The sequence below is a fragment of the Streptomyces sp. NPDC052052 genome (assembly GCF_040680455.1).
Lineage (GTDB): Bacteria > Actinomycetota > Actinomycetes > Streptomycetales > Streptomycetaceae > Streptomyces.
The window spans coordinates 1-57,671 of the sequence record NZ_JBFAWU010000015.1 but is presented as its reverse complement, the minus strand read 5'-3'; the positions used below and the strand labels follow the sequence as shown (position 1 = coordinate 57,671).

The 57,671-nt window shown below is 70.9% G+C and carries 51 protein-coding genes and 1 pseudogene (1 of these 52 running past the window's edge); 38 read left to right on the top strand and 14 right to left on the bottom strand.

Annotation, left to right across the window (positions count from 1 at the left end; all coding sequences use genetic code 11):
- Positions 1 to 1,276: the 3' portion of an ATP-binding SpoIIE family protein phosphatase gene (locus AB0L71_RS19335; RefSeq protein WP_365244355.1), read on the top strand. 659 nt of this gene lie to the left of the window's left edge; the window shows 1,276 of its 1,935 coding nt (coding positions 660-1,935); the start codon falls outside the window, past its left edge; it ends in the stop codon at positions 1,274 to 1,276.
- Positions 1,277 to 1,349: 73 nt separating this feature from the next.
- On the top strand, positions 1,350 to 2,591 hold the full coding sequence (gene hemW / locus AB0L71_RS19330) for a radical SAM family heme chaperone HemW (RefSeq protein ID WP_365244103.1): 1,242 nt from the start codon (positions 1,350 to 1,352) through the stop codon (positions 2,589 to 2,591).
- A gap of 37 nt (positions 2,592 to 2,628) precedes the next feature.
- Here the strand turns inward: hemW and AB0L71_RS19325 are convergent, their stop codons facing one another.
- Together AB0L71_RS19325 and AB0L71_RS19320 are read right to left on the bottom strand one after the other, a co-directional pair.
- Positions 2,629 to 3,447 (bottom strand): DUF3097 domain-containing protein, encoded by an 819-nt coding sequence (locus tag AB0L71_RS19325; protein ID WP_365244101.1) that lies wholly within the window; start codon positions 3,445 to 3,447, stop codon positions 2,629 to 2,631.
- 25 nt (positions 3,448 to 3,472) lie between these two features.
- Positions 3,473 to 4,195 (bottom strand): MBL fold metallo-hydrolase, encoded by a 723-nt coding sequence (locus AB0L71_RS19320; RefSeq protein ID WP_365244099.1) that lies wholly within the window; start codon positions 4,193 to 4,195, stop codon positions 3,473 to 3,475.
- Between the two features lie 196 nt (positions 4,196 to 4,391).
- Here AB0L71_RS19320 and hrcA point away from each other — a divergent pair, with 196 nt between their 5' ends.
- The 9 genes from hrcA (at position 4,392) to AB0L71_RS19275 (ending at position 14,867) form a co-directional block, all read left to right on the top strand.
- Positions 4,392 to 5,408, top strand: coding sequence for a heat-inducible transcriptional repressor HrcA (gene hrcA / locus AB0L71_RS19315; protein ID WP_365244097.1), 1,017 nt, complete (start codon positions 4,392 to 4,394; stop codon positions 5,406 to 5,408).
- Complete coding sequence (gene dnaJ, locus AB0L71_RS19310; protein WP_365244095.1) at positions 5,409 to 6,545, top strand: molecular chaperone DnaJ; 1,137 nt, start codon at positions 5,409 to 5,411, stop codon at positions 6,543 to 6,545.
- 122 nt (positions 6,546 to 6,667) lie between these two features.
- Complete coding sequence (locus AB0L71_RS19305) at positions 6,668 to 7,741, top strand: nitronate monooxygenase (RefSeq protein ID WP_365244093.1); 1,074 nt, start codon at positions 6,668 to 6,670, stop codon at positions 7,739 to 7,741.
- On the top strand, positions 7,738 to 8,484 hold the full coding sequence (locus AB0L71_RS19300; protein WP_365244091.1) for a 16S rRNA (uracil(1498)-N(3))-methyltransferase: 747 nt from the start codon (positions 7,738 to 7,740) through the stop codon (positions 8,482 to 8,484). Before AB0L71_RS19305 ends, AB0L71_RS19300 begins: the two co-directional genes overlap by 4 nt.
- 81 nt (positions 8,485 to 8,565) lie before the next feature.
- Positions 8,566 to 9,093, top strand: coding sequence for a hypothetical protein (locus AB0L71_RS19295; protein ID WP_365244089.1), 528 nt, complete (start codon positions 8,566 to 8,568; stop codon positions 9,091 to 9,093).
- A 79-nt stretch (positions 9,094 to 9,172) separates the two neighbouring features.
- The gene (locus AB0L71_RS19290; RefSeq protein WP_365244087.1) at positions 9,173 to 12,403 is read left to right on the top strand and encodes a S41 family peptidase; all 3,231 of its coding nucleotides are present in this window, start codon (positions 9,173 to 9,175) and stop codon (positions 12,401 to 12,403) included.
- A 160-nt stretch (positions 12,404 to 12,563) separates the two neighbouring features.
- Positions 12,564 to 12,923 (top strand): histidine triad nucleotide-binding protein, encoded by a 360-nt coding sequence (locus tag AB0L71_RS19285; protein WP_365244085.1) that lies wholly within the window; start codon positions 12,564 to 12,566, stop codon positions 12,921 to 12,923.
- A gap of 7 nt (positions 12,924 to 12,930) precedes the next feature.
- The gene (locus tag AB0L71_RS19280; RefSeq protein WP_365244083.1) at positions 12,931 to 13,839 is read left to right on the top strand and encodes a ribonuclease Z; all 909 of its coding nucleotides are present in this window, start codon (positions 12,931 to 12,933) and stop codon (positions 13,837 to 13,839) included.
- A gap of 35 nt (positions 13,840 to 13,874) precedes the next feature.
- Positions 13,875 to 14,867, top strand: a complete 993-nt coding sequence (locus AB0L71_RS19275) for an adenosine deaminase (protein WP_365244081.1) — start codon at positions 13,875 to 13,877, stop codon at positions 14,865 to 14,867.
- Here AB0L71_RS19275 and AB0L71_RS19270 read toward each other — a convergent pair.
- Positions 14,831 to 16,189, bottom strand: a complete 1,359-nt coding sequence (locus AB0L71_RS19270; RefSeq protein WP_365244079.1) for an MFS transporter — start codon at positions 16,187 to 16,189, stop codon at positions 14,831 to 14,833. The genes AB0L71_RS19275 and AB0L71_RS19270 overlap by 37 nt on opposite strands.
- A gap of 339 nt (positions 16,190 to 16,528) precedes the next feature.
- Between AB0L71_RS19270 and AB0L71_RS19265 the strand changes: the two genes are divergently transcribed.
- The 9 genes from AB0L71_RS19265 to AB0L71_RS19225 all read left to right on the top strand — a co-directional run bounded on the left by AB0L71_RS19265 (position 16,529) and on the right by AB0L71_RS19225 (position 25,218).
- Complete coding sequence (locus tag AB0L71_RS19265; RefSeq protein ID WP_365244077.1) at positions 16,529 to 17,644, top strand: PfkB family carbohydrate kinase; 1,116 nt, start codon at positions 16,529 to 16,531, stop codon at positions 17,642 to 17,644.
- A gap of 140 nt (positions 17,645 to 17,784) precedes the next feature.
- A complete protein-coding gene (locus AB0L71_RS19260) occupies positions 17,785 to 18,813 on the top strand; it encodes a PhoH family protein (protein ID WP_365244076.1) in 1,029 nt (342 codons plus the stop codon).
- Positions 18,814 to 18,825: 12 nt separating this feature from the next.
- On the top strand, positions 18,826 to 19,323 hold the full coding sequence (ybeY, locus tag AB0L71_RS19255; RefSeq protein WP_365244074.1) for an rRNA maturation RNase YbeY: 498 nt from the start codon (positions 18,826 to 18,828) through the stop codon (positions 19,321 to 19,323).
- The gene (locus AB0L71_RS19250) at positions 19,320 to 20,612 is read left to right on the top strand and encodes a hemolysin family protein (RefSeq protein WP_365244072.1); all 1,293 of its coding nucleotides are present in this window, start codon (positions 19,320 to 19,322) and stop codon (positions 20,610 to 20,612) included. The genes ybeY and AB0L71_RS19250 overlap by 4 nt, the downstream gene beginning before the upstream one ends.
- Positions 20,609 to 20,962: an MmcQ/YjbR family DNA-binding protein gene (locus AB0L71_RS19245; RefSeq protein WP_365244070.1), complete on the top strand. Its 354-nt coding sequence runs from the start codon at positions 20,609 to 20,611 to the stop codon at positions 20,960 to 20,962. Before AB0L71_RS19250 ends, AB0L71_RS19245 begins: the two co-directional genes overlap by 4 nt.
- Before the next feature lie 94 nt (positions 20,963 to 21,056).
- Positions 21,057 to 21,410: a cytidine deaminase gene (locus AB0L71_RS19240; RefSeq protein ID WP_365244068.1), complete on the top strand. Its 354-nt coding sequence runs from the start codon at positions 21,057 to 21,059 to the stop codon at positions 21,408 to 21,410.
- Between the two features lie 314 nt (positions 21,411 to 21,724).
- Positions 21,725 to 23,023 (top strand): beta-xylosidase, encoded by a 1,299-nt coding sequence (locus AB0L71_RS19235; protein WP_365244066.1) that lies wholly within the window; start codon positions 21,725 to 21,727, stop codon positions 23,021 to 23,023.
- A gap of 112 nt (positions 23,024 to 23,135) precedes the next feature.
- Positions 23,136 to 24,128, top strand: a complete 993-nt coding sequence (locus AB0L71_RS19230; RefSeq protein WP_365244065.1) for a DUF916 domain-containing protein — start codon at positions 23,136 to 23,138, stop codon at positions 24,126 to 24,128.
- A 70-nt stretch (positions 24,129 to 24,198) separates the two neighbouring features.
- Positions 24,199 to 25,218: a GTPase Era gene (locus tag AB0L71_RS19225; protein WP_365244063.1), complete on the top strand. Its 1,020-nt coding sequence runs from the start codon at positions 24,199 to 24,201 to the stop codon at positions 25,216 to 25,218.
- A 47-nt stretch (positions 25,219 to 25,265) separates the two neighbouring features.
- On the opposite strand, the gene AB0L71_RS19220 is transcribed toward AB0L71_RS19225, so the two are convergent.
- Both AB0L71_RS19220 and AB0L71_RS19215 read right to left on the bottom strand, forming a co-directional pair.
- The gene (locus tag AB0L71_RS19220; protein ID WP_365244061.1) at positions 25,266 to 25,532 is read right to left on the bottom strand and encodes a protealysin inhibitor emfourin; all 267 of its coding nucleotides are present in this window, start codon (positions 25,530 to 25,532) and stop codon (positions 25,266 to 25,268) included.
- Between the two features lie 37 nt (positions 25,533 to 25,569).
- Positions 25,570 to 26,646, bottom strand: coding sequence for a M4 family metallopeptidase (locus tag AB0L71_RS19215; protein WP_365244059.1), 1,077 nt, complete (start codon positions 26,644 to 26,646; stop codon positions 25,570 to 25,572).
- A 295-nt stretch (positions 26,647 to 26,941) separates the two neighbouring features.
- Between AB0L71_RS19215 and leuA the strand changes: the two genes are divergently transcribed.
- The 4 genes from leuA (at position 26,942) to AB0L71_RS19195 (ending at position 31,310) form a co-directional block, all read left to right on the top strand.
- Positions 26,942 to 28,729 carry a 2-isopropylmalate synthase gene (gene leuA, locus AB0L71_RS19210; protein ID WP_365244057.1) on the top strand — a complete coding sequence of 596 codons (1,788 nt, stop codon included), beginning with the start codon at positions 26,942 to 26,944 and terminating at the stop codon, positions 28,727 to 28,729.
- 234 nt (positions 28,730 to 28,963) lie between these two features.
- On the top strand, positions 28,964 to 29,641 hold the full coding sequence (locus AB0L71_RS19205; protein WP_365244352.1) for a TerB family tellurite resistance protein: 678 nt from the start codon (positions 28,964 to 28,966) through the stop codon (positions 29,639 to 29,641).
- A 65-nt stretch (positions 29,642 to 29,706) separates the two neighbouring features.
- Complete coding sequence (recO, locus tag AB0L71_RS19200) at positions 29,707 to 30,453, top strand: DNA repair protein RecO (protein WP_365244055.1); 747 nt, start codon at positions 29,707 to 29,709, stop codon at positions 30,451 to 30,453.
- A gap of 35 nt (positions 30,454 to 30,488) precedes the next feature.
- A complete protein-coding gene (locus tag AB0L71_RS19195; protein WP_365244053.1) occupies positions 30,489 to 31,310 on the top strand; it encodes an isoprenyl transferase in 822 nt (273 codons plus the stop codon).
- Positions 31,311 to 31,344: 34 nt separating this feature from the next.
- Here AB0L71_RS19195 and AB0L71_RS19190 read toward each other — a convergent pair whose 3' ends face one another.
- From AB0L71_RS19190 to AB0L71_RS19175, 4 genes are all read right to left on the bottom strand, one after another.
- Positions 31,345 to 31,779 (bottom strand): transcriptional repressor, encoded by a 435-nt coding sequence (locus tag AB0L71_RS19190; RefSeq protein WP_365244051.1) that lies wholly within the window; start codon positions 31,777 to 31,779, stop codon positions 31,345 to 31,347.
- A 65-nt stretch (positions 31,780 to 31,844) separates the two neighbouring features.
- Positions 31,845 to 32,738, bottom strand: a complete 894-nt coding sequence (locus tag AB0L71_RS19185) for a metal ABC transporter permease (protein ID WP_365244049.1) — start codon at positions 32,736 to 32,738, stop codon at positions 31,845 to 31,847.
- Positions 32,739 to 32,740: 2 nt separating this feature from the next.
- Positions 32,741 to 33,523: a metal ABC transporter ATP-binding protein gene (locus AB0L71_RS19180; protein WP_365244047.1), complete on the bottom strand. Its 783-nt coding sequence runs from the start codon at positions 33,521 to 33,523 to the stop codon at positions 32,741 to 32,743.
- A 38-nt stretch (positions 33,524 to 33,561) separates the two neighbouring features.
- Positions 33,562 to 34,506, bottom strand: a complete 945-nt coding sequence (locus AB0L71_RS19175; RefSeq protein ID WP_365244045.1) for a metal ABC transporter substrate-binding protein — start codon at positions 34,504 to 34,506, stop codon at positions 33,562 to 33,564.
- 209 nt (positions 34,507 to 34,715) lie between these two features.
- On the opposite strand from AB0L71_RS19175, the gene AB0L71_RS19170 reads away from it, so the two are divergent.
- Positions 34,716 to 36,098, top strand: coding sequence for a glycine--tRNA ligase (locus AB0L71_RS19170; protein WP_365244043.1), 1,383 nt, complete (start codon positions 34,716 to 34,718; stop codon positions 36,096 to 36,098).
- Positions 36,099 to 36,327: 229 nt separating this feature from the next.
- On the top strand, positions 36,328 to 36,576 hold the full coding sequence (locus tag AB0L71_RS19165; RefSeq protein ID WP_365244041.1) for a DUF6243 family protein: 249 nt from the start codon (positions 36,328 to 36,330) through the stop codon (positions 36,574 to 36,576).
- 104 nt (positions 36,577 to 36,680) lie between these two features.
- Here the strand turns inward: AB0L71_RS19165 and AB0L71_RS19160 are convergent, their stop codons facing one another.
- Positions 36,681 to 38,165, bottom strand: coding sequence for an MFS transporter (locus tag AB0L71_RS19160; protein WP_365244039.1), 1,485 nt, complete (start codon positions 38,163 to 38,165; stop codon positions 36,681 to 36,683).
- Positions 38,166 to 38,235: 70 nt separating this feature from the next.
- On the opposite strand from AB0L71_RS19160, the gene dusB reads away from it, so the two are divergent.
- The 4 genes from dusB to AB0L71_RS19140 all read left to right on the top strand — a co-directional run bounded on the left by dusB (position 38,236) and on the right by AB0L71_RS19140 (position 44,825).
- Positions 38,236 to 39,396, top strand: coding sequence for a tRNA dihydrouridine synthase DusB (gene dusB / locus AB0L71_RS19155; protein ID WP_365244037.1), 1,161 nt, complete (start codon positions 38,236 to 38,238; stop codon positions 39,394 to 39,396).
- 633 nt (positions 39,397 to 40,029) lie between these two features.
- Entirely contained in the window at positions 40,030 to 42,792 is a 2,763-nt protein-coding gene (gene ppdK / locus AB0L71_RS19150; protein WP_365244035.1) for a pyruvate, phosphate dikinase, read from the top strand.
- A gap of 533 nt (positions 42,793 to 43,325) precedes the next feature.
- The gene (locus tag AB0L71_RS19145; RefSeq protein ID WP_365244349.1) at positions 43,326 to 44,300 is read left to right on the top strand and encodes a winged helix-turn-helix domain-containing protein; all 975 of its coding nucleotides are present in this window, start codon (positions 43,326 to 43,328) and stop codon (positions 44,298 to 44,300) included.
- Between the two features lie 111 nt (positions 44,301 to 44,411).
- Positions 44,412 to 44,825 carry a VOC family protein gene (locus AB0L71_RS19140; protein WP_365244033.1) on the top strand — a complete coding sequence of 138 codons (414 nt, stop codon included), beginning with the start codon at positions 44,412 to 44,414 and terminating at the stop codon, positions 44,823 to 44,825.
- 207 nt (positions 44,826 to 45,032) lie between these two features.
- Here the strand turns inward: AB0L71_RS19140 and AB0L71_RS19135 are convergent, their stop codons facing one another.
- Positions 45,033 to 45,962 carry an oxidoreductase gene (locus AB0L71_RS19135; RefSeq protein WP_365244032.1) on the bottom strand — a complete coding sequence of 310 codons (930 nt, stop codon included), beginning with the start codon at positions 45,960 to 45,962 and terminating at the stop codon, positions 45,033 to 45,035.
- Between the two features lie 205 nt (positions 45,963 to 46,167).
- On the opposite strand from AB0L71_RS19135, the gene AB0L71_RS19130 reads away from it, so the two are divergent.
- Positions 46,168 to 46,956 (top strand): TSUP family transporter, encoded by a 789-nt coding sequence (locus AB0L71_RS19130; protein ID WP_365244030.1) that lies wholly within the window; start codon positions 46,168 to 46,170, stop codon positions 46,954 to 46,956.
- 24 nt (positions 46,957 to 46,980) lie between these two features.
- On the opposite strand, the gene AB0L71_RS19125 is transcribed toward AB0L71_RS19130, so the two are convergent.
- Both AB0L71_RS19125 and AB0L71_RS19120 read right to left on the bottom strand, forming a co-directional pair.
- Positions 46,981 to 47,604: a class F sortase gene (locus AB0L71_RS19125; protein WP_365244028.1), complete on the bottom strand. Its 624-nt coding sequence runs from the start codon at positions 47,602 to 47,604 to the stop codon at positions 46,981 to 46,983.
- A gap of 117 nt (positions 47,605 to 47,721) precedes the next feature.
- The gene (locus AB0L71_RS19120) at positions 47,722 to 48,408 is read right to left on the bottom strand and encodes a hypothetical protein (RefSeq protein WP_365244026.1); all 687 of its coding nucleotides are present in this window, start codon (positions 48,406 to 48,408) and stop codon (positions 47,722 to 47,724) included.
- Between the two features lie 467 nt (positions 48,409 to 48,875).
- Here AB0L71_RS19120 and AB0L71_RS19115 point away from each other — a divergent pair, with 467 nt between their 5' ends.
- Together AB0L71_RS19115 and cutA are read left to right on the top strand one after the other, a co-directional pair.
- Positions 48,876 to 49,523 (top strand): NAD(P)H-dependent oxidoreductase, encoded by a 648-nt coding sequence (locus AB0L71_RS19115; RefSeq protein ID WP_365244024.1) that lies wholly within the window; start codon positions 48,876 to 48,878, stop codon positions 49,521 to 49,523.
- A gap of 58 nt (positions 49,524 to 49,581) precedes the next feature.
- A complete protein-coding gene (gene cutA / locus AB0L71_RS19110; protein WP_365244022.1) occupies positions 49,582 to 49,920 on the top strand; it encodes a divalent-cation tolerance protein CutA in 339 nt (112 codons plus the stop codon).
- 179 nt (positions 49,921 to 50,099) lie between these two features.
- Here the strand turns inward: cutA and AB0L71_RS19105 are convergent, their stop codons facing one another.
- Positions 50,100 to 50,813 carry an ElyC/SanA/YdcF family protein gene (locus AB0L71_RS19105; RefSeq protein WP_365244020.1) on the bottom strand — a complete coding sequence of 238 codons (714 nt, stop codon included), beginning with the start codon at positions 50,811 to 50,813 and terminating at the stop codon, positions 50,100 to 50,102.
- 199 nt (positions 50,814 to 51,012) lie between these two features.
- Between AB0L71_RS19105 and AB0L71_RS19100 the strand changes: the two are divergent.
- The 5 genes and pseudogenes from AB0L71_RS19100 to AB0L71_RS19080 form a co-directional block, all read left to right on the top strand.
- Positions 51,013 to 51,141, top strand: a pseudogene (locus tag AB0L71_RS19100) (sirohydrochlorin chelatase); the annotation flags it as partial.
- Positions 51,142 to 51,295: 154 nt separating this feature from the next.
- Positions 51,296 to 52,618, top strand: coding sequence for a deoxyguanosinetriphosphate triphosphohydrolase (locus AB0L71_RS19095; protein ID WP_365244346.1), 1,323 nt, complete (start codon positions 51,296 to 51,298; stop codon positions 52,616 to 52,618).
- A 213-nt stretch (positions 52,619 to 52,831) separates the two neighbouring features.
- Positions 52,832 to 54,091 (top strand): FAD-dependent oxidoreductase, encoded by a 1,260-nt coding sequence (locus AB0L71_RS19090; RefSeq protein WP_365244018.1) that lies wholly within the window; start codon positions 52,832 to 52,834, stop codon positions 54,089 to 54,091.
- Positions 54,092 to 54,243: 152 nt separating this feature from the next.
- Positions 54,244 to 56,148 carry a DNA primase gene (gene dnaG / locus AB0L71_RS19085; protein WP_365244016.1) on the top strand — a complete coding sequence of 635 codons (1,905 nt, stop codon included), beginning with the start codon at positions 54,244 to 54,246 and terminating at the stop codon, positions 56,146 to 56,148.
- Between the two features lie 278 nt (positions 56,149 to 56,426).
- On the top strand, positions 56,427 to 57,539 hold the full coding sequence (locus AB0L71_RS19080) for an RNA polymerase sigma factor (RefSeq protein WP_365244014.1): 1,113 nt from the start codon (positions 56,427 to 56,429) through the stop codon (positions 57,537 to 57,539).
- Positions 57,540 to 57,671: the final 132 nt, after the last annotated feature.

Sequence of the window (57,671 nt, the reverse complement as noted above, 5' to 3'; positions counted from 1 at the left end):
CCTCGCCGAGGCCTCGGACCTGCTCGCGGGCCAGCTCGACGAGGACATCGTCGCGGCGCTCTCGGGACAGTTACTGGTGCCCAGGCTCGCCGACTGGTGCGCGATCTGGCTGGAGCCCGAGAACGGCGGCCCCTCGGCCGTTCCCCGGCTCGCCAGCGTCTGGCACCGGGACGAGGCGGAGACCGGGCAGCTGCGTACGGTGCTGGAGCAGGACCCCATCCGGCTGCCCGAACGGGTGGGCACCGGGCCCGTCTCCATGCCCTGGCCCGCGGGCGAGGAGGACGAATCCGATGAATCTGGCGAATCCGGAGGGTGTGCCGTATCCCTGTTCGCCTACCGGATCACCTCGGGCGGCCGGACACTCGGCGCGGTGCTGCTCGGCCGGGAGGACGGGGCACGTGTCCCCGACGAAGTGACCGCCCTGATCGAGGACTTCGTACGCCGTGTCGGCCTCGCGGTCGGCGCCGCCCGCGCCTACACCCGGCAGGCCACCATCAGCCGCATCCTGCAACGCGCGCTGCTGCCCAGCAAGGTCGCCGACATACCCGGTGTCTCCCGTGCGCTGGTGTACGAACCCAGTGACGACGGGGTCGTCGGCGGAGACTTCTACGACATCTTCCCCTGCCCCGGCGACCGTTGGTGCTTCGTCCTCGGCGACGTCCAGGGCAGCGGACCCGAAGCCGCCGTCGTCACCGGCCTCGCCCGGCCCTGGCTGCGGCTGCTGGCGCGCGAGGGATTCGGAGTGGGCGAGGTGCTGGACCGGCTCAACCGGCTGCTCCTCGACGACGCCATGGAGGCCGCCGAGGCAGCCGCCCTCATGGTGGCCGCGGCGGGCGGCCAGCAGACCGCGGACACCGGGCAGTCCCGGTTCCTCTCCCTGCTGTACGGGGAACTCGTGCCGCTGCCCGGCGGCGGGGTGCGCTGCACCCTCGCCAGCGCCGGCCACCCGCTGCCGCTGCTGCTGCGGCCCGACGGAGAGGTGCGCCAGGCCGCCGAGCCGCAGATGCTGCTCGGGATCTTCGACGACGTCGCGTACGCGAGTCAGAGCTTCGACCTGGAACCAGGCGACAGCCTGCTGTGCGTCACCGACGGAGTGACGGAGCGGCGCTCCGGGTCCCTGATGTTCGACGACGGGGACGGCCTGGCCCGGTCCCTGGCCGGCTGCGCCGGGCTGTCGGCGGACGGGATCGCGGACCGGATCAAGCGCGCCGTGCACGAATTCGCCGAGCGGCCGCCCGACGACGACCTGGCCCTCCTGGTGCTCCAGGCGGGATGAGGCCGGGCCGGACGGGGCCGGACGGCCGGTGCGGACACCGGCGTGGCCCGGCAACCGCCGGTGCCGAGCGACAATGGGCGGTATGCCTTCCGTACTGCCCGATGGTGAACCCGTACCCGACGACGGCGCGCTGCCGCGCCAGGCCCTGGAAGGTGCTGCCGACCGGCCGCTCGGCTTCTATCTGCACGTTCCCTACTGCGCGACCCGCTGCGGCTACTGCGACTTCAACACCTACACCGCCACCGAGCTGCGCGGCTCGGGCGGGGCGCTGGCCTCGCGGGACAACTACGCCTCCCATCTGATCGGCGAGGTCCGCCAGGCCCGCAAGGTCCTCGGCGACGACCCGCGTCCGGTCCGTACGGTCTTCGTCGGCGGTGGCACACCCACCCTGCTGGCCGCCGCGGACCTGGTCCGCATGCTGGGGGCGATCCGTGAGGAGTTCGGGCTCGCGGACGATGCCGAGATCACCACCGAGGCCAACCCGGAGTCCGTCGGTCCGCAGTATCTGGCCGAACTGCGGGAGGGCGGCTTCAACCGGATCTCGTTCGGGATGCAGAGCGCCCGGCAGCACGTGCTGAAGATCCTGGACCGTACGCACACGCCGGGTCGGCCCGAGGCCTGTGTCGCCGAGGCCCGGGAGGCAGGCTTCGAGCACGTCAACCTCGACCTGATCTACGGCACGCCGGGGGAGTCCGACGACGACTGGCGGGCCTCGCTGGACGCGGCGATCGGGGCGGGGCCCGACCATGTGTCGGCGTACGCGCTGATCGTCGAGGAGGGCACGCAGCTGGCCCGGCGCATCCGGCGCGGCGAGATCCCGATGACCGATGACGACGTCCACGCGGACCGGTACCTGATCGCGGACGAGGCGATGGCCGCGGCGGGCTTCTCCTGGTACGAGGTGTCCAACTGGTCCCGCACCCCCGAGGGCCGGTGCCTGCACAACGAGCTGTACTGGCGCGGCGCCGACTGGTGGGGTGCCGGCCCCGGCGCGCACAGCCATGTCGGCGGGGTGCGCTGGTGGAACGTGAAGCATCCGGGGGCGTACGCGCAGGCCCTGGCCGAGGGCCGGTCGCCAGGGGCCGGGCGCGAGATCCTCTCGCCGGAGGACCGGCGGGTCGAGCGGATCCTGCTGGAACTGCGGCTCGCGGAGGGCTGCCCGTTGTCGCTGCTGGCACCGGCCGGGCTGGCCGCGGCGGCGCGGGCGGTGGAGGACGGACTGCTGGAGTCCGCTCCGTACGACCAGGGGCGCGCGGTCCTCACCCTGCGCGGCCGGCTGCTCGCGGACGCGGTGGTCAGGGACCTGGTGGACTGAGCGCGGGCGGACCGGACGGCGGTTGCGCTCAGGCGACTCAGGCCGGCTGCGTCACGAAGTCGATCAGCTCCTCGACCCGGCCCAGCAGGGCCGGTTCCAGATCCCGGTACGAGCGCACCCCGGACAGGATGCGCTGCCAGGCCTCGCCGGTGTTCTCCGGCCAGCCCAGCGCGCGGCACACGCCGGTCTTCCAGTCCTGGCCGCGCGGGACCACCGGCCAGGCCGTGATGCCCACGGACGACGGCTTCACCGCCTCCCACACGTCGATGTACGGATGGCCCACCACCAGCACGTCCGGGTCCGAGACCCGGTCCGCGATCCGGGACTCCTTGGAGCCGGGGACCAGGTGGTCGACCAGGACGCCCAGCCGGGCGTCCGGGCCGGGCGAGAACTCACGTACGACGGCCGGGAGGTCGTCGATGCCCTCCAGGTACTCGACGACCACGCCCTCGATCCGCAGGTCGTCGCCCCAGACCCGTTCGACCAGCTCGGCGTCGTGGCGGCCCTCCACGTAGATCCGGCCGGCCCGGGCCACCCGGGCCCGCGCCCCCGGCACCGCGACCGAACCCGAGGCCGTGCGCACGGGGCGTACCGGAACGGCCGCCGACGGGCGTACGAGCGTCACCACCCGGCCCTCCAGCAGGAAGCCGCGCGGCTCCATCGGGAACACCCGGTGCTTGCCGAAACGGTCCTCCAGCGTGACCGTCGGACCCTGGGCGGTCTTCTCGCAGCGGATCACGGCACCGCAGAACCCGGTGGAGACCTCCTCCACCACCAGATCGGGCTCGGCGGGCACCTCGGGAACGGGGGCGGACTTCTTCCACGGCGGGGTCAGGTCCGGCTGGTAGCTGCGCATCGGATGACGATAGGACGAGCGGCCGTCACGACACGCCGAAGAGCCCCGCCAGCCGGTCGCGCTGGTCCCGCACGAACGCCGCGTCCACCACCGCCCCGTGCCCCGGTACGTACACAGCGTCCGCGCCGCCCAGCGCCAGCAGCCGGTCCAGTGCGGCCGGCCAGCGGGCCGGGACGGCGTCCGGGCCCGCCTGCGGCGGTCCGGACTCCTCGACCAGGTCGCCGCAGAGCACCACCGTGGGGGAGCCGGGCACGAGCACCACGAGATCGTGACCGCTGTGGGCGGGGCCCACGTTCGCCAGCAGCACCTGCCGGCCGCCGCCCAGGTCGAGCGTCCACTCGTCGTGCACCTCGTGCTGCGGCACCACCAGTGCGTCGACGGCCTCGGTCGCCTCGTGCTCCGGCACTCCGTGGCGGATCGCGTCGGCGCGCAGATCGTCCGCCTCGAGCCTCAGCAGCTCGGCCATGCCGACGGCCCCGTACACCTGGACGCCGGAGAAGGCCGCGGTGCCCAGGACGTGATCGAAATGGGGGTGGCTGAGTGCGATATGCGTCACCCTCCGGCCGAGCAGGGCCTGCGCCTGGGACCGGATCCGGACGCCCTCGCGGAGTGTCGATCCGGTGTCGAAGAGCAGCGCCCCGTCCGCTCCCGACACCAGTGCGACGGTCGCGTCCCACCTCGGGAGGCGGCATCGGCCCACTCCGTGACCGAGTCGCTCCCAGCCGAACTCTTCCCAAGAGGCGTTCATACCGCGACGCTATCGGCAACGACCTGCGCAGTCCCGCGACGGCATGACCGGTTGCTCTTGCTAGGCCCCCACTCCGCCGCCGTACACTGGCCCGGGGAATGCTGGCACTCGCAAGGACAGAGTGCCAGGGGATTCCTGGGAACGGATCAGGAACGGCCCGAGAACCACCGAGGAAACACAGCTGGAGGTGTGCGCGATGCTCAGCGAACGCAGACTCGAAGTGTTGCGCGCCATCGTCCAGGACTATGTCGGCACCGAGGAGCCCGTGGGCTCCAAGGCCCTCACCGAGCGGCACAGGCTGGGGGTCTCCCCGGCCACGGTCCGCAACGACATGGCGGTGCTGGAGGACGAGGGCTTCATCGCCCAGCCCCACACCAGTGCCGGCCGCATCCCGACGGACAAGGGCTACCGGCTCTTCGTCGACAAGCTCGCGGGTGTCAAGCCCCTCTCGTCGCCGGAACGCCGCGCCATTCATCACTTCCTCGACGGCGCGGTCGACCTCGACGACGTGGTGGGCCGCACCGTACGGCTGCTCGCGCAGCTGACCCGGCAGGTCGCCATCGTGCAGTACCCCTCCCTGACCCGGTCGACGGTCCGGCACGTGGAGCTCCTGTCCCTGGCGTCCGCCCGGCTGATGCTCGTGCTGATCACGGACACCGGCCGGGTCGAACAGCGGATGATCGACTGCCCGGCTCCGTTCGGCGAGACCGCGCTCGCCGATCTGCGGGCCCGGCTCAACAGCCGGGTCGTCGGACGCCGTTTCGCGGACGTCCCGCAGCTGGTGCAGGATCTGCCGGAATCCTTCGAGAGCGAGGACCGGGGAACCGTGTCCACCGTGCTCTCCACCCTGCTCGAAACCCTCGTCGAGGAGACGGAGGAGCGGCTGATGATCGGCGGCACCTCCAACCTCACCCGCTTCGGGCACGACTTCCCCGTGATGATCCGGCCGGTGCTGGAGGCACTGGAGGAGCAGGTCGTGCTGCTGAAACTGCTCGGCGAGGCCAAGGACTCGGGCATGACCGTACGCATCGGGCACGAGAACGCCCACGAGGGGCTCAACTCCACGTCCGTCGTCACGGTCGGCTACGGTTCGGGCGACGAGGCAGTCGCCAAACTCGGCGTGGTCGGACCGACCCGCATGGATTACCCCGGAACGATGGGAGCGGTACGCGCAGTGGCACGTTACGTCGGACAGATCCTGGCGGAGTCGTAAGTGGCCACGGACTACTACGCCGTACTCGGCGTGCGCCGCGACGCATCCCAGGACGAGATCAAGAAGTCCTTCCGGCGGCTCGCCCGCGAGCTGCATCCGGATGTGAACCCCGATCCGAAGACGCAGGAGCGGTTCAAGGAGATCAACGCCGCCTACGAGGTGCTCTCGGACCCGCAGAAGAAGCAGGTCTACGACCTCGGCGGGGACCCGCTGTCCGCCTCCGGCGGCGGTGGCGCGGGCGGATTCGGACAGGGTGGCTTCGGCAACTTCTCCGACATCATGGACGCGTTCTTCGGTACGTCGTCGCAGCGCGGACCCCGTTCGCGCACCCGGCGCGGCCAGGACGCGATGATCCGGCTGGAGATCGATCTGGCCGAGGCCGCGTTCGGCACCACCAAGGACATCCAGGTCGACACGGCCGTCGTCTGTACGACGTGCAGTGGCGAGGGCGCCGCACCCGGCACCTCCGCCCAGACCTGTGACATGTGCCGCGGCCGTGGAGAGGTCTCGCAGGTCACCCGGTCCTTCCTGGGCCAGGTCATGACCTCCCGGCCCTGCCCGCAGTGCCAGGGCTTCGGCACGGTCGTGCCGACGCCGTGCCCGGAGTGCGCCGGCGACGGCCGTATCCGGTCGAGGCGCACCCTCACCGTGAAGATCCCCGCCGGTGTCGACAACGGCACCCGCATCCAGCTCGCCGGCGAGGGCGAGGTCGGCCCCGGCGGCGGCCCGGCCGGCGATCTGTACGTGGAGATCCACGAGCTGGCGCACTCGGTGTTCCAGCGCCGCGGCGACGACCTGCACTGCACGGTCACCATCCCCATGACGGCGGGCGCACTCGGCACCAAGGTGCCGCTGGAGACGCTCGACGGCCTGGAGGAGGTCGACATCCGGCCCGGCACCCAGTCCGGCCAGTCGGTTCCGCTGCACGGGCGCGGCATCACGCATCTGCGGGGCGGCGGGCGCGGCGATCTGATCGTGCACGTCGAGGTGATCACCCCGACGAAGCTGGACCCGGAGCAGGAGCGACTCCTGCGGGACCTGGCGAAGATGCGCGGCGAGGAGCGGCCCACCGGCCAGTTCCAGCCCGGACAGCAGGGGCTCTTCTCCCGGCTGAAGGACGCTTTCAACGGCCGCTGAGGCTCCGTGTCCCGCATTCGGCCGCCGGACGGGCTCGCTCGTGGAGCCCGTCCGGCGGCCGAGGACGATGTGGGCCATGGCCTGCGGAAGCCGTGACGCGCGGAACGTGACACGATGCGGTCATGTCATCCGTGCTGACTGATATTTGCCGGTATCCGATCATTCAGGCGCCCATGGCGGGAGGCGCCTCCTGCCCAGAGCTCGTCGCGGCCGTCAACGGGGCGGGCGGACTGGGCTTCCTGGCCGCCGGGTACAAGACGACGGACGGCATGTACCACGAGATCAAACGGCTGCGCAGGCTGACCGGTCGGCCCTTCGGAGTCAATCTCTTCATGCCGCAGCCCCAACTCGCCGACCCGGGCGCCGTCGAGGTGTACCGGCATCAACTCGCCGGTGAGGCCGCCTGGTACGACACTCCGCTCGGAGATCCGGACTCCAGCGGCGACGACGGCTACGAGGCCAAGCTCGCCATACTTCTGGAGGACCCGGTCCCGGCCGTCTCCTTCACCTTCGGCTGTCCGACCCGGGACACCCTCGACGCGTTCGCCGGCGTCGGCACGTACACCGTGGTGACGGTCACGACGCCCGAGGAGGCCCAGGCCGCCGAGTGGGCGGGCGCGGACGCGGTCTGTGTCCAGGGAGTGGAGGCGGGCGGTCACCAGTCCACCCACCGCGACGACCCGCAGGCCGACGGGACCGGGATCGGACTGCTCTCCCTGGTGGCCCAGGTCCGCGAGACCGTGCAGGTGCCGATCATCGCCGCGGGCGGGCTGATGCGCGGGTCGCAGATCGCCGCGGTGTTCGCCGCGGGGGCCCAGGCGGCCCAGCTCGGCACGGCGTTCCTCGCCTGCCCCGAATCCGGCGCGCATCTGCTCCACAAGCAGGCACTGACCAACCCGCTCTTCGTACGGACCGCCCTGACCCGGGCGTTCTCCGGCCGCCCGGCCCGCGGCCTCGTCAACCGCTTCATGCGCGAGCACGGCCCGTACGCCCCCGCCGCCTATCCGCAGGTCCACTATCTGACCAGCGGGCTGCGCAAGGCGGCGGCGAAGGCCGGTGACGCCCAGGGCATGGCACTGTGGGCGGGGCAGGGGCACCGGATGGCGCGTGAGCTGCCGGCCGGCCGACTGGTCGAACTGCTCGTCGAGGAAGTGGACGCCGCACGGGCGGCAGTGAGCACAGGGAGTATGCAGTGACCGCACCGGTCTTTGTCGTCGAACAGGTCCCGGAGGGGCCGGAGTTCGTTCTGGAAGGGCCCGAGGGGCGGCACGCCGTATCGGTGAAGCGGCTGCGCGCAGGTGAGGCCGTCGTACTGACGGACGGTCGCGGTCGTTGGACGGAAGGCGTCGTCGGGGCGGTCGAGGGCAAGGACCGGCTCGTCGTCGCGGGCCTGGTGGCGGTCCAGGAGGAGGCGCGGCCCGCTCCCCGCATCACCGTCGTCCAGGCCCTGCCCAAGGGCGACCGCGGTGAGGTCGCCGTCGAGACGATGACGGAGACCGGCGTCGACGCGATCGTGCCCTGGCAGGCATCGCGCTGCATCACGCAGTGGAAGGGGGACCGCGGCCTCAAGTCCCTCGCGAAATGGCGCAACAGCGCCCGGGAGGCGGGCAAGCAGTCACGCCGGACGCGCTTCCCCGAAGTGGCCGACACGCTGACGACCACACAGGTGGCCGCACTTCTGGCCACGGCGGACTTCGCCGCCGTCCTGCACGAGGACCGGGACCACGACAGCGAGCCGCTGGCCGCCGTCCAACTCCCCACCCAGGGGGAGATCGTGCTGGTCGTCGGCCCCGAGGGCGGCGTGTCGCCGGACGAACTGGCGGTCTTCACCGCGGCCGGCGCCCGGGTCTGCCGGCTCGGGGCATCCGTCCTGCGCACCTCGACGGCGGGCACGGCGGCCGCGGCGCTGTTGCTGGGGCGCACCGGCCGCTGGGCGTGAGCCCCCTTCGCGCGCCTGCGCCGCCAGGTTGTGGCCGCACGCGTCTACCGGCGCGCGTCACCACGGTGGGAAGCTCACCGTATGGGGACATCCAGGGCATGGGGCCGGGGAAGAACCCGTCGCTTTCTGGCCACGTCCGCTCTCGCGGGCGCGGCGGTCGCAGGTGTCGCGGCCTGTGAGCCGACGGGCAACCTGAACTCCACATCCATCGCCGTGACCACCGACCTGACCGGCACCAGCGCCCTGGAGCGCAGCGGAGTCGATGTGCGGTGGCTGAACTGCACCGCCGACGTCCACGGGGACCGTGCCGTGGGTACGTCGTCGCCATCCGCCTCCGCGCCCCGGAACGCGGACGTCGACTGCACCGGAAGGACCGGTACCGGCAAGGACATCACCCTCGTCGGCACGGTGACCCAGGAACTCGACGGGCGGTGCGTGCAGGGCGACCTGACCGCCAGGACCGGCGGGAAGGTCGTCTTCCACTCGGACATGCTCGGCAACTGCGCCGCCGCCCAGCCCGTCGTCGGCGCACGCACGCCGGCGGGAGGCGGCGCCCGGCCGACGGTGACCGTGACGGTCACCGTGACCGAACAGCCCCGGGGGAAGTGAATGCGGCCGGCGCGGACCACCCGGCGGACTCCGGCCAACCCGGTTACGCGGAGCATGCGGGCGGCCTAGGGTGATCCCTGTGACGCAGCCTGCCTACCTCCGATACCCCCATGTCCAGGGCGATCTGATCGCCTTCACCGCCGAGGACGACGTCTGGCTGGCACCGCTGGACGGCGGCCGTGCCTGGCGCGTCAGCGCCGACAACCGGCCGGTCACCAACCCACGGATATCTCCCGACGGGACACACGTCGCCTGGACGTCCACCCGGGACGGGGCGCCCGAGGTGCATGTGGCCCCCGTCGACGGAGGCCCCTCCAGGCGGCTGACCTACTGGGGCGACGCGCGGACCACGGTGCGCGGCTGGACGCCCGAGGGCGACGTACTGGTCACCTCCACTCAGGGGCAGGCCTCGCTGCGGCGCAGTTGGGCCAGGGCCGTCCCGGTGGACGGCGGGCCCGCGCGGACCCTGCCCTACGGCCCGGTCGGGTCCCTCGCGTACGGGCCCGGCGGACGGGTCCTGCTGCTCTCGGCCGCCATGGGGCGCGAGGCCGCCACCTGGAAGCGCTACCGGGGCGGCACCGCGGGCAAGCTGTGGATTGAAATCGAACCCGAGGGCGGCACCGACGGCCCGGCACAGTTCGTACGGCTGCACGAGGACCTCGACGGGAACATCGAAGCGCCGATGTGGGTGGGCGACCGGGTCGCCTTCCTCTCCGACCACGAAGGCGTCGGCGCGCTCTACTCCTCGCTGCCCGACGGCTCGGACCTGCGCAGGCACACCGGCATCGAGGGGTTCTACGCCCGCCACGCGACCACCGACGGCACCCGCGTCGGCTACGCGTCGGCCGGTGAGCTCTGGCTGCTGGACGACCTCGAGGGCGCCGAACCCCGCCGCCTCGACATCCGGCTCGGCGGCCAGCGGGCCGACCTCCAGCCCCACCCCGTGCACGCCGGCAGCAACCTCGACTCCGCGTCCCCGGACCGCACGGGCCGCGGCAGCGCCGTCGCGACGCGCGGCGCCGTCCACTGGGTCACCCACCGCGAGGGGCCGGCCCGCGCGCTCGCCGTCGAACCGGGCGTACGGGCCAGGATGCCCCGCGCCTTCCAGGCCGAGGGCGACCAGTACGTCGTCTGGGTCACCGATGCCGAGGGCGACGACGCCCTGGAATGCGCACCCGCCACCGGCACCGCCCCGGGCGCCGTACCGCGCCGCCTCGCAGCGGGCCGTATCGGCAGGGTCCTCGACCTGGAAGCGGCCCCGGACGGCAGCCGGTTCGCCGTCGCCGCGCACGACGGGCGGGTACTGATCGTCGAGCGGGAGAGCGGCGAGGTCCACGAGGTGGACCGCAGCGAGGACGGCGACGCCTCCGGTCTCGTCTTCTCGCCCGACTCGGCCTGGCTCGCCTGGTCGCACCCCGGGCCCGAACCGCTCAGGCAGCTCAAGCTCGCGCACCTCGCCGATCTGTCGGTCGCCGAGGCGACCCCGCTGCGGTTCCGGGACTTCGCCCCCGCCTTCACCACCGACGGCAAGCACCTCGCGTTCCTCTCCGAGCGCTCCTTCGACCCGATCTACGACACCCATGTCTTCGACCTGGCGTTCATCGGCGGCTGCCGTCCCCATCTGCTGACGCTCGCCGCCACCACCCCCTCCCCGTTCGGTCCGCAGCGGCACGGCCGCCCGACCGAGAAGGACAAGGGCGGCGACGGCGAGGACAACCCGACCGCACTGCCCGTCACCCGGATCGACCTCGACGGCCTCGCCGACCGGATCGTGCCGCTGCCCGTCGAGGCCGGCAGCTATTCCTCGCTGCGCGCCGCGAAGGACGGGCTGCTGTGGCTGAGCCACCCGGTGACGGGAGTGCTCGGGACGAGCGGCGCCACGCCCGACTCCCATCGGCCCGAGACCGTCCTGGAGCGATACGACCTGGAGAAGCTGCGCCGCGAGGAACTCGCCTCGGACGTCGACGATTTCGCGGTCAGCGGCGACGGCAAGCGGCTCGTCCTGCACACCCGCGGCAAGCTGCGGGTCGTGCCGTCCGACAGCCGCGTCTCGCCCGGCGACGACGACCACGACGGCGACAACGTCACCGTCGACCTCTCCCGGATCCGCCGGATCCTCGACCCGGCCGCCGAGTGGCGCCAGATGTACGACGAGGCCGGACGCATCATGCGGGACAACTTCTGGCGCCCCGACATGGGCGGCATCGACTGGGACGGGGTGCTGGACCGCTACCGCCCGGTGCTGGACCGCGTCGCCACTCACGACGATCTGATCGACCTGCTGTGGGAGGTGCAGGGCGAGCTCGGCACCTCCCACGCCTATGTGACGCCGCCCGGAGGCTGGCGCGACGACTCCTCCCGGCAGGGACTGCTCGGCGCCGACATCTCCCGTTCGGACGAGGGCAGTTGGCGCATCGACCGGATCCTGCCGTCCGAGACCTCCGATCCGGCGGCCCGCTCGCCGCTCGCCGCACCCGGAGTGGCGGTGCGTGTCGGCGACGCGATCCTCGCCGTCGACGGTCAGCCGGTCGACCCGCTCACCGGCCCCGGACCGCTGCTCACCGGCTCGGCCGGCAAGCCGGTCGAGCTGACGGTCTCCCCGGTGGACGGCGGCTATCCGCGCCATGTCGTCGTCGTGCCCATCGACGACGAGGAGGCGCTGCGCTACCACGCCTGGGTCGCCGACCGGCGGGCGTACGTCCACGAGCACTCCGGCGGCCGCCTCGGCTATCTCCACGTCCCCGACATGGTCGGCTCCGGCTGGGCCCAGCTCCACCGCGACCTGCGGATCGAGGTGGCCCGCGAGGGACTGGTCGTGGACGTCCGGGAGAACCGCGGCGGCCACACCTCACAGCTGATCGTGGAGAAGCTCGCCCGGCGCATCGTCGGCTGGGACCTGCCGCGCGGCATGCGGCCCTCCAGCTACCCGGGGGACGCGCCGCGCGGTCCCGTGGTGGCGGTCGCCAACGAGTTCTCCGGTTCGGACGGCGACATCGTGAACGCCGCGATCAAGGCGCTGCGCATCGGCCCGGTGGTCGGTACGCGCACCTGGGGCGGCGTGGTCGGCATCGACAGCCGGTACAAGCTCGTGGACGGGACGTCGGTCACCCAGCCCAAGTACGCCTTCTGGCTGGAGGGTTACGGCTGGGGCGTGGAGAACCACGGGGTCGATCCCGATGTCGAGGTCGTGATGACGCCGCAGGACCATGTGGCGGGGCGTGATCCGCAGCTGGACGAGGCGATCCGGATCGCCCTGGCCTCGCTGGCCGAGACACCGGCGAAGCAGGCTCCCGACCGGCCGGGGCTGTAGTGCGGGGTGCGGGGGCGTCGCCCCCGCACCCCGGTCGCGCCGGCGGGACCGGGGCGGGGGAGTGGGCCGCCAAGGGGCGTACCGCGGCGGCGCCCGGACCCACTCGTCCGTCCCGATAGCATGCCCGTACAACGATCACCACGACCGAGGAGCCGACCCCATGGCGGGAGAACCGCAGCCCGACTGCCTGTTCTGCAAGATCGTCTCGGGTGAGGTCCCGGCAACGATCGTCCGGGAGACCGAGACCACCGTCGCCTTCCGGGACATAAACCCCCAGGCCCCCACCCACGTACTCGTCATCCCCCGCGTCCACCACGCGGACGCCGCCGCCCTCGCCGCGGCCGAACCGGCGATCGCCGCCGACATACTGCGCGAGGCCGGGCACGTCGCCGCCGACGAGAAGATCGTGGACAGTGGCTACCGGGTCGTCTTCAACACCGGCTCGGGCGCCGGCCAGACCGTCTTCCACGCGCACGCCCACGTCCTGGGCGGCCGCGGACTGCAGTGGCCCCCCGGCTAGATTCACCGTGTCCGTCCGTGAACTCGTGGTCCTCGGCACCGCCAGCCAGGTACCGACCCGCCACCGCAACCACAACGGCTATCTGCTCCGCTGGGACGGCGAAGGAATCCTCTTCGACCCCGGTGAGGGCACCCAGCGGCAGATGCTGCGGGCCGGGGTCGCCGCGCACGACATCGACCGGATCTGCGTCACGCACTTCCACGGCGACCACTCGCTGGGCCTGGCCGGGGTGATCCAGCGGATCAACCTCGACCAGGTCCCGCACCCGGTCACCGCGCACTACCCGGCGAGCGGACAGCACTACTTCGAGCGGCTGCGGTACGCGACGGCCTACCGCGAGTCCGTCGAGCTGACCGAGGCCCCGGTCGCCGCCGACGGGGTGATCGCCACCACGGACGCGTACACGCTCAGCAGCCATCGGCTCTCGCACCCCGTCGAGTCGTACGGTTACCGGCTCGTCGAGCCCGACGGTCGCCGCATGCTGCCCGCGAAACTGGCCGCACACGGCATCAAGGGGCCCGACATCGGCCGGATCCAGCGCGAGGGCGCCCTCGGCGGTGTCACGCTCGACGACGTCTCGGAGCGCAGGCGCGGACAGCGGTTCGCGTTCATCATGGACACCAGGCTCTGCGACGGCGTGCATGTCCTCGCCGAGGGCTGCGACCTGCTGGTCATCGAGTCGACCTTCCTCGACGAGGACGAGCGGCTCGCCACCGACCACGGCCATCTGACCGCCGGCCAGGCGGCCCGGGTCGCCCGGGACGCGGGCGTACGCCATCTGGTGCTGACGCACTTCTCGCAGCGGTACGACGACCCGGGCGTCTTCGAGACCCAGGCCCGCGCCGCGGGGTTCGAGGGCGAACTGACCGTCGCCCAGGACCTCGGCCGGGTCGCCGTACCCACCCGGCACCTCTGACCCCATCAGCACCACTTGTGAGCGTGAAAGAACCAGTGCCCCTCCCCAAAGCCGAACTCCACCTCCACATCGAAGGAACCCTCGAACCCGAGCTGGCCTTCGCACTCGCCGAACGCAACGGCGTGCGACTGCCGTACGCGGACACCGAGGAGCTCCGCACCGCCTACCTCTTCGACGACCTCCAGACCTTCCTCGACCTGTACTACGCCCTGATGGCGGTGCTCAGGACCGAGGCGGACTTCGAGGAACTCGCCGACGCGTATCTCGCCCGTGCCGCCGCCCAGGGCGTCCGGCACGCCGAGATCTTCTTCGACCCGCAGGCGCACACCGCCCGCGGTGTCCCGATCGGTACCGTCATCGAGGGGCTCGGCCGGGCGCTGGACCGCAGCGAGGAGAAGCACGGCATCTCCACCCAGCTGATCATGTGCTTCCTGCGCGACCAGTCCGCCGAGTCGGCGCTGGAGACCCTGGAGTCCGCGAAGCCGTATCTGCACCGGATCAGCGCGGTCGGTCTCGACTCGGCGGAGGTCGGGCACCCGCCCGTGAAGTTCCGTGAGGTCTACGAGGCGGCCGGGGCACTCGGGCTGCGCAAGGTCGCCCACGCCGGCGAGGAGGGGCCGCCCGCCTACATCCATGAGGCGCTGGACGTGCTCGGGGTCGAGCGCATCGACCACGGGCTGCGCTGCATGGAGGACGCGGACCTGGTGAAGCGCCTGGTCGCCGACCGGGTACCGCTCACCCTCTGTCCGCTGTCCAACGTGCGGCTGCGGGCCGTCGACACACTGGAGGAGCACCCGCTGCCGGCCATGATGGCCGCCGGACTGCTCTGCACGGTGAACTCCGACGACCCCGCCTACTTCGGCGGATACGCCGGGGACAACTTCCACGCCGTCCACGAGGCGCTCGGCCTCGACCGGGAGCAGCTGCGCACGCTGGCCCGCAACTCCTTCGAAGCGGCCTTCCTCGACCACGACGAGGAGCGCAGGGCGCGCTATCTCGCCGAGGTGGAGGCGTACGCGTTCGACTGACCGGGGCCGCCCGACGGGCCCGCCGTCCGGAACGCGGTCCTGACCGGGCGTCCGCGGCGCAGTGCGGGCGGGCTGATCTCCGTCACGGCCTGCTCGGGCGCGCCCAGCTCAGGCACGGCGCCGGGCATCGCCCCGGTGGTGACGGCGAGCAGCGCGGCCGGTGCGCCACCCCGGCGGCGAACCGATCCCGGCAGCAGCGTACGGCCACCGGTGTGCAGGGCGACCGCCGTGACAGGGGCCGCGACCAGGAGCGTGACGGCGCCCAGCACCAGTCCCATGACCGGGTAGCCGGCCTGCTCGGACAGCACACTGCCGAGGACCGGTCCGCAGGCCACCCCCACGGACGAGGCGGAGCCCGCGAGCACCGCCCAGCGGCCGCGCACGTCCAGGGAGGCGGCCAGCCCGATCAGATACGACAGGACCACCGGATAGACGGCGTTCCACAGGATCTCGCCGGACGCGAACGGACCGAGACTCCCGGCCGACGAGCTGAGCACGATGCTCGCCGCGATGATCACGGTGCCCAGACCGATCGGCACCGCCCGGCCGAGCCTGGCGCCCAGCAGCCCGGCGCCGAGCACCCCGAGCAGGCCCGCGCCGAGCGCGGCGGCGAACACCGCACCGACGGTGACCTCGGAGAGCCCGGCCTGAGCCACCCCGATCCGGCCGCTGACCCCCCACAGCGCGTTCTGGGCCATGGACCAGACGAGCATGCCGCCCGCCAGCACCAGGCCGGGGCGACGGTGCGGCAGCCGACCGGCGGCCGGAGCGGCGGAACCGCCGGGGGAGGCGCCGCCGAGCCGGGCGGTGGCGGGCCAGACGAACAGGGCGACCAGGGCGATCGAGGCGAACGGCAGCCGGTGCCCGCCGCCCAGGTGCGGGATCGTCAGATAGAGGACGCCCGCCGTGGCCGAGACGCTGAGCAGGCCGAGGGACGAGGTGCGGTGCGGATCGCGCTGTGCGGCGATGCCCGCCGCGGCCACCGCGGTCGCCGTACCGGAGCCGAGGCCGCCGATCACCACGCCCGTGACCACCAGCGGCACGGAACCCGCCAGCGCCGCGCACCCGTACCCCGCCGCGGCCAGCACCAGTCCGATCCGCGCCGGTCTGCGCGGCCCGTATCGCTCGACCCGGCCCGCCAGCGTGAACCCGGCGGTCGCCGAACTCAGCAGCAGCGCGCTGCCCACCAGCCCGGCCTGGGCGGTACTGAGGCCCAGATACACGGCGAGCCGCCCGACGACGGTGGGGAGCAGATAGGAGGCGAGGTAACCGGCGGTGAACACGGCGACCAGCGGCCATGCGGCGCGAGGGCGCGAGGACATGGGCGTTCCTGAGGACATGCCGAAGGAGGCGGAGAAGGCAGGGGAGGGCAATGCGCGAAATGCAGGGGAAAGCGGGACACACCGCGGCAACTCTCGCCGACGGGGCTCGCGGGCCAATTTGTATCAACTGCCCCCGGTCGGCCGAAAGGCACCCCTGGGTGATCTGGGGCACATCTGTGTTTACGCTTCGGTCAAACGGGTACACGAAGACGTTTACGCAGGTCATCGCCTGTGTGTGCGGGAGCTTGGCGGATCCTGCCGAGAAGGCGGGCCGAACCCGCCGGCTACGGGGGCGTATCGGGCACACTGGCCAGATCTGCTACGACCCGGGAGCGCAAGGTGAGCACAGATATTCCGGATATCGACCCGCTGGACGGGCTGCGCGCCCCGCAGGACCCGGACTGCGACGTCTTCCTCACCGGCACGGTCTTCCTCGACATCATCTTCACCGGCCTCGACAGCGCCCCGGTCCGCGGCACCGAGTCCTGGGCGCGCGGCATGGGCTCCAGCCCCGGCGGGGTCGCCAACATGGCCACCGCGCTGGCCCGGCTGGGACTGCACACCTCGCTGGCCGCGGCCTTCGGCGACGACCACTACGGGGAGTACTGCTGGGACGCCCTGGAGCAGGGCGAGGGGATCGACCTGTCCATGTCGCACACCGTCCCCGGCTGGCACTCCCCGGTGACCGTCTCGATGGCCTACGAGGGCGAGCGGACGATGGTCTCGCACGGCCACGAGGCCCCGGGCCCCGCGGGCGCCGCGATGCCCGCCGAGGAGAACGTGTTCCCGAGCTGCCCGCCCCGGGCCCGGGCCGCCGTCGCCTCGCTCGTCCCCGGCCGCATCGAGCCCTGGGTCGCCAAGGCGGCCGCGAACGGCGCGCGGATCTTCGCCGACGTCGGCTGGGACGAGACCGGCCGCTGGGACCTCGACGCCCTCGCCGACCTGGAGCACTGCGAGGCCTTCCTCCCCAACGCCGAGGAGGCGATGCGCTACACCCGTACCGACTGCCCGCGTGCCGCCGCCCACGCCCTGGCCGAGCGGGTGCCGCTCGCCGTGGTCACCCTGGGCGCGGAGGGGGCGTACGCGGTGGACTCGGCCACCGGCGAGAGCGCGGTGGTACCCGCCATCGAGGTCGAGGCGCTGGACCCGACCGGCGCGGGCGACGTGTTCGTGGCCGGATTCGTCACCGGCACCCTGGCGGACTGGCCGCTGGCCGACCGGCTGGCCTTCGCCGGACTCACCGCGGCGCTCTCGGTGCAGGAGTTCGGCGGATCGCTGTCGGCCCCGGGCTGGGAGGAGATCGCCGCCTGGTGGCAGCAGGTGCGCACCCTCACCGACCAGGATCCGGCGGCGCTCCGGCGGTACGCGTTCCTGGACGAACTCCTGCCCGCGGCGGCCCGGCCGTGGCCGCTGCGCCGCGCCGTCCCGACGCTCGGATTCCGTCATCCGGCGTGACACCCGGGCACACGCGTTCGTCCCCCGCACGAAAAAGCTGTCGGTGTTGTCGGTGCCAAGTCGTAGGCTTGGAAACCAAGAGGTTGTCGATCGGCGAGAACCCTGCAACAGGAGGTATGTGCAGGCCACAGAGCCGGCCCATGACTCAGACATCCACAGCCCAGACCCCTGCGCCGGAGCAGGCGCGAGCCCAGTTCTCCGTTCCGGCCAAGCATCCGATGGTGACCGTTCTGGGGTCAGGTGACTCTCTCCTGCGCGTGATCGAGACGGCCTTCCCGGCGGTCGACATCCATGTCCGGGGAAACGAGGTCAGTGCCGCCGGAGACGCGCGCGAGGTCGCTCTCATCCAGCGCCTGTTCGACGAGATGATGCTGGTGCTCCGCACCGGTCAGCCGATGACGGAGGACGCAGTGGAACGCTCGATCGCCATGCTCAGGGCGACGGAGAAAGGCGAGGGGGACGGACCGGAGACGCCGGCCGAGGTGCTCACCCAGAACATCCTCTCCAGCCGCGGTCGCACGATCCGCCCCAAGACGCTCAATCAGAAGCGGTACGTCGACGCCATCGACAAGCACACCGTCGTTTTCGGCATCGGCCCCGCCGGCACCGGAAAGACCTATCTCGCCATGGCGAAGGCGGTTCAGGCCCTGCAGTCCAAGCAGGTCAACCGGATCATCCTGACCCGTCCCGCCGTCGAGGCCGGTGAGCGGCTGGGCTTCCTGCCAGGCACCCTCTACGAGAAGATCGACCCGTATCTGCGCCCGCTCTACGACGCGCTGCACGACATGCTCGACCCCGACTCCATCCCGCGGCTGATGGCGGCGGGCACGATCGAGGTCGCACCTCTGGCCTATATGCGGGGCCGTACGCTTAATGATGCTTTTATCATCCTGGACGAGGCGCAGAACACCAGCGCCGAGCAGATGAAAATGTTCCTGACCCGGCTCGGCTTCGACTCGAAGATCGTCGTCACCGGTGACGTCACCCAGGTCGACCTGCCGAACGGGACCAAGAGCGGACTGCGTCAGGTCCAGGAAATCCTGGAGGGCGTCGAGGACGTGCACTTCTCCCGGCTCACCTCCCGGGATGTCGTCCGGCACAAGCTGGTCGGCCGTATCGTCGACGCGTACGAAAAGTACGACAGCCGAGACAGCCGCAACGGGAAGTAGTCGCAGCGCATCATGTCGATCGACGTCAACAACGAGTCCGGAACCGAGGTCGACGAGCAGGCGATCCTCGACATCGCCCGCTACGCGCTCGCGCGGATGCGGATCCACCCCCTCTCCGAACTCTCGGTGATCGTGGTGGACAGCGACGCCATGGAGCAGCTCCACATCCAGTGGATGGACCTGCCGGGGCCGACGGACGTGATGTCCTTCCCGATGGACGAACTCCGCCCGCCGTCCAAGGACGACGAGGAGCCCCCGCAGGGACTCCTCGGGGACATCGTGCTCTGCCCGGAGGTCGCCAGGAAGCAGGGTGAGGACGCGGAGACCCGGCACTCCATGGACGAGGAGCTCCAGCTCCTCACCGTCCACGGAGTGCTGCACCTCCTCGGGTACGACCACGAGGAACCGGACGAGAAGGCCGAGATGTTCGGTCTCCAGGCCGCGATCGTCGACGGTTGGCGCGCGGAGCGCGGTCTGACCGGTCCGTCTCCCGCCCCCACGGTGTCGTGAGCGTCCCCCTCGTTCTGGGTGCCGTCCTGCTGGTCGTCGTCGGATGGCTGGCAGCCTGCGCGGAGGCGGGTATTGCCCGCACCTCCAGCTTCCGGGCCGCCGAGGCGTTCCGCTCCGGCCGGCGCGGCAGCCAGAAGCTGGAACAGGTCGCCGCGGACCCGACCCGCTATCTCAACGTCGCGCTGCTGGTGCGGGTCGCCTGCGAGATGTCGGCCGGTGTGCTCGTCACGTACGCCTGCCTGCAGGAGTTCCCGGAGACCTGGCAGGCGCTGGCCGTCGCCATGGCCGTGATGGTGCTCGTCTCCTACGTCGCCATCGGCGTCTCGCCGCGCACCATCGGCCGCCAGCACCCGCTCAACACGGCCACGGCCGCGGCGTACGTCCTGCTGCCGCTGGCCCGGGTCATGGGCCCCGTCCCGCAGTTGCTGATCCTCATCGGCAATGCGCTGACGCCGGGCAAGGGCTTCCGCAAGGGGCCGTTCGCCAGCGAGGCCGAACTGCGGGCGATGGTCGACCTCGCCGAGGCGGAATCACTGATCGAGGACGAGGAGCGCCGCATGGTGCACTCGGTTTTCGAACTCGGAGACACCCTGGTGCGCGAGGTGATGGTGCCGCGCACCGACCTGGTCTGCATCGAGCGCTACAAGACGATTCGACAGGCGCTGACCCTGGCGCTGCGCTCCGGTTTCTCGCGGATCCCCGTCACCGGGGAGAACGAGGACGACATCGTCGGCATCGTGTACCTCAAGGACCTGGTCCGCAAGACGCACATCAACCGCGAGGCGGAGGCCGATCTGGTCTCCACGGCGATGCGCCCGGCGGCGTTCGTGCCCGACACGAAGAACGCCGGCGACCTGTTGCGCGAGATGCAGCAGGAACGCAACCATGTCGCCGTCGTGATCGACGAGTACGGCGGCACGGCGGGCATCGTCACCATCGAGGACATCCTCGAGGAGATCGTCGGCGAGATCACCGACGAGTACGACCGCGAGCTCCCGCCCGTCCAGGACCTGGAGAACGGCTGCTACCGGGTCACCGCGCGGCTCGACATCGGCGACCTCGGGGACCTGTTCGGCCTCGACGAGTACGACGACGAGGACGTGGAAACGGTCGGCGGACTGCTCGCCAAGGCGCTGGGCCGGGTGCCGATTGCCGGGGCGACCGCGGTCGTCGACCTGCCGGACGGCCGTCGGCTCCGGCTCACCGCCGAGTCCACGGCGGGCCGGCGGAACAAGATCGTCACGGTGCTGGTGGAGCCCGTGGTGGCGCAGGAGGTGGACGAGGAGTGACCCCGCAGCGGCTGAGGGCGTTCTGCCTGGAGTTCAACGCGAGCGTCGAGGAGTTCCCGTTCGGGCCGGAGACCTCGGTCTTCAAGGTGCTCGGCAAGATGTTCGCGCTCAGCGCGCTGGACGCGCGCCCACTGACCGTGAACCTCAAGTGCGATCCGGACGATGCGGTGCGGCTGCGGGAGGAGTACGACGCGGTGGTGCCGGGCTGGCACATGAACAAGCGGCACTGGAACACCGTGACGGTGTCCGGGGTGCCCGACCGGGTCCTGCGTGAGCTGGTGGAGGACTCCTACGACCTGGTGGTGGCCGGGCTGCCGAAGGCGGAGCGGCTGCGGCTGGACCGGGCGTAGCCCCCGCGGGGTCGGACCGCCCGCGAGGGACCGTCCGGGGCCTCTGGGAAGGGGCGGAGCAGGGAACGCGCCCTGCGGTTCGTATGCTCGGCACATGACTGAGAGCACCGACCTCGGCCCCGAGGACCGCAAGATCGTCACGCTGGCGCGCAGCGCCCGCGCCCGCAACGGTGTGCCGGAGGGCGCCGCCGTACGCGACGAGACCGGACGTACGTATGTCGCGGGCACCGTGCGGCTGGAGTCGCTGAAACTCAGCGCGCTGCAGACCGCCGTGGCGATGGCCGTGGCCAGTGGTGCCGCGTCGCTGGAGGCGGCCGCGGTCGTCTCCGAGGCACAGACCCTCGCGGCCGCGGACCTCGCCGCGGTGCGGGACCTGGGCGGCCCGGACACGCCGGTCCTGCTCGCCGGACCCGACGGCACGCTGCGGGCCGGCGTGACCGCCGGCTGACACCGGCGCCCTTCCCCGTACCGGGTGCGAAGGCCCCGCGCCCCCACCGGGCGTATGCAAGGGGCCTTCGCGGCCCCGGTCAGGGGAGGCGGATCTTGACAGCATCTGATGGTTCATCAGTTTCTGTCTCCCGCCCCCATTGACTTCTCTTCGGCCGGAGCCGTCAATGGGCCCCCTGTCGGCGCAGAAGACACGCTGCGCCGCATCCGGCAGGAGGGGGCTCCGTGCGTCCGACCGAACGAAGAGTCAGCATCCGGGGATCCGATCCTCGAAGACGTCCGGCGCGTGGGCGCCGCTGGGCCTCCGCCCTGGGTGTGGGCGCGCTCGTCGTGGCCGCGGGAGGGGGGTTCGCCACCCCTGCGCAGGCCAGGGTCACGGTCTCCGCGCCGGTGGAGTTCCCCACCCACTGCATCCCGCCCGCCATCGCGGGCATCCCGCCGATCGACGGAACGACGAAGGCCGAGATCACCGTCGACAACGCCGTCCCGAAGGTGGGCGACACGGTCACGGTCACGTACACCGTCGTCGAGGCGGCCGCGAGCAATCCGGTCGATCTGGCTCTGCCCGCCGACATCATGACGCCGACCGGCACGGTCGTCGTCGCCGGCGCGCAGACCGCGAGCGTCAGCGTCAGCGGCCCGAAGAGGAACGATCCCGTTCCCGGCAAGGGCGTCTTCCCGTCGTTCTCGATGACCGGCACCTTCACGGTCACCGCGCCCGGTGAGATCACCCTGTCGCCCGGCGACTACAACATCCACACCAGCTACCTCGTGGAGCTGGACACCCCCTGCACCGTGACGAACCCGCCCGCCCCCGTCTCCCAGACGATCATCGCGATGGACGACGACGGCGGCGGTCAGGTCAACGAGCGTGCCATCCGGCTCGGGGCCGCCTCCGGTAAGGCGGGCGCATCGGTGGAGGTGACCGGGTCGAAGTTCTCCGCGGGTGCGGACATCACCCTCGCGGGCCGGGCCGGTGACCGCCAGACCGCCGACACGACCACCGTCAGGGCGGACGACTCCGGCGGCTTCAGCGGCCGGCTCACTGTCAACGATCCGGCCACCACCGGCATCGTCGCCTACGAGGGAGCCGCCTGGGACGCGGCCAAGGGAGCGGGCCCGCAGGCCTATACCGTCACCACCGGTGGCGGCGGGGTCCCGGACAACAGCCAGCGGCTCGACGCCTCCGTCCGGGCGGGCACCCTCTCCATGATCCAGGCCGGTGACGCCGTGCAGATGTCGGAGGTCGACTTCGGCAGGGGCGGCGCTTCCCGGGGGTCCCTGCAGACGGTGACGGTCGAGGACTACCGCGGCGGGCCCGCGGGCTGGTCCCTGACCGGGAAGGTCACCGACTTCACGGGCCCCGGCGGCGCGACGATCGGCGCGTCCGCACTCGCCTGGACCCCGGTCTGCGCGACGAAGAAGGGCAGTCCCAGCACCTGCGCGGCCGGCTCGCAGGGACCGGTCGGCAGCGCGGGCGCCACGCTGGCGTCCACGCCGAACGGGACCCTGACCGGCGGGGAGTTCACCGTCGACGCCCGGCTCGCGCTGAGCGTACCGGCGTACACCGCCCCGGGCGCGTACTCCGGTGTGCTCACCCTCACCCTCACCTGACCGAGCGGTTCCAGCAGTTCTGATCAACCGGTGGTCCGGGCGCGCACCCGCCCGGACCATCCCGACGTCCAGAGACCAACCAACCAACCGACCAACCCGGGGGTTCCGCACCGTGCGCAAGTTGTACGTACTCCTCCTGGCCGGCGCTCTCCTGCTGATCGGCGCCCCCGCGGCCCACGCCGCGGACAACGGCAGCTGGTCGGTCTACCCCGCCACCGCGGGGACCGGGCAGCGCCCGTACTTCTACCTCTCCGCCGACCCCGGCGCCACGCTCCACGACAAGGTCACCGTCACCAACAAGACGGATCAGCCGCGGACCTTCCGGCTGTACGCGGCCGACGCCTACAACACCGCACGCGACGGCGGATTCGCCGTCCGCTCCCGACAGGAGAAACAGAGCTCGGTCGGTGCCTGGGCGAGGACCGACCGCGACCGGGTCACCGTGAAGCCGCACGGCTCCGTCCTCGTCCCCCTCACCATCACCGTTCCGGAGGACGCCGAGCCGGGTGACCACCCCGGCGCGCTCGTCGCCCTGGACGAACACGTCGATTCCGCCGACGCGGGAGCCGTTGCCGTCGGCATCCAGCAGGCCGTGGGGGCCCGGATCTATCTGCGGGTGAACGGACCGACCATGCCCGCGCTCTCCGTGGACGACGTCACGGTCGAGCACACCCAGCCGCTGGTCCCGGGCACCGGCAGCAGCCGGGCCGTCATCTCGTACACGCTCCACAACCGGGGCAACGTCACCCTCAACCCCAAGGTCGCCCTCAGGGCCGAGGGCCTTTTCGGCCGCACCCTGCTCGCCCGCGACCTGAAGAAGGTCCCCTCCGAACTGCTGCCCCGACAGAAGGTCCGGCTGACCGAGCAGTGGGCGGGCGCTCCCCAGCTGGAGTGGGGCGAGATCCGGCTGACCGCGAGTGCCCGCGACACCCGTGAGTCCGCCACCGTGTCCTACTTCGCACTGCCCTGGCTGGTGGCCGGGGTCCTGCTGGTGATCGTCGGCGGAGGAGCGGGGCTGTGGATACGGGCCCGGCGGCGCCGTGCCCGCACGGTCCCAGGCGACGTGGGACAGAAGGCCCGGCGCAGCCCCGCCCGCGCGGTCTGAGGCGACGCGGGACAGGCCCGGAGGTGGCCCTTGGTGCGGCGAGGGCTCTGACATCGGGGACAATGGCGCCATGAGCGTTCGACCTGAAACAGAAGCCGCCGCACAGCAGGCTGCGACCAAGGCCCCCCACCGGGCCGGCTTCGCCTGCTTCGTGGGCCGTCCCAACGCGGGCAAGTCCACCCTCACGAACGCTCTGGTCGGCCAGAAGGTGGCGATCACCTCCAACCGGCCCCAGACCACCCGGCACACCGTGCGCGGCATCGTGCACCGCGAGGACGCCCAGCTGATCCTGGTCGACACCCCGGGCCTCCACAAGCCGCGCACGCTGCTGGGCGAGCGTCTCAACGACGTCGTACGGACCACCTGGGCCGAGGTCGACGTCATCGGGTTCTGCCTGCCGGCCGACCAGAAGCTGGGTCCGGGCGACAAGTACATCGCCAAGGAACTCGCGGGCATCAAGAAGACCCCGAAGATCGCCATCATCACCAAGACCGACCTGGTCGACTCCAAGCAGCTCGCCGAACAGCTGCTCGCCGTCTCCCGCCTCGGCGAGGAGCTCGGCTTCGAATGGGCGGAGATCATCCCGGTCTCCGCGGTCGAAGCGGAGCAGCGGGGAGGACGCGGCTCCTCGAACGAGGACGGCGCCCGGAGGGGCGGCGGCCAGGTCGACCTGCTGGCCGATCTCATCGCCCCGCTCCTCCCGGAGAGCCCGCCGCTCTACCCGGAGGGCGACCTCACCGACGAGCCCGAGATGGTCATGGTCGCGGAGCTGATCCGGGAGGCCGCGCTCGAAGGCGTACGGGACGAGCTGCCGCACTCCATCGCGGTCGTCGTCGAGGAGATGCTGCCGCGCGAGGACCGTCCGGCGGACAAGCCGCTGCTCGACATCCACGCCAACGTCTACATCGAGCGGCCGAGCCAGAAGGGCATCATCATCGGCCCGAAGGGCAGGCGGCTGAAGGATGTCGGCACGAAGTCACGCAAGCACATCGAGGCACTGCTCGGCACGCCCGTCTTCCTGGACCTGCATGTGAAGGTGGCCAAGGACTGGCAGCGCGACCCCAAGCAGCTGCGGAAGCTGGGGTTCTGACCGGAGCCGGCCGCACCCGGACCGGGCACGGCCGGCGCGCACGGGTCTCACGCGCCCTCCTGCAGGACGCGTGAGATCAGCGTGCGCTGGTCCTCGGTCAGCTTCGGGTCCGCGCAGTGGACGGTCCGGCCACCGACCGTGATCCGGTACCGGAAGCCGTCCGGCACGCCCTGGGGCGGGGTGGCGTGGCCCGCGGCGAGCGCCGATGCGGCCAGGGCCTCCCACTCGGCCGCGTCGGCCCGCCCCGTGGTGTCGACCTCGCGGTGGCGTGCGATGCCGGCGAAGCCGCCGGTCCTGCTGACCTGAATCCGCATACGGTCTCCTCCATCGCCCGACGGGCCCGGGACTGCTCTACGCGGTCGGGACGCCCACCTCCGACCACGCCTTCAGGACCGCCTCCACCTCGTCGCCCTCGCCGAAGCGACTGCGGGCCGCGGCCACCGTCAACCGGGCGAAGGAAGCGAAGTCCGCGTCCACCGCCAGTTGACCACCGGTGAGCACATCGAACCAGAGCTGCCCGGCCCGCTCCCACGCCTTGCCTCCGAGGGCCGTCGCCAGCAGATGGAACGCGCGGTTCGGGATGCCGGAGTTGAGGTGCACCCCGCCGTTGTCCTCGCCGGTATGGACATAGTCCTCCATCGAGGCGGGCTGCGGGTCCTTGCCGAGCACGTCGTCGTCGTACGCCGTCCCCGGCGCCTTCATCGAACGCAGCGCGACCCCCTGGACCCGGGGTGCCAGCAGCCCGGCGCCGATCAGCCAGTCGGCCTCGTCGGCGTTCTGGCCCAGCGAGTACTGCTTGACCAGGGAGCCGAAGACGTCGGACACCGATTCGTTGAGTGCGCCGGACTGGCCGTAGTAGCTCAGATTGGCGGTGTACTGGGTCAGCCCGTGGGCCAGTTCATGGGCGATCACATCGATCGCGACGGTGAAGTCCAGGAAGATCTCCCCGTCCCCGTCGCCGAACACCATCTGCTCGCCGTCGAAGAAGGCGTTGTTGTACTTCTCGTCGTAGTGCACGGAACCGATCAGCGGCAGCCCGTTGCCGTCGATCGAACGGCGGCCATACGCCTTGAGCAGCAGTTCGAAGGTGGCGCCGAGTCCGGCATACGCGCGGTTGACGCTCGCGTCCTTCGTCGGCTCCTGGCCCTCGGCGCGGACCTTGGTGCCGGGCAGTTGGGTGCGGTGACGGCAGTCGTACAGGGTGCGGTCGGGTTTGTCGGACGGCTCCCTCCCGGCCGCCGGGGCGCCGGGCACGGGGACGACCGTCGCCATCTGGCGGCGGGTGCGGCGGGCGGCGTCGCTCTCCAGGGTGCGGCGGGCCGGGCCGGCCAGATCGGGGTTGTCGGACTGCGACAGCTTGTCGAGGACATGGGGCGGCACGATGGTGCAGAAGACGGGGTGGAACCCGTGCGGAGACTGAGGCTGCATACACCCGACTGTGGCACCGGGTAACGGTCATGTCACTGGGTGCGACCTGGATTGATGAAATGGAGTGATTGATCACTCTTGGCCGTATCCGGCACCCAGTCCCGCATACTGATACGGGACGGACGCATCAGGCGCCTCTCGGATAGGCTCGTCGCATCATGCGTTTCGGGCTGCTTCTTCTTAGCTGCCGCGGCGAGGGCCTGTAGTCGTAGGCCGACCCCCTCCCCGCGGAGTCTGGTGCTGCAGCGACACAGTCGGCCGTCCCACTTGGTTGGACCCCGAGGAGCCCTACGCAATGACCTCCGCACATTCCGCTCGCACCGCCGGCGAGACCGCTGTCGGCCGTCCGACGCCGATCACCAACGCGACCCAGCTGCAGAAGCCGTCCGGCATGCCGATCCACAAGTACGGCCGCTACGAGGCCGTCGAGATCCCCGACCGCACCTGGCCGGACAGCCGGATCACCGTGGCGCCGCGTTGGCTCTCCACCGACCTGCGTGACGGCAACCAGGCGCTGATCGACCCCATGTCGCCGGCCCGCAAGCGGGAGATGTTCGATCTGCTCGTACGCATGGGCTACAAGGAGATCGAGGTCGGTTTCCCGTCCTCCGGTGAGACCGACTTCGCGTTCGTGCGCTCCATCATCGAAGAGGGCGCGATCCCCGAGGACGTGACGATCTCCGTCCTGACGCAGGCCCGCGAGGACCTGATCGAGCGGACCGTCGAGTCCCTCATCGGCGCCCACCGCGCGACCGTGCACCTGTACAACGCGACGGCACCCACCTTCCGCCGGGTCGTCTTCCGCGGCTCGAAGGACGACATCAAGCAGATCGCCGTGGACGGCACCCGGCTGGTCATGGAGTACGCCGAGAAGCTGCTGGGACCGGAGACGATCTTCGGCTACCAGTACAGCCCCGAGATCTTCACCGACACCGAGCTGGACTTCGCCCTGGAGGTCTGCGAGGCGGTCTGCGACGTCTGGCAGCCGGAGGAGGGGCGCGAGATCATCCTCAACCTGCCCGCCACCGTGGAGCGTTCGACCCCGTCCACGCACGCGGACCGGTTCGAGTGGATGTCGCGCAACCTGTCGCGCCGCGAGTTCGTCTGTCTGTCGGTTCACCCGCACAACGACCGCGGCACCGCCGTCGCCGCCGCCGAACTGGCCATCATGGCCGGTGCCGACCGGATCGAGGGCTGCCTGTTCGGCCAGGGCGAGCGCACCGGCAACGTCGACCTGGTCACCCTGGGCATGAACCTGTTCTCGCAGGGCGTCGACCCGCAGATCGACTTCTCGCAGATCGACGAGATCCGTCGCACCAGCGAGTACTGCAACCAGATGGAGGTCCACCCGCGCCACCCCTACGCGGGCGACCTGGTCTACACCGCCTTCTCCGGCTCCCACCAGGACGCCATCAAGAAGGGCTTCGACGCCATGGAGGCCGACGCGGCCGCCCAGGGCAAGACGATCGACGAGCTCGAGTGGGCGGTGCCGTACCTGCCCATCGACCCGAAGGACGTCGGCCGCAGTTACGAGGCCGTCATCCGGGTCAACTCGCAGTCGGGCAAGGGCGGAATCTCCTACGTCCTGAAGAACGACCACAAGCTGGACCTGCCGCGCCGGATGCAGATCGAGTTCTCGCGGATCATTCAGGCCAAGACCGACGCCGAGGGCGGCGAGATCACGCCGACGCAGATCTGGTCCGTGTTCCAGGACGAGTACCTGCCCAACCCGGACAACGCCTGGGGGCGCGTACAGATCCGCTCCGGCCAGACCACGACCGGCTCCGACGGCCAGGACACCATCACCGTCGAGGCCACGGTGGACGGCGTGGACACCGTGCTCACCGGCACCGGCAACGGACCGATCTCCGCGTTCTTCGAGGCGCTGCAGGCCATCGGCATCGATGTCCGGCTGCTGGACTACACCGAGCACACCATGAGCGAGGGCGCCAGCGCACAGGCCGCCTCGTACATCGAGTGCGCGATCGACGGAAAGGTCCTGTGGGGCATCGGCATCGACGCCAACACCACACGTGCCTCGCTGAAGGCGGTCGTCTCCGCCGTCAACCGCGCCGCTCGCTGATCCCTGCCCGAAAGGGCAGATATGCGCAGGGCCGAGGACCCCGCCACCCGTGTCCGGGGGCGGGGTCTTCGGCCATCTCCGGCGGTTGTGACGATCGAGGTACTGACGCCACATCATGACTGTGGTTAACATCACGTCCACACGGCAACGTTGCCGAGGGCACCTCCCGTGCCCTTGGGCTACGGGGGAGTTACGGAGGTGTGCGACGTGCGGGCAGCCCTGGGACAACGCGCCATGAAACTGCGCATCTGCGGCATCCGCACCACCTGGGACACCGTCGGTGACGGGGAGTTCTTCTGTCCCGGCTGCGGCGGCGACCGCAACTACCGCCGCCTCACCGGACGTCGGCGCTTCACCGTGCTCGGGGTGCCGATGCTGCGGCGCGGCACCGTGGGACCCGTCGTCGAATGCGCCGCCTGCCGGGCGCGCTTCGACACCGATGTGCTCGACCACCCCACCACCACCCGGCTCTCCGCCATGCTCCGGGACGCCGTCCACACCGTCGCACTCGGCGTCCTCGCGGCCGGCGGCGCCACCTCCCGTCCGGTCCTGGAGATCGCCGCCGCGACCGTGCGCGACGCCGGATTCGACGACTGCACGGAGGAACAGCTCTCCACCGTCGTCGAGGTCCTCTCCACCGACATCGGCCACGGCTCCGCCTTCGACCCGGTGGCCGAGGCCTGCGGCGCGGCCCTCGCCATCGAACTCCACGAGGCACTGGAACCCCTGGCCCCGCACCTGGCCCCCGCCGGACGCGAGGCGATCCTGCTCCAGGGTGCCCGGATCGCCCTCGCCGACGGCCCGTACGGGCCCTCCGAGCGCGAGGTGCTGACCACGGTCGGCGGGGCGCTGCAGCTCTGCGCCGAGGACACCGCCCGCCTGCTGGCCGCGGCGGCGCGTACCCCTTCCTGACGCGTACCCGGGGCCCGACCTGGACCCTGGCCCCGGGAGGCGTGCGCGTACCGGACAATGGACGCATGAGCTTGTTCCGGGACGACGGCGTGGTGCTGCGCACGCAGAAGCTGGGCGAGGCCGACCGGATCATCACGATCCTGACCCGCGGCCACGGCCGGGTGCGGGCCGTCGCGCGCGGTGTGCGGCGTACGAAGTCCAAGTTCGGGGCGCGGCTGGAGCCCTTCTCCCACGTCGACGTGCAGTTCTTCGCCCGGGGCAGCGAGCTGGTCGGCCGCGGCCTGCCGCTCTGCACCCAGAGCGAGACGATCGCCCCGTACGGCGGCGGCATCGTCACCGACTACGCCCGCTACACCGCGGGCACCGCCATGCTGGAGACCGCCGAGCGGTTCACCGACCACGAGGGCGAACCCGCGGTCCAGCAGTACCTGCTGCTCGTCGGCGGCCTGCGCACCCTCGCGCGCGGCGAACACGAACCGCATCTCGTCCTCGACGCCTTCCTGCTGCGTTCACTCGCCGTCAACGGCTACGCACCCAGCTTCGAGGACTGCGCGCGGTGCGGAATGCCCGGACCGAACCGGTTCTTCTCCGTCGCGGCAGGCGGCATCGTCTGCGGCGACTGCCGGGTCCCCGGCAGCGTCGTACCCTCGGCAGAGGCCGTCGCCCTGCTGAGCGCGCTGCTCACCGGGGACTGGGAGACGGCGGACGCGTGCGAGGCGCGTCATGTCAGGGAGGGGAGCGGACTGGTGTCCGCCTATCTGCACTGGCATCTGGAGCGCGGACTGCGCTCACTGCGGTACGTAGAGAAGTGACACAGGCAGTTCAGGCACAGGGAGCGAGACAGTTCATGGCAGTACGCGGGATGCTCGGCGGTCGTAACCGGCGCGACTACAAGACCCCCGAACCGCACCCCTCCGGTGCCCGGCCCCCGAAGATCCCCGGCGAGCTGGTACCCGAGCACGTGGCCATCGTGATGGACGGGAACGGCCGCTGGGCCAAGGAACGCGGCCTCCCGCGCACCGAGGGCCACAAGGTCGGCGAGGGCGTCGTGATGGACGTCCTCAAGGGCTGCATCGAGATGGGCGTCAAGAACCTCTCGCTGTACGCGTTCTCCACGGAGAACTGGAAGAGGTCCCCGGAGGAGGTGAAGTTCCTGATGAACTTCAACCGGGACGTCATCCGCCGCCGCCGCGACGAGATGGACGAACTGGGCATCCGCATCCGCTGGGTGGGGCGCATGCCGAAGCTGTGGAAGTCCGTCGTCCAGGAGCTCCAGGTCGCCCAGGAGCAGACGAAGGACAACGACCGGATGACGCTGTACTTCTGCGTCAACTACGGCGGCCGGGCCGAGATCGCCGACGCCGCGCAGCGCATCGCGCAGGACGTCGCGGCCGGGAGGCTCGACCCGTCCAGGGTCAACGAGAAGACCTTCGCGAAGTACATCTACTACCCGGACATGCCGGACGTCGACCTCTTCGTCCGCCCCAGCGGCGAGCAGCGCACCTCCAACTACCTGATCTGGCAGAGCGCCTACGCGGAGATGGTCTTCCAGGACGTCCTGTGGCCGGACTTCGACCGCCGCGACCTGTGGCGGGCCTGTCTGGAGTACGCCCAGCGGGACCGGCGCTTCGGCGGCGCGGTGGAAACGACCCAGGCGCCGACGGGCTGAGCGGGCGGGCCCGGGACACCGTCCCGGGCCGTCGTCACTCCTGCGGGTGCGCGCACCCGGCGCAGGTGCCGAAGATCTCCACCGTGTGGGCCACGTTCACGTACCCGTGCTGCGCGGCGATCGCCTCCGCCCACTGCTCGACCGCCGGTCCTTCGACCTCGACCGCCTTGCCGCACATCCGGCACACCAGATGGTGGTGGTGGTCGCCGGTCGAGCAGCGTCGGTACACGGACTCGCCGTCGGTGGTGCGCAGCACATCGACCTCGCCCGCGTCGGCGAGGGACTGGAGGGTGCGGTAGACGGTGGTCAGGCCGACCGAGTCACCGCGGTGCTTGAGCACATCGTGGAGTTCCTGGGCGCTGCGGAACTCGTTCACCTCGTCGAGCGCCGCCGCCACTGCCGCGCGCTGCCGGGTCGACCGGCCGCGTACCTGGGTCGCGTTCGTTCCACTGATCGGCGCTGTCGCCACAGCAGCCTCCTCGTGTCGCCCGTACCTGTGTCGGGCCATTGTGCCAGCCCGTCCGGGCGTCATGGTCAAACCTGGAGTTCGTCCGTGGCGGGACGGGAGGCCGTCACCTCAAGAGTGCACTTCTCGGCCGCCGTTTCGCTGCGGCGGGCGCGCCTTCGGGCCAGCGGAGTCGCGAGCGCCGTCATCGCGACGAAGACCACGATGGCCAGGAGCACGATCGTCGCGCCGGGCGGGACGTCCTGGTAGTACGAGGTCACGGTGCCGGCCAGGGTCACCACCGTGCCGATGACGACCGACAGCACGAACGTCAGCCTGAAGGACCTGGAGATCTGCTGCGCGGCCGCGACCGGCACCACCATCAGCGCGCTGACCAGCAGCAGCCCGACGACCCGCATCGCCACCGTGACGGTCACCGCCGCGGTCACCGCGATCAGCAGGTTCAGCATGCGCACCGGCAGCCCGGTGACCCGGGCGAACTCCTCGTCCTGGCTGACCGCGAACAGCTGCCGGCGCAGCCCCAGCGTCACCAGCAGCACGAAGGCGGCCAGCAGACAGATCGCGGTGATGTCCTCGGGGGAGACCGTGGCGAGGGAGCCGAAGAGATACGAGGTGAGGTTGGCGTTGGAGCCGGTGTCGGAGAGGTTGATCAGCAGGACCCCGCCCGCCATGCCGCCGTAGAACAGCATGGCCAGCGCGATGTCGCCGCGGGTGCGTCCGTACCAGCGGATCAGTTCCATGGTGACGGCACCCAGCACGGCGACCGCCGTGGCCATCCACACCGGGCTGGTGGAGAGCAGGAAGCCGAGGCCGACACCGGTCATCGCGATATGACCGATCCCGTCGCCCATCAGGGCCTGGCGGCGCTGGACGAGATAGACACCGACGGCGGGGGCGATGACGCCGACCAGTACGGCGGCGAGCAGGGCCCGCTGCATGAAGGGAGGATCGAGGAATTCCATGGTCAGCTCAGCAGTCCGGTCCGGACGGGCTCGGAGGCCGCGTGGGGGTGTACATGGTCGTGTCCCGGCAGGGCGTGCTGGCCCAGTGCCTTGGGGGGCGGCCCGTCGTGCAGCACACAGCCGTCGCGCAGCACGATCGCGCGGTCGATCAGGGGCTCCAGCGGGCCGAGTTCGTGCAGGACGAGCAGCACGGTGGTGCCGGCCGCGACCTGTTCGCGGAGCGTCGAGGCGAGGATCTCCTGGCTGGCCAGGTCGACGCCGGCCATCGGCTCGTCCATGATCAGCAGCTCGGGTTCGGCAGCCAGCGCACGGGCGATCAGCACCCGCTGGTGCTGCCCGCCGGAGAGCGCGTCCACCGAGTCCCCGGCCCGGTCGGCGAGGCCGACGAGAGCGATGGCCCGGTCGACGGCGGCCCGGTCGGCCTTGCGGAGCAGGCCCAGCCTGGCCCGGGAGAGACGGCCGGAGGTGACGACCTCGCGGATCGTGGCGGGTACACCGCCGGCCGCGGTGGTGCGCTGGGGTACGTAACCGATGCGTGCCCAGGCACGGAAGCGCCGCAGCGGGGTGCCGAAGAGTTCGATGGAGCCGCCGGTGAGCGGGACCTGGCCGATGACGGAGCGCACGGCGGTCGACTTGCCGGAGCCGTTGGCGCCGAGCAGGGCGACGACCTCGCCGCGGTGGACGGTCAGGTCGATGCCGCGCAGCACCGGACGCGCGCCGAGCGTCGCCGTGGCGCCGCGCAGGGCTATGACGGGTTCCGTGGTGGGGCTCCCGGACTCGGGCATGAGCGCCTCCGATCGTGCTGTGGCGGGTGTTACGCAGGTCACTTGGCGCCGAGCGCCTTCTGCAGGGCGGCGAGGTTGGACTGCATGACCTCGATGTAGTCGGCGCCCTTGGACTGGTCCGTGATCCCCTCCAGCGGGTCCAGGACGGCGGTCTTCAGCCCGGTGTCCTGGGCGAGGGTCTTCGCGGTGCGGTCGCTGGCGAGCGTCTCGAAGAAGACGGTGGTGGCTCCGCTCTTCTCCGCGATGGTGTGGATCTCCTTGATCCGGGCGGGGCTGGGCTCGGCCTCGGGGTCGACGCCGGCGATGCCCTCCTGGGTCAGCCCGTAGCGCTCCGCGAGGTAGCCGAAGGCGGAGTGCGTGGTGATGAAGGTCTTGGTCGTGGTGTTCTTCAGGCCGTCCCGGAACGCGAGGTTCAGGCCGTCGAGCTTGGTGACCAGCGCCTCCGTGTTCTTGCGGTAGTCCGCTGCGTGGTCGGGGTCGGTCTTCTCCAGGGACTTCCCGACGCCCTCGGCGACCTCGGCGTACTTGACCGGGTCCAGCCAGATGTGGGGGTCGGCCCCGGCCTCGTCGCCGTGGTGCTCGTGACCGTGTTCGTCGGCGCCGGTCTCCGTGCCGTGGTCCTCGAGCTGCGTGAGGGTCGAGGCGTCGACGGTGTGCTTCGCGCCGGACAGCTTGATGGCGTCGTCGACGGCCGGCTGGATGCCCTTGAGATAGAGGATGTAGTCGGCGTCGGTGAGTCCGCCGATCTGCCGAGGGGAGAGTTCCAGATCGTGCGGCTCGACGCCCGGCTTGGTCAGCGTGGTGACGGAGACGTGCTTCCCGCCGATCTGCTCGGCCAGGAACTGCATCGGATAGAACGAAGCCACCACGTTCAGCCTGCCGCCGTTCCTGTGGTCGGCGGCGTCCGAGGCGGAGCAGGCGGTGAGACCGAGGAGCGCCGCTCCGGCGACGGCGGTGGCGGGTATCAGGCGGCTTACGTTCATGACAGTCATTTTCAACAAAACTGGAAACGATTGTCAACAAGGGCGGTGAGGCGGCTCCTCGGCCATCTGTGCCGGAACCGATTTGATCCGAGGGGCGTGCCCGCCGGTAATCTGAAGCATTCGCCCGCCCGTCTCCCGACCCTCACCCCACCACCGAGGCGCTTCGGGCCACCCCTGTCCAATTTCGTCGTCGTAATGAAGAGAGCACCGTGGCCGCCGACAAGATCGACTCCATCGTCAGCCTGAGCAAGCGCCGTGGCTTCGTCTATCCCTGCAGTGAGATCTACGGTGGCCAGCGGGCCGCCTGGGACTACGGGCCGCTGGGCGTCGAGATGAAGGAGAACCTCAAGCGCCAGTGGTGGCGCTACATGGTCACCTCGCGCGAGGACGTGGTCGGAATCGACTCGTCGGTCATCCTGGCCCCCGAGGTGTGGGTCGCCTCCGGCCATGTCGCCACGTTCACCGACCCGCTGACCGAGTGCACCTCGTGTCACAAGCGCTTCCGTGCCGACCACCTGGAAGAGGCGTACGAGGAGAAGCACGGCCACGCGCCCGCGAACGGCCTGACCGAGCTCAACTGCCCCAACTGCGGCAACAAGGGCACCTTCACCGAGCCCAAGCAGTTCTCCGGCCTGCTCTCCACCCACCTCGGCCCGACCCAGGACTCCGGCTCGGTGGCCTACCTGCGTCCGGAGACGGCCCAGGGCATCTTCACCAACTTCTCCCAGGTGCAGCAGACTTCGCGCAAGAAGCCGCCGTTCGGCATCGCCCAGATGGGCAAGTCCTTCCGGAACGAGATCACTCCGGGCAACTTCATCTTCCGCACCCGCGAGTTCGAGCAGATGGAGATGGAGTTCTTCGTCAAGCCGGGCGAGGACGAGACGTGGCACGAGTACTGGATGGAGCAGCGCTGGAACTGGTACACCGGCCTGGGCCTGCGCGAGGAGAACATGCGGTGGTACGAGCACCCGAAGGAGAAGCTCTCGCACTACTCCAAGCGCACCGCTGACATCGAGTACCGCTTCCGCTTCGGCGGCAGCGAGTGGGGCGAGCTGGAGGGCGTCGCCAACCGCACGGACTACGACCTCAAGGCGCACTCCAGCGGCTCCGGCACGGACCTGACCTTCTTCGACCAGGAGGCCGGCGAGCGCTGGACCCCGTATGTCATCGAGCCGGCAGCCGGTGTCGGCCGTGCGATGCTCGCCTTCCTCCTCGACGCCTACATCGAGGACGAGGCCCCCAACGCCAAGGGCGTCATGGAGAAGCGCACCGTGATGCGCCTCGACCCGCGCATCGCGCCGGTCAAGGTCGCCGTTCTGCCGCTGTCCCGCAACCCGCAGCTGTCGCCGAAGGCCAAGGGCCTCGCGGCCGACCTGCGGCAGAACTGGAACATCGAGTTCGACGACGCGGGCGCCATCGGCCGCCGCTACCGCCGCCAGGACGAGATCGGCACGCCGTTCTGCGTCACCGTCGACTTCGACACCCTCGACGACAACGCGGTGACCGTGCGCGAGCGCGACACCATGCAGCAGGAGCGCGTCTCCCTGGACCAGATCCAGGCCTACCTCGGTGCCCGCCTGCTGGGCTGCTGACACCCCGGTTTCTCTCTCGACGAGGCCCCCGGTTCTTCCGTACGGAACCGGGGGCCTCGCCGTACGCCGGAAACCACGTGCGCGGGCCGGCCGGGCCGGAGTACGGTTCCGGCATGTCTTCGTTCTTCCAGATCTACGAGTGAGCGCGCGGCGGGCCGACCACCCGCCGCCCATCGGACCGGATCAAGGTCGCTTCGACCTCACCACTGACCAAGAACGGGAGAACACCGTGGCCAAGAGCCGCAACAACCTCCTCGGCGTGGGCGGACAGCGCAAGAAGCTGTCCCGCCCCGACCAGCAGGGCACGGGCCCCGCGGGCAACGCCGATCGCAAGGCGGCCGCCGACCAGAAGCAGGAGCTGCTGCGCAGGATGCGTGAGCGCGCGCAGTCGGGACCGGCCGCCGCGCAGACCGAGCCGTCCCCGGACGACTCCGCGCGGCCGGACGGCGCCGAGCAGGACACTCCGGCGCAGAGCTGACGCCTCCGCCTCACCCGTACCACCGTGGGCCCGGATCACCTGACGTGATCCGGGCCCACGCCCCTGTCCGCACCCGTTCCGCGCCGGTGCTCACCCGCGCACCGTCAGGCCCGGGAGCTCGCCGAGACCTGACCCTCCGCACCGGCGGCGGACGGCCGATCCAGCCGCTCCGCGGTCCGGCGCGCCGTCTCCCGCGCCCAGGGCCCGCTGGTCAGCGCCCCCACCAGCAGGACGCAGAGCCCGCACCCGGCGAGGATCCACCAGGCCGGCGTGCTGGCGTCCACGAACGCGTCCGCGTACGGGGCGCTCCGCGGCGATCCGGCTCCGGCCACACCCGCCGCCAGCACCGCACCGATCACGGCCACCCCGAGCGTTCCGCCGATCTGCCGGCTGGTCGAGGCGACGGCCGCCGCCACACCGGCCTGCGTGCGCGGCATCCCGGAGACCGCGGTGTTGGTGATCGGCGCGTTCACCATGCCGAAGCCCAGGCCGAACAGCACGAAGCCGGTGAACAGCAGGACGTCGTTCGTCTCCGCGTCGAACGCGGCGAACAACACCCCGCACGCCGTGATGGTCACGCCCGCCACCAGCAGCGGGAGGCGCGGCCCCCGGCTGCCGACGAGCCGCCCCGACAGCGGCGCGCTGACGAAGGTCAGGGCCGCCATCGGCAGCATGTACAGACCGGCGTGCAACGCGCTCTGACCGCGCACGTTCTGCAGATACAGCGTGTTGAGGAAGAGGAAGCCGCTGAGCGCGGCGAAGGCGCAGACCGCGATGGCGGTGGCGCCACTGAACGGGGCACTGCGGAAGAACCGCAGATCGACGAGGGGCTCGGCGCGCCTGGGTTCGTACAGCAGCAGCCCGGCCAGCGAGCACAGGGCCGTCACGCAGAGCACCAGGATCAGTGGCGAGGCGAGTCCCTCCGACGGGGCCTCGATGATCGCGTACGTCAGCGAGCCGAGCAGCCCGATCACCAGCAGCTGCCCCACGGGGTCGGGGCGACGCGGTATCGGGGCGCGGGACTCGGGGACGTAGCGCCAGGTGAGCAGCAGCGCGGCGAGACCGACCGGCAGGTTGATCCAGAAGATCGACCGCCAGCCGACCGAGTCCACCAGCAGCCCGCCGACCAGCGGGCCCGCCGCCATGGAGATGCCGACGACGCCACCCCACACCCCGATGGCGCGGGCCCGCTCGCGGGGGTCGGTGAACGTGTTGGTGATGATCGACATCGCGACGGGGTTGAGCATCGAGCCGCCCACGGCCTGGACCATCCGGAATGCCACCAGCGACTCCAGGTTCGGCGCCAGGGAGCAGAGCACCGAGCCGAGGGTGAAGAGGACGAGCCCGGTCTGGAAGATCTTCCGGCGGCCGATGCGGTCGGCGGTGGAGCCCGCGAGCATCAGCAGCGAGGCCAGGACGAGGGTGTAGGCGTCGATCGTCCACTGCATGCCCGCCACGGTGGCGTGCAGTTCCTTCTGGATGGAGGGCAGAGCGACGTTCAGGACGGTGTTGTCGAGACTGACGATCAGCAGACTCATGCAGCAGATCGCCAGCACGAGCTGCCGTCGGCGGGGGCTGAGCTCGGGCATGCATGGATAGTACGGTTAACTAACGACCTCTGCCGACGGGGCGCTCCGCACCGTACGCGACAATGGAGCAATGACCACGCTCGCCCCTTCTCGCCCGCTGCTCCGGATCGGCCCCCACACGGTGGAGCCGCCGGTGGTGCTCGCCCCCATGGCCGGCATCACCAACGCCCCGTTCCGCACCCTGTGCCGGGAGTTCTCCGGCGGCAAGGGCCTGTTCGTCAGCGAGATGATCACGACGCGGGCGCTGGTCGAGCGCAATGAGAAGACCATGCAGCTCATCCAGTTCGACGCGAGCGAGACGCCGCGCTCGATCCAGCTGTACGGAGTGGACCCGGTCACGGTCGGCAAGGCCGTGCGGATGATCGTCGACGAGGACCTCGCCGACCACATCGACCTGAACTTCGGCTGCCCGGTCCCCAAGGTGACCCGCAAGGGCGGTGGCTCCGCGCTCCCGTACAAGCGGCCGCTGCTGCGTGCGATCCTCCGTGAGGCGGTCTCCCAGGCCGGCGACCTGCCGGTCACGATCAAGATGCGCAAGGGCATCGACGACGACCACATGACCTACCTCGACGCGGGCCGCATCGCGGTCGAGGAGGGGATCACGGCCGTGGCCCTGCACGGCAGGACGACGGCCCAGCACTACGGCGGCACGGCCGACTGGGACGCCATCGCCCGCCTCAAGGAACACGTCCCGGAGATCCCGGTGCTGGGCAACGGCGACATCTGGTGTGCGGCCGACGCCCGCCGGATGATGGCCGAGACCGGCTGCGACGGCGTGGTCGTGGGCCGGGGCTGCCTCGGCCGCCCCTGGCTCTTCGGCGACCTTGTGCGCGCGTTCGAGAGCCCGGAGACGGAGCGGACGTCCGGGGCGGCTCCCGGCCTCCGGGAGGTCGCCGAGGTCATGCTGCGGCACGCGACGCTGCTGGGGGAGTGGATCGGCGACGAGGCCCGTGGCGTGATCGACTTCCGCAAGCATGTCGCCTGGTACCTCAAGGGCTTCTCGGTGGGTTCGGAGATGCGCCGGAAACTGGCGGTCACCTCGTCGCTGGCGGAGCTGGGCGGCCAGCTGCAGGAGCTGGACCTGGACCAGCCGTGGCCGGACGGGGCGGACGGGCCGCGCGGACGCACCTCGGGCAACAACCGGGTGGCGCTGCCGGACGGCTGGCTGAAGGACCCGTACGACTGCGCGGGTGTGAGTGCGGAGGCCGAGCTGGACACCTCCGGCGGCTGAGAACGCTCCTGGGACCGACTGGTCCACCCGGACGTCCCGGCTCTCCGGGGCACTTCATGAGGCACGCGGTGCGACAGGCACCGCGTGCCTCATGCGTTAGCTCGCTCATCTGAGCGTTGAGGTGCGTCGAGTTCGGCGATATCCAGCCATGCGTGCGTCCGGATGTGTCCGTATCGGGTGTCGGGGGGATGTACCGGGTCGCCGTTGGTTACGCACGGGTGATCATGGTTTTACCGAGAGCTGTCGCCGGTCCGTCCGGATGGTGACATCTGAGCGCCTTCCGTAGAGTGATTCTCGCCACCCTGAGAAGCTGGTTGCTCATATGAGCGCAATTTTGAGGGTTGCACTTCTCAAATGATGGCACTGGGTGCCAAGGCGACTCCACTTTGATCGATCAACACATCCATGGCGGTGCGTAGTCGATTGAGCGGAAACTGGTTGCACTGAGTGTTTATTCGTTCAAGAAGTGAACGAACTCTCTTGATCGAGGGATGAACCAGTTCACTTTCGATCTGCTGGCGGACGGGTGGTTGAGGCCTCGTGACGGGCAGGTGGGCGTACCCAGACACCTTCGATCTGGGTATGTTCCTCGCCGTCAGGGCAGCCATCAGCGTCCTCGAGGAGTCGAGACCCGTGTCGGAAAACAAAGATCCCCAGGTATCCACCCCGGAGTCCGGAGTCCCCCAGGGTCAGAAGTTCGTTTACGACTTCACCGAGGGCAACAAGGATCTGAAGGACCTGCTCGGCGGGAAGGGTGCGAACCTCGCCGAGATGACCAACCTCGGGCTGCCCGTCCCTCCGGGCTTCACCATCACCACCGAGGCGTGCAAGGTCTACCTCGAGAGCGGCCAGGAGCCGGCGGCCCTGCGCGACGAGGTCAGCGCGCACCTCGACGCCCTTGAGGCGCGGATGGGCAAGAAGCTCGGCCAGGTGGACGACCCGCTGCTGGTCTCGGTCCGCTCCGGCGCGAAGTTCTCGATGCCGGGCATGATGGACACGGTCCTCAACATCGGCCTCTTCGACGATTCGGTGGTCGGTCTCGCCGACCAGGCCGGCGACGAGCGGTTCGCGTGGGACTCCTACCGCCGCCTCATCCAGATGTTCGGCAAGACCGTCCTCGGAGTCGACGGCGACCTCTTCGAGGAGGCGCTGGAGGCGGCGAAGGAGGCCAAGGGCGTCACGGTCGACGTGGACCTCGACGCGGCCGACCTCAAGAAGCTGGTCGAGCAGTTCAAGAAGATCGTCTCGCGGGAGGCCGGGCGCGACTTCCCGCAGGACCCCCGGGAGCAGATGGACCTGGCCATAAAGGCCGTCTTCGACTCGTGGAACACCGACCGGGCCAAGCTCTACCGTCGCCAGGAACGCATCCCCGGCGACCTCGGCACGGCCGTCAACGTCTGCTCGATGGTCTTCGGCAACCTCGGCCCCGACTCCGGTACGGGTGTCGCGTTCACCCGCGACCCGGCCAGCGGCCACCAGGGCGTCTACGGCGACTACCTGCAGAACGCGCAGGGCGAGGACGTCGTCGCCGGTATCCGCAACACGGTGCCGCTCGCCGATCTGGAGTCGATCGACAAGGCGTCGTACGACCAGCTGATGCAGATCATGGAAACGCTCGAGACGCACTACAAGGACCTGTGCGACATCGAGTTCACCATCGAGCGCGGCCAGCTCTGGATGCTCCAGACCCGGGTCGGCAAGCGCACCGCCGGTGCCGCGTTCCGGATCGCGACGCAGCTCGTCGACCAGGGGCTGATCGACGAGGCCGAGGCGCTCCAGCGGGTCAACGGGGCGCAGCTCGCGCAGCTGATGTTCCCGCGCTTCGACGACACCGGGGCCGGCGAGGGGACGGGGCCGCAGCTGCTCGGCCGCGGAATCGCCGCGTCGCCGGGCGCCGCGGTCGGCAAGGCCGTCTTCGACTCGTACACCGCGGTGAAGTGGTCCCGGTCCGGCGAGAAGGTCATCCTCATCCGCCGTGAGACCAACCCGGACGACCTCGACGGCATGATCGCGGCCGAGGGCATCCTGACCTCGCGCGGTGGCAAGACCTCGCACGCCGCCGTCGTCGCCCGCGGCATGGGCAAGACCTGTGTCTGCGGTGCCGAGGAGCTGGAGGTCGACACCAAGCGCCGCCGGATGACGGTGGGCGGCCGGGTCATCGAGGAGGGCGACGTCGTCTCCATCGACGGCTCCACCGGCAAGGTGTACCTCGGTGAGGTCCCCGTCGTGCCGTCCCCGGTCGTCGAGTACTTCGAGGGCCGGATGCACGCGGGCGCCGACGACGCCGACGAGCTGGTCGCCTCCGTGCACCGGATCATGGCGTACGCGGACCGGGTGCGCCGGCTGCGGGTGCGGGCCAACGCCGACAACGCCGAGGACGCGATGCGCGCCCGCCGCTTCGGCGCCCAGGGCATCGGCCTGTGCCGCACCGAGCACATGTTCCTCGGTGAGCGCCGCGAGATGGTCGAGAAGCTGATCCTCGCGGACACCGACGCCGAACGCGAGACCGCGCTGGAGGAACTGCTTCCGCTCCAGCGGACCGACTTCGTCGAGCTGTTCGAGGCGATGGACGGACTGCCCGTCACGGTGCGGCTCCTCGACCCGCCGCTGCACGAGTTCCTGCCCGACATCACCGAGCTCTCGGTGCGGGTCGCCCTCGCCGAGTCCCGCAAGGACGCCAACGAGAACGACCTGCGCCTGCTCCAGGCCGTGCACAAGCTGCACGAGCAGAACCCGATGCTCGGTCTGCGCGGGGTCCGTCTCGGCCTGGTCATCCCCGGCCTGTTCGCCATGCAGGTGAGGGCGATCGCCGAGGCCGCGGCAGCCCGCAAGAACGCCAACGGCGACCCGCGCGCCGAGATCATGATTCCGCTCGTCGGCACGGTCCAGGAACTGGAGATCGTCCGCGAGGAGGCCGACCAGGTCATCGCCGAGGTCGAAGCCGCCACCGGCACCGAGCTGAAGCTCACCATCGGCACGATGATCGAGCTGCCGCGCGCCGCGCTGACCGCCGGCCAGATCGCCGAGGCCGCCCAGTTCTTCTCCTTCGGCACGAACGACCTGACCCAGACGGTCTGGGGCTTCTCGCGTGACGACGTGGAGGCCTCGTTCTTCACCGCGTACCTGGAGAAGGGCATCTTCGGGGTGTCGCCGTTCGAGACGATCGACAAGGACGGCGTCGGCTCGCTGGTGCGCAGCGCCGTGGCGGCCGGCCGGGCCACGCGTCCGGACCTGAAGCTCGGTGTCTGCGGCGAGCACGGCGGCGACCCGGAGTCGGTGCACTTCTTCCACGAGGTGGGCCTGGACTACGTGTCCTGCTCCCCGTTCCGTATCCCGGTCGCCCGCCTGGAGGCGGGCCGTGCGGCGGCGGAGTCGCAGGGCAGCGACAGCCGCTGACCCGGCACCGTCCACCCCGGCTCCGGGGCCGCCGTCGGTTCCTTCGTACTCTCACCGACCCGGCGGCGGCTCCGGAACTCACCAAGGCGGCGACACCCTGTGCGGGGGTGTCGCCGCCTCGTTCCGTTCGGGAAGGGGTGCGCGACATGGCGCTTCCCCTTCGCCCACTACGCAGAGTTTGTTCAACGTACAAAGATCTGGTGCCGCGGCACACCTTGCCTGTTGCGGCACCAGGGAGGGAACGGGCCGGTGCGCGGTCCATGGATCCCCATTCCCGAACCGCACCCGGCCTGCCCCTGCCGAGTGCCCAGTCGCCCCCGTCGCCGACCGCCGCCGAACGAGCGAAACCCCCCACGGCCTTCACTCGAACTTCCGGTGGTCCCGGAGGCACACCCGACGGCGTACAGCTTTCGGTATACGGGAGCGGGAGGCGAGGCATTTCACCTCTGGCTGAAACACCGTGGTGACGTGCTGTGATGAGTCGCATAGCCTGGGGCGGGGGAAGTTGCAGGTGCAACATCACGGGGGGCTCGGTGCTGCGCATCCATATGTCCGGATTGGACCTCTCCAGAGTGCGGATGGCCGCCCGGCCGGACGCGCTGTGGGAAACCGTTCTGAGCTTCCACCGGCTGAGGGACCGGCGCGGCGCCGCGGTGTTCGGGGCATGGCGTACGGAGACCCGGAACCGGCTGGACGGTGACGTACGCCTGCTGGCTGCGCTGATTCCGCTGCGGGGCTACTTCCCGGACTTCCTGACCCCTTCACAGGGCGGTGGCGAGCCGTACGGCATCGACGCCGGGATCGAAGCACTGCGCGGTACCGAGCCCCGACGGGTCGACGCCGAACTCGCCCTGCTGGAAGCCGAACGCCGCGAGGCGGGCCGTACCCCGGACGGCAGCGCCGAGATGCTCGGCCGGCTCGGCGCCGCCCTGCGCGGCTACCACCGCGCCGCGATCGAACCGTACTGGTCGCACATCCGGGCCGGCGTCGAGGCCGACCGCGCCATCCGCGGCCGTGCTCTGCTGGACGGCGGGGCGGACCAACTGCTCGCCTCCCTTCCGCCCATGATCCGCTGGCGACCCCCGGTGCTGGAGGCGGACTACCCCGTCGACCGTGAACTCCACCTGGACGGGAGGGGGTTGCTGCTCCAGCCGTCCTACTTCTGTCGCGTCACCCCGGTCGTCCACCGCGATCCGCAGCTCCCGCCGGTGCTCGTCTACCCGGTCACCCGCCCCCGTGCCCCGGTCTTCGCCGAACCGGGACCCTGGCTCGGCCGGCTCCTGGGCCACACCCGTTCATCCGTCCTGAGAGCCATCGGCAACGGCTGCACGACCAGCGAACTCGCCCTCCGGGCAGGGGTCTCGCTCGCCTCGGCGAGCCAGCACGCCGGGGTGCTGCGCGAGGCCGGTCTGATCGACACCCTGCGGCACGGCAGCTCCGTCCTCCATACGCTCACCCCGCTCGGCGGTGAACTGCTCCGGGGCGGCGCTCCGCTCGCCGCGCAGTGATGCCGGGGGCAGAATTCTTCATCAGCACCGATGAGTCCGGTACGGCCGGGCGGTCTACCCGTCGTCAACGCGTTCGGACATCGGGTTCGAACAGGAGAGAGCGGAACGGCCATGCAACAGATGATCTTCGTGAACCTGCCGGTCAAGGACCTGGAGACGACCAAGGGCTTCTTCGGCAAGCTCGGCTTCTCGTGCAACCCGCAGTTCAGCGACGAGAACACCGCGTGTCTCGTCATCAGCGACACCATCTTCGTCATGCTCCTCACGGAGCCCCGCTTCAGGGAGTTCACCAAGAAGGAGGTCGCCGACGCCTCGGCGTCCACCGAGGTGATCCTCGCCCTGAGCGCGGAGAGCCGGGAGAAGGTCGACGAACTGGTCGACACCGCGCTCGCCTCCGGAGGATCGCCCGCCAATCCGCCGATGGACTTCGGCTCGATGTACGGCCGTTCCTTCCAGGACCCGGACCACCACATCTGGGAGGTCATGTGGATGGATCCCGCGGCCGTCGAGGGACACCAGAGCTAGCCAGGGCGTGTTCCGAAAGTCCCGTCTGCTCGGCGACGCCTGGCACGCACGCTCGCTGCGTTGTCGGGCTCACCCCGATACACCCGGTATCGGGGCGACCCTCCGCCTTGCGATCGCACGCACCAGACGCCGCCGAGCCTGCCCTTCGGGCAGACGACGCCACTTTCGAAACACGCCCTGATCCGCCGGCCGGCGGGGGAGCGGACCTCAGGGAGCGAGGTCCGCGTACGCCACCCCGGTGAGCTGCTCGGACGCCACCCACAGCCGCTCGCTCGACACATCGTCCCGCGTCCAGGCCGCCCGCCAGGACGGGGCCGGTGCGCCGCGCCAGCCCAGCAGCCCCGGCCCGGTGAACGAATCGGGGCGCACACCGGGCGCGGTGGCCGCGTACAGGGTGGGCAGCGCACCGGACGATGCCGGTTGGGCGGCGATCCGGTTGCCGATCCCGAACACCCGCTCCGCCATCCTGCGGTTCTCCATGCGGGCGCCCGCGGCCTGGAGATTGGTGGCCGCGTATCCAGGGTGCGCCGCGGCCGCCACGACGTCGGACCCGGCTGCCGAGAGCCGCCGGGCGAGCTCGTGGACGAAGAGCAGATTGGCGGTTTTCGAGCGGGCGTAGGCGACCCAACGACGGTACTTGCGCTCGCTGTTGAGATCCCCGATGTCGATGTCGGACAGGGCGTGCACGATGCTGGAGACACTCACCACGCGCGCCCCGGGGGTGGCGAGGAGTTTCGGCAGCAGCAGTCCGGTGAGGGCGAAGTGCCCGAGGTGGTTGACGCCGAACTGCCGCTCGAAACCGTCGGCCGTCCTCCCGTACGGAAGGGCCATCACTCCCGCGTTGTTGATCAGTAGATCGAGCCGGTCGGGCGCGTGGGCCGCGGCGAAGGTGTGGACGGAATCGAGAGCCGCCAGATCGAGCGGTACGAACTCCACGTCCGCGCCGGGCACGGCCCTCCGGATGCGGGTCTCGGCCTCCCTGCCGCGCGTCTCGTCACGGCAGGCGAGCAGCACCCGCGCACCGCGCCGGGCCAGCTCCCGCGCGGTGATCAGCCCGATGCCGCTGTTGGCTCCGGTGACCACCGCCGTACGGCCGCTCTGATCGGGGATGCCGCTCGCGTTCCAGCCGTGGCTCATGGGCCAAGCGTACGACCGGGGCGCGCCCCGCGGACGGGCCGGAGGGCCCCGGATTCCGCCCGGTCGGCCCGAGTTCGCCGGACCCGCGAGGATGCGGCCCGGGCCGGAGGCCCGGGTGGATCCGCACCTCAGGGTTGGCCCGGCTTTTCCCGATCCGTCCCCAGCGGTTGGACGTAGCACGTATCGGGTCCTTAGGGTCGCGCCCATGCCCGACATAGCACTCATCACCCTGGTCGTCCTCTGCCTCGCCGCAGCCGCGGCCGGCTGGATCGACGCGGTGGTCGGCGGCGGCGGACTGCTCCTGCTGCCCGCGCTGCTGCTGGGACTGCCGCACGTCCCCGCCGCACAGGTCCTCGGCACGAACAAGGCGATCGCGATCGTCGGTACGTCGGGCGCCGCCGTGACGTACGCGCGCAGGGCGCCGGTGAAGGTCGCCACGGCCCTGCGGATCGGGCTCGCGGCGCTGGCCGGCTCGATGGCCGGGGCGTTCTTCGCCGCCGGTATCAGCAGTGAGGTGTTGCGTCCGGTCATCATGGTCGCGCTGCTGGCGGTCGCGGTGTTCGTGATGCTGCGGCCCTCGTTCGGCAGGGCGGCGGACGACGGCACGCGGCGCAGGGTGACCCGCGCCCGCACCGTCGCCGCGATCGTGCTGGTCGGCGGCGGCATCGGCTTCTACGACGGGTTGTTCGGCCCCGGCACCGGAACGTTCCTGGTGCTGGCGCTGACCGCGGTGCTCCACCTTGATCTGGTGACGGCGTCCGCCACCGCCAAGATCGTCAACGTCTGCACCAACGGCGGGGCGCTGGCGATGTTCGCCTACCAGGGCAACGTGATGTGGCAACTGGCCGCGCTGATGGCGGTGTTCAACCTGGCCGGCGGGTTGCTCGGGGCCCGGATGGCGCTCAGCAGGGGCAGCGGCTTCGTCCGCGGGGTGCTGCTGGTCGTGGTGTTCTCACTGGTCGCCAAGCTGGCGTTCGACCAGTGGGCGGCCTGAGCGACCGGCATCGGGCGGCCGGTTTCACCGCACCGCGGTGAGGTGGGCGTAGGCCACCACATTGCCCTGGTATCCCGTTGTCTTCGAGAATCCGCCGCCGCAGGTGATCAGCCGCAGCGAGGCGTAGGGCGAGGCGCCGTACACCTTCTTGTCGGGAAAGTTCTTGTTCGGGTAGACCTCGATCGCGTCGAGCGAGAAGACCGCCGTGCGCCCGTCCTGACGGACCACCTCGACGGTGCCGCCTTTCTGCAGGGTGCCCAGGTTGTAGAAGACGGACGGCCCCTGTGCGTTGTCGACATGGCCGGCGACGATCGCGCTGCCCGCGGAGCCGGGCGCTGTGCCGCCCTGGTACCAGCCGACGACATTGCGGCTCCCGGCCGGCGGCACTTCGAGGCTGCCGTCGGCCTGGAGCCCCAGTCGGTTCACCGGTGCGTCCACCCGGATGCTCGGGATTCGGATGCGTACAGGTGCCGAGGGATTCAGCGGCGCCGCGACCGGAGACCCGGGCTGGAGTTCGGGGCCGCCCGTGTAGGCCTGGGCGGCGGTCGGCTGCGGCGGGAGCAGCGTCGCGTCGGCGCCGTGCCGGATCAGCCAGATGCCGGCCAGGGCCGAGAGGACCAGCAGCCAGTTCTTGGCCTTGTGGGACACGGTCGTCCTCCGGATGACGGAACAACGGAACAGGGGGTAGGGGGACGGTCCCGCCCCGGCGGCACGCGGCCACCGGGACGGGAACCAGGCGGTTCGGAGAGGTGAATCCCGTCTCCGTCAGCCGGCTGCCTGCGTGCCGCTCGCCCGACGACGCAGGAGCCAGGCTCCGCCGACGGCGGTCGCGGCGAGTACGCCGGCTCCCGCCGCGATCTGGGAGGTGTCGGATCGGACGCTGCCGCCGACACCTGTTTTGACGTGCCCGCTGGGGGAGCCGGACCCGGACTGACTGCCACTCCCGGAGGAGCTGTCCCGCCCTGAAGACGAACTGTCGCGCCCTGACGACGAGCTGTCGCGCCCGGACGAGGAGCTGTCGCGCCCTGACGACGAGCTGTCCCGTCCGGACGAGGAGCCGTCCCGCCCTGACGATGAACTGTCGCGCCCGGAGGAGGAACTCTCCCGGTCGGACGACGAGTTGTCCCGCTCGTTCGAACTGTCCCGCCCGGACGATGAGTTGTCGCGATTCGTCGACCTCTCGTCCCCGGAGGCGGCGCCGAGTCCGGAGAGGGCGTTGAGCCCCCCGACGGAGTCGAGCAGGGAAGGAATGTCGAGGCCGGAGGAATTGCTCCCGCGTCCCTCGTCGTTCTGTCCCTCGGGGCCGCCATCGGCCCGTGGTGCGGACGCAGGGTGGGCCGGTAGTGCGCCGGCCTCGTCCGCGTGGGCGAGGGGGCCGGAGAGGGCGAGGGCGAGCGCGGTCAGGGCGGCCACGGAAGCGGCGGCAGCGGCCACGGAGGGAGCAGGACGCATGAGGGTTCCTTCGGCGGATGGTGCGAGTTGGTGTGTCCTGACTCCGAGCTAACGGGTGGCTCGCTCTCCATGCCTGCTGATGCCGAGTCAGCTTGCACCCGAACGGTCCGGCGCGCCGCTCTTGCCGAAGCGCATGCGTGCAGGTCGCGGCGGTGATGGGGGTGAGCCTCACCGATTGCACGGAAAGGGCTGCCGATCGGGTGAGGCCGCTCCTGGGGACGTGGCGTACCTCACACGCATGACCGTGCGGGGGACGGGCACACATTCGGCAGCCCCCACGGGAACGGCGGACCGGGCCGTATCCGGTCACCGCCCTCGTCGGGCCCGTCCCCCGGGGTCCGGCGAGGGCGCGCACCCCAATCCGGGAGGCGTTCTGCGACGCGCCGGCCACCGCAAGGACGGATTCCCGGCTCCGCCAGAGCGCGACGGGTTGACCTCAACCAAGGTTGACGTACGAGTCTCTCCCCATGGATCTCGCTCCAGCACCCTCGCCCTTTGCCGTCATGGCCCACTCCACCACGCCCTTGGAGGTGGCGGTCGTCCTCGCCAGTAATCGCGAGGGGCGGTTGGCCCCGGTGGTCGCCAACTGGTTCCTCTCGCACACCGTCGGTCACCCCGGCCTCGCGACCGACCTGATCGACATCGCGGAACTCGACCTGCCGGTCGCGCTCTCCCACCGGCCCGACGACGATGCGCAGTCCCGACTGGCCCCGGTGTCCGCCCGGTTGGCGCGGGCCGACGCCTTTGTCGTCATCACCCCCGAGTACAACCACTCGTACCCGGCTCCGCTGAAGAACCTGATCGACTGGCACCGCGCCGAGTGGCAGGCCAAGCCCGTCGCCTTCGTCTCGTACGGCGGAGTCTCCGGAGGCCTGCGCGCCGTCGAGCACCTGAGGCAGGTGTTCGCGGAACTGCACGGCGTCGGCATCCGGGACACGGTCTCGTTCCACAACGCGGGCGCCCTGTTCGACGAGGAGGGCAGGCCCAGGGACCCGGCGGGCTGCGACGCGGCGGCCAGGAAGCTGCTGGACCAGCTGGTCTGGTGGGGGCGCGCGCTCCGTGACGCCAAAGCCGCCCATCCGTACGGCGTCCCGACAACGGGCATCATGCCGTGAGGCCCCCGACAATCGACGGAGGAGCAAGGCCTCCCCAACCGACACCGAGGAGCCGAAGGTGACGAAGCCGGCATGGCTGACTGTGCTGACCACGACGGACAGCGAGGACAAGGCCCATTCCCTGGCGCAGGGCGTGGTGGAGGCGCGTCTCGCCGCCTGTGTACAGATCGCCGCGCCCGTCATCTCGGTCTACCGCTGGCAGGACACCATCGAGACCACCCGGGAGTGGCAACTGCTGTTCAAGACGACGGCCGAGCGGTACGACGAACTGGAGGCGCACCTTCTGGCGGCCCACGACTACGAGACACCGGAGATCGTCGCGATCCCGGTGGTACGGGGCAGCGCCCGCTATCTCGACTGGGTCTCGGCCGAGACCGCCCCGGTCGTCCCTCTGTAGGGACGGGACCGCGCCGTCACGGGCCCGGCGGAGAGCCGACGCCCGGCCTCTTCGCGGAACCGTGCCGGACCTGGGTCCGGACCGCGCGCCGGACCTGGGGCTGGGCCTCGCGCCGGACCTGGGGCTGGGCCTCGCGCCGGACGTGGCGCCGGACCGCGCGCCGGGCGGTCCGGCGCGCCTCAGTCCGGGTCCGCCGCCAGGGCCTTCGCGATCCCGGTCTCCTTCGGCCCCAGGAAGTGCGGGTCCGGCTCGAACAGGGCCTCCATCGCGGCTTTCCCCGCCGCGAACAGCTCCCGCGTCCCGCCGTAGTACCAGGTCACATCGTGTGCGGCGCCGACGCCGACCCCGTACGCATCGATCCCCGCGGCCCGGCACAGTGCGATCGCTCGCCGAATGTGGAAGTCCTGGCTCACCAGCACCGCGCGGTCGACGCCGAAGATCTTCTTGGCCCGTACACAGGAGTCCCAGGTGTCGAACCCGGCGAAGTCGCTCACGATCCGCCGGTCCGGCACCCCGCGCGCCCGGAGATACCCGCGCATGGCGTCCGGTTCGTCGTACTCCTTCCGGCTGTTGTCGCCGGTCACGAGGACGACCTTCACGCTCCCGGCCCGGTACAGCTCGGCGGCCGCCGCCAGCCGGTCCGCGAGATACGGCGACGGCCGGCCCTCCTGGAGCCCCGCCCCGAACACCACGGCGACCTGCTGGGCGGGCACGTCCGCGACCGTCCTGATACGGGCGTCGGCGACGGAGTGCAACCAGGTCGCGGGCGCCAGCGCCGCCGCACAGGCGACCATCACCCCTTGCACGAGCCGCCGCTGCCCGCGCCGGGTCCGCGGCCGACGCGGCCGCAGTCGCCGAAGCCACCCCGTCCGCCCCGGCTGTTTCTCCCCCATGAGTGCCTCCTGCCCTCGCTGCTCGCGTCGTGTGCACGGTGCGCTGTCCCACATGATCGGACGAGCGACAGGGAGAAGCGGTTCTCCCTCCTTCCCTTCCTCCTCCGTCCCGTCGGTTCCGGCACGCTCCGGCGCCGACACGGCCCGCCCGTCACCCTGGTGCAACAGCCAGGCAACCTCGGCGCTGCACAATCGGTCCATGACGGACTCGGTATCGGCACATCCGGACAAGTCCCTGCCTCTCGACAGCACGGCGCAACTGTTCACCCGCATCACGGCCCAGCTCGGCACCCAGCTCGTCCTCGTCTCCCGGAACGGAAGCCGGCGGACCGCGCAGGCCCCTGACCCGGGACCGGTGCGGCCATGCGCGGCCGGAGCGGCGACCGATCAGCGCCCGCCCCGAACCTCCCGCCGCGCATCCGCCTGAGCCCTCTTCGGCGGCCCGGCCGTCTACTGTCGGAACCATGGACGGCATCGACGGCATGGACGGTACGCAGGGAACCCGGGGCCACGGAGCGGCCTCCCACGGCACGACTCCCTACGGCGCGGCCGACGCCGAGCGCTGGGACACCGAGCCGGACAAACGGCCCGAGCGCACCGCGTTCCAACGGGACCGCGCCCGGGTGCTGCACTCCGCCGCGCTGCGCCGGCTCGCCGGGAAGACCCAGGTCGTCACCCCGGGCACCCGCAGCCATGCGTGGGACGCCAGTCCCCGGACCCGGCTCACCCACTCCCTGGAATGTGCCCAGGTCGGGCGGGAACTCGGGGCGGCACTGGGCTGCGACCCCGATCTGGTCGAGACCGCCTGCCTCGCCCACGACCTGGGGCATCCGCCGTTCGGGCACAACGGGGAGCAGGCGCTCAACGACTTCGCCTCGGACTGCGGCGGCTTCGAGGGCAACGCCCAGTCGCTGCGGCTGCTGACCCGACTCGAACCGAAGCGGTTCGTGCCCGACACACGGACCGGCGAACTGGTCAGTGTCGGACTCAACCTGACCCGCGCCGCTCTGGACGCGGCCACCAAGTACCCGTGGCCGCGCGGCCGGCACCCCTTCGACCCCGGTTCGTCGAAATTCGGTGTGTACGAGGACGACCTCCCGGTCTTCGAGTGGGTCCGCCACGGCGCCCCGAAGGACCGCACCTGCTTCGAGGCCCAGGTCATGGACTGGTCCGACGACGTCGCGTACTCGGTGCACGACTTCGAGGACGGGCTGCACGCCGGGCACATCGACCCCGACCGCCTCTCGGCCGAGCCCGAGCGGAACGAGATCTGGGCGGTCGCCATCGGCCGCTACGTCCCGGTGGACACCGACCCCCAGGAACTGGCCGAAGCCCTGGACCGGCTCACCGGCCAGGACTGGTGGCCGCACGGCTACGACGGATCCGCCGTCGCCCAGGCCCGGCTGAAGGACGCGACGAGCCAGCTGATCGGCCGGTTCTGTCTCGCTGCCGAGCGGAGCACCCGACTGGCGTACGGCACGGGCCGTCTCGGCCGGTACGCCGCCGCACTCGTCGTCCCCCGTGAGGCGCGCAACGAGTGCGCCGTGCTCAAGGCGGTCGCCGACCGGTACGTCATGCAGCGCGCCGAGCAGGAGGCGATCCGCGCCGACCAGCGGGTCGTGATCGCGGAGCTGGCCGCCGCGCTGACCGCGCGGGCACCGCAGGGGCTGGAGCCGCAGTTCCGTGCCCTGTTCCACGCCGCCCGCGACGACCGGGCCCGCAAGCGGGTCCTGGTCGACCAGATCGCCGCCCTGACCGACGCCTCCGCCCGCTCCCTGCACGCGAGCCTCACCGGCCGCGGTTGACCCACCGGGTCTGCGGACCCTCCCGCGCCCACCGGTCCCGGCCCGGCGCGGTGAGCAGGAAGCCCCCGGGACGGCCTCCCGCCCCGGGGCAGGAATCCCCGCTCCGGGGCGGGAGGCACATCAACTGATCGGGGTACACCCACTTTCGCCATCACGCTGCGTGCGGGACGCTCGCAGTCGGGCCCCGCGCACTCAGCACCGAGGAGGCATCACGTGGTCGACGCACACCGGACGTTCGTCATCGTCGGCGGAGGACTGGCCGGAGCGAAGGCGGCCGAGACGCTCAGGGCGGAAGGTTTCAGCGGCCGGGTGATCCTGCTCGGCGACGAACGCGACCATCCGTACGAACGGCCTCCGCTCTCCAAGGGCTACCTCACCGGCAAGGAGGAACGGGAGAGCGTCTTCATCCACGAGACGGCCTGGTACGCGGGCGCCGACATCGAACTCCACTTGGGCCAGCCCGTCACCGGCCTCGACCGGGTGGGCCGCTCCGTGGAGCTCGGCGACGGCACCGTCGTCCACTACGACAAGCTGCTGCTCGCCACCGGGGCCGAGCCGCGCCGTCTCCCCATTCCGGGCACGGACCTGACCGGCGTCCACCATCTGCGCCGTCTCGCCCACTCCGACCGGCTGCGCAACGTACTGACCTCCCTCGGCCGGGACAACGGCCATCTGGTCATCGCCGGGGCCGGCTGGATCGGCCTGGAGGTCGCGGCCGCGGCGCGCGGATACGGCGCCGAGGTCACCGTCGTCGAACCGGAGCCGACCCCCTTGCACCAGGCCGTCGGGCCCGAACTCGGGCAGATCTTCACCGAGCTGCACAGCGACCACGGGGTCCGCTTCCACTTCGGCCTGCGCCTCACCGAGATCATCGGCCAGGACGGTCTGGTGCTCGCGGTACGCACCGACGACGGCGAGGAACACCCCGCCCACGATGTGCTCGCGGCGATCGGCGCCGCCCCCCGCACCGCCCTCGCGGAGGCCGCGGGGCTGGCCATCGCATCGCGCCGGGACGGCGGCGGCATCGCCGTCGACGCCTCCCTGCGCACCTCCGACCCGCACATCTTCGCCGCCGGTGACGTCGCCAACGTGGCGCATCCGCTGCTCGGGGCCCGGCTGCGGGTGGAGCACTGGGCGAACGCCCTGCACAGCGGACCGGCCGCGGCCCGCGCCATGCTCGGCCAGGAGGTCAGCTACGACCGGGTGCCGTACTTCTTCTCCGACCAGTACGACCTCGGCCTCGAATACTCGGGCTGGGCGCCGCCGGGCAGCTACGACCAGGTGGTGATCCGCGGGGACGCGGGGAAGCGCGAGTTCATCGCCTTCTGGCTGAAGGACCTCCGGGTGCTGGCCGGGATGAACGTCAATGTGTGGGACGTCACCGAGGCCGTGCAGAAGCTGATCCGGTCGGGCCGGCAGGTCGACCCGGACGCGCTGGCGGACCCGTCGGTACCGTTGGCCTCCCTGAGCTGATCCGAGCCGCTCCGGGCCGCTGCGCGCCGGCCCGGAGCGGCCGGCACGTACCCCGCCGGTACGCGGCGCCCGGCGGGCCCCGTCCGGTCCGGGTTCCGTGGATCACACCGCCGCACAGCACGGTTGTCGCACCTCACCCGTAGAATTCACCCGTGGCAGGCAGGATCAATGACGACGACGTGAAGGCGGTACGGGACGCGGTCCCGATCGACGCCGTCGTATCCGACTACCTCCAGCTGCGCAACGCGGGTGGTGGCAACCTCAAGGGTCTCTGCCCGTTCCACGACGAGAAGTCCCCCTCCTTCCAGGTCAGCCCGAGCAAGGGTCTCTTCCACTGCTTCGGCTGCCAGGAGGGCGGCGACACGATCGCCTTCGTGATGAAGATCGACCATCTCTCGTTCTCCGAGACGGTCGAGCGGCTCGCCGCCAAGGCGGGCATCACCCTGCGGTACGAGGAGGGCGGGTACAACCCCTCCCACCAGCGCGGTGAGCGCATCCGTCTGGTCGAGGCACACAAGGCGGCCGCCCAGTTCTACGTCGAGCAGCTGGACGGACCCGAGGCCGAGATCGGCCGGAAGTTCCTCGCCGAGCGCGGCTTCGACCAGGCCGCCGCCACGCACTTCGGCATCGGCTACAGCCCGGCCGGCTGGGACCACCTCACCCGCTATCTGCGCGGCAAGGGCTTCAGCGACAAGGAGCTGATCGCCTCCGGCCTCTCCCAGGACGGCAGGCGCGGCCCCATCGACCGCTTCCGCGGGCGGCTGATGTGGCCGATCACCGACACCTCCGGCGATGTCGTCGGCTTCGGCGCCCGCAGGCTGCGCGAGGACGACAACGGACCGAAGTACCTCAACACCCCCGAGACCGCGATCTACAAGAAGTCCCAGGTGCTGTACGGCATCGACCTGGCGAAGAAGGACATCGCCAAGGCCAGCCGGGCCGTGGTCGTCGAGGGGTACACCGACGTCATGGCCTGCCACCTCGCCGGGATCACCACCGCCATCGCCACCTGCGGCACGGCCTTCGGCGGCGACCACATCAAGATCCTGCGCCGCCTCCTGATGGACAACGGCAGTGCCCGGGTGATCTTCACCTTCGACGGGGACGCGGCCGGGCAGAAGGCGGCCCTGCGCGCCTTCGAGGACGACCAGAAGTTCGCCGCCGAGACGTACATCGCGATCGCCCCGGACAACATGGACCCGTGCGATCTGCGCCTGGCCAAGGGCGACGAGGCCGTCCGCGACCTGGTCGAACCCCGCACCCCGCTCTTCGAGTTCGCGCTCCGTCAGATCGTCGGCCGGTACGACCTGGAGACCCCGGCGGGCCGCGGCGCGGCGCTCGACGAGGCGGCACCCGTGGTCGCCCGGATCAAGAACAGCTCCTCGCAGCACGAGGTCGCCGTCCAGCTGGCCGGCATGCTCGGCATCCTGGACACCCAGTTCGTGGTCAAGCGCGTCGCCCAGCTCGCCCGCTGGGCCCGCGAGCGCGGCGAGCAGCGGGGCCCCGCACAGGCCCCGCCCCGTGGCGGTCAGCAGTACCAGCAGGTCCGGGCCCCTGCCGTCTCCGGCCCCGCCCTCAACCTCCGCAGCCCCGCCCACCGCACCGAGCGCGAGCTGCTGAAGCTCGCCCTGCAGAAGCCCGCACTCGTCTCACCGGCCTTCGACGCCTACGGGACCGACGAGTTCACCGCCCCGCCGTACGCCGCCGTCCGGCAGTGCATCGAGGAGGCGGGCGGCGCCGAGACGGGTGTCCCGGAGACCCGCGAATACCTGGTCCGGGTGCTGGACGCGGCGCCCGACGACACGGTGCGCAACCTGGTCACCGAGCTGGCGGTCGAGGTCTTCCGCGGCAAGACCATCGACGAGACCTACGCGGGCATGCAGCTCGTCCAGGTCCGGCTGCGCGCCGTCGACCGCCGGATCAACGACGTACAGGGCAGTCTCGCCCGGCTCGGCAGCAAGGTCGCCCCGGACCATCTCGCGGCTGCGCAGAACGAGGTCTGGGTCCTCCAGCAGTACGCCCAGTCCCTGCGCAACAACGGCGCCGACGCGCTCTGACACAGCCTCCCGGAGCCATGACCAGGCAGGTGTGCCGGCCAGGTCCGGTCACCGTCGCACCACCCGGCCGCCGGACGGACCCGGCGCCCGCCCGTCCGGGCCCGGTCCGGCACGCGTCCGGTCGCGGACGGCCTCAGAAAGTCTCCGCACGCCCCTCGTGGCAGCGCTGTGTCTTCCCCCACACTGGGGTCGGTGCCTGAGTCATCGGAGCGCGGCCGGCCGCCGGACGGTGGTCCTTCGTCCCCGCGTCCGGCAGCGATCACCTGGAGGTCGCCCCCGTGCAGACCCGGACCCCGACCACAACCGAGCGTGTCTCGGCCATCCCCGCGCAGGACCGGGCCGTCCACCATCCGGAGGCCGCGGCGGAGCCGCCGACACCGTCCAGCCCCTCCGACCTGTCCGACCCGTACGGGGCACTCATGGAGGAGCTGCCGCAGGCCCCCGAACCACCGGAGCCGCGGGGCCGCCCGGGGACCACGGCCCCGTCCTCGGACCTCTTCCGCCAGTATCTGCGCGAGATCGGCCGGATTCCGCTGCTCACCGCCGCCGACGAGGTGGAGCTCGCCCGTCGTGTCGAGGCCGGTCTCTTCGCCGAGGAACGCCTCGCCACCGCCCCGGACCCGGACACCCGGCTGGCCGTCGACCTCGACCGGCTGGTGGTGATGGGGCGGATGGCCAAGCGCCGCCTCATCGAGGCCAACCTGCGCCTCGTGGTCTCCGTCGCCAAACGCTATGTCGGCCGCGGGCTGACCATGCTCGATCTGGTCCAGGAAGGAAACCTCGGACTGATCAGAGCGGTCGAGAAGTTCGACTACACCCGGGGATACAAGTTCTCCACGTACGCGACCTGGTGGATCCGGCAGGCCATGTCCCGCGCCCTCGCCGACCAGGCACGGACCATACGGGTCCCGGTCCATGTCGTCGAACTGATCAACCGCGTCGTACGGGTCCAGCGCCGGATGCTCCAGGAGCGCGGCTACGAGCCCACGCCCGAGGAGGTCGCCCACCAGCTCGACCTCACCCCGGAACGGGTCGGCGAAGTGCTGCGGCTCGCCCAGGAACCCGTCTCGCTGCACGCCCCGGTGGGTGAGGAGGAGGACATCGCCCTGGGTGACCTGATCGAGGACGGCGACGCCGCGTCCCCGGCCGAGTCCGCCGCGTTCCTGCTGCTGCGTGAGCACCTGGAGGCGGTGCTCTCCACACTCAACGAGCGCGAGCGGAAGGTGGTCCAGCTGCGCTACGGGCTGGTCGACGGACGGCCCCGCACGCTCGAGGAGATCGGCCGGCTCTTCGGTGTGACCCGCGAACGCATCCGCCAGATCGAGTCCAAGACCCTCAACAAACTCCGGGATCACGCCTTCGCCGACCAGCTCCGCGGTTACCTCGACTGACTCCGCGACGGCGCGGGGCCCGTACCTCCGCCGGAGGTATCGGCGCTGGGCAGGCTCGGGACGAACACCAGGTAGCCGGCGGCCGCGTAGTGGGTGGCGAGGTCCGCCATGTTGCCGCCGGAGCGGGCGAAT

Bases quoted from the DNA above. Each gene is read 5' to 3' on its own strand.
- hemW (WP_365244103.1), top strand. From the start codon at position 1,350: ATGGGCGGTATGCCTTCCGTACTGCCCGATGGTGAACCCGTACCCGAC.
- AB0L71_RS19325 (WP_365244101.1), bottom strand. From the start codon at position 3,447: ATGCGCAGCTACCAGCCGGACCTGACCCCGCCGTGGAAGAAGTCCGCC.
- AB0L71_RS19320 (WP_365244099.1), bottom strand. From the start codon at position 4,195: ATGAACGCCTCTTGGGAAGAGTTCGGCTGGGAGCGACTCGGTCACGGA.
- hrcA (WP_365244097.1), top strand. From the start codon at position 4,392: ATGCTCAGCGAACGCAGACTCGAAGTGTTGCGCGCCATCGTCCAGGAC.
- AB0L71_RS19305 (WP_365244093.1), top strand. From the start codon at position 6,668: ATGTCATCCGTGCTGACTGATATTTGCCGGTATCCGATCATTCAGGCG.
- AB0L71_RS19295 (WP_365244089.1), top strand. From the start codon at position 8,566: ATGGGGACATCCAGGGCATGGGGCCGGGGAAGAACCCGTCGCTTTCTG.
- AB0L71_RS19285 (WP_365244085.1), top strand. From the start codon at position 12,564: ATGGCGGGAGAACCGCAGCCCGACTGCCTGTTCTGCAAGATCGTCTCG.
- AB0L71_RS19270 (WP_365244079.1), bottom strand. From the start codon at position 16,189: ATGTCCTCGCGCCCTCGCGCCGCATGGCCGCTGGTCGCCGTGTTCACC.
- AB0L71_RS19260 (WP_365244076.1), top strand. From the start codon at position 17,785: ATGACTCAGACATCCACAGCCCAGACCCCTGCGCCGGAGCAGGCGCGA.
- ybeY (WP_365244074.1), top strand. From the start codon at position 18,826: ATGTCGATCGACGTCAACAACGAGTCCGGAACCGAGGTCGACGAGCAG.
- AB0L71_RS19240 (WP_365244068.1), top strand. From the start codon at position 21,057: ATGACTGAGAGCACCGACCTCGGCCCCGAGGACCGCAAGATCGTCACG.
- AB0L71_RS19225 (WP_365244063.1), top strand. From the start codon at position 24,199: ATGAGCGTTCGACCTGAAACAGAAGCCGCCGCACAGCAGGCTGCGACC.
- AB0L71_RS19220 (WP_365244061.1), bottom strand. From the start codon at position 25,532: ATGCGGATTCAGGTCAGCAGGACCGGCGGCTTCGCCGGCATCGCACGC.
- AB0L71_RS19215 (WP_365244059.1), bottom strand. From the start codon at position 26,646: ATGCAGCCTCAGTCTCCGCACGGGTTCCACCCCGTCTTCTGCACCATC.
- leuA (WP_365244057.1), top strand. From the start codon at position 26,942: ATGACCTCCGCACATTCCGCTCGCACCGCCGGCGAGACCGCTGTCGGC.
- AB0L71_RS19205 (WP_365244352.1), top strand. From the start codon at position 28,964: ATGAAACTGCGCATCTGCGGCATCCGCACCACCTGGGACACCGTCGGT.
- recO (WP_365244055.1), top strand. From the start codon at position 29,707: ATGAGCTTGTTCCGGGACGACGGCGTGGTGCTGCGCACGCAGAAGCTG.
- AB0L71_RS19195 (WP_365244053.1), top strand. From the start codon at position 30,489: ATGGCAGTACGCGGGATGCTCGGCGGTCGTAACCGGCGCGACTACAAG.
- AB0L71_RS19185 (WP_365244049.1), bottom strand. From the start codon at position 32,738: ATGGAATTCCTCGATCCTCCCTTCATGCAGCGGGCCCTGCTCGCCGCC.
- AB0L71_RS19180 (WP_365244047.1), bottom strand. From the start codon at position 33,523: ATGCCCGAGTCCGGGAGCCCCACCACGGAACCCGTCATAGCCCTGCGC.
- AB0L71_RS19175 (WP_365244045.1), bottom strand. From the start codon at position 34,506: ATGAACGTAAGCCGCCTGATACCCGCCACCGCCGTCGCCGGAGCGGCG.
- AB0L71_RS19160 (WP_365244039.1), bottom strand. From the start codon at position 38,165: ATGCCCGAGCTCAGCCCCCGCCGACGGCAGCTCGTGCTGGCGATCTGC.
- dusB (WP_365244037.1), top strand. From the start codon at position 38,236: ATGACCACGCTCGCCCCTTCTCGCCCGCTGCTCCGGATCGGCCCCCAC.
- AB0L71_RS19140 (WP_365244033.1), top strand. From the start codon at position 44,412: ATGCAACAGATGATCTTCGTGAACCTGCCGGTCAAGGACCTGGAGACG.
- AB0L71_RS19135 (WP_365244032.1), bottom strand. From the start codon at position 45,962: ATGAGCCACGGCTGGAACGCGAGCGGCATCCCCGATCAGAGCGGCCGT.
- AB0L71_RS19130 (WP_365244030.1), top strand. From the start codon at position 46,168: ATGCCCGACATAGCACTCATCACCCTGGTCGTCCTCTGCCTCGCCGCA.
- AB0L71_RS19120 (WP_365244026.1), bottom strand. From the start codon at position 48,408: ATGCGTCCTGCTCCCTCCGTGGCCGCTGCCGCCGCTTCCGTGGCCGCC.
- AB0L71_RS19115 (WP_365244024.1), top strand. From the start codon at position 48,876: ATGGATCTCGCTCCAGCACCCTCGCCCTTTGCCGTCATGGCCCACTCC.
- AB0L71_RS19105 (WP_365244020.1), bottom strand. From the start codon at position 50,813: ATGGGGGAGAAACAGCCGGGGCGGACGGGGTGGCTTCGGCGACTGCGG.
- AB0L71_RS19095 (WP_365244346.1), top strand. From the start codon at position 51,296: ATGGACGGTACGCAGGGAACCCGGGGCCACGGAGCGGCCTCCCACGGC.